The sequence below is a fragment of the Psychrobacter sp. UBA3480 genome (assembly GCF_002377945.1).
Lineage (GTDB): Bacteria > Pseudomonadota > Gammaproteobacteria > Pseudomonadales > Moraxellaceae > Psychrobacter.
In genome coordinates this window covers 427,081-484,751 of sequence record NZ_DFQV01000020.1, presented here as the reverse complement: position 1 = coordinate 484,751, position 57,671 = coordinate 427,081, and the positions used below count along the sequence as shown (strand labels likewise).

General features: G+C 44.1%; 45 protein-coding genes (1 of these 45 running past the window's edge). 12 read left to right on the top strand and 33 right to left on the bottom strand.

What is annotated here, in order from left to right; genetic code table 11:
* From B2863_RS09325 to B2863_RS09310, 4 genes are all read left to right on the top strand, one after another.
* Positions 1–7: the end of a YgiQ family radical SAM protein gene (locus tag B2863_RS09325; protein WP_296209639.1), read on the top strand. Its footprint begins 2,453 nt before the window's first position; the window shows 7 of its 2,460 coding nt (coding positions 2,454–2,460); its start codon lies beyond the left edge, outside the window; it ends in the stop codon at positions 5–7.
* Between the two features lie 328 nt (positions 8–335).
* Complete coding sequence (locus tag B2863_RS09320) at positions 336–746, top strand: hypothetical protein (protein ID WP_101204281.1); 411 nt, start codon at positions 336–338, stop codon at positions 744–746.
* A gap of 331 nt (positions 747–1,077) precedes the next feature.
* Complete coding sequence (locus tag B2863_RS09315) at positions 1,078–1,641, top strand: hypothetical protein (protein WP_296209636.1); 564 nt, start codon at positions 1,078–1,080, stop codon at positions 1,639–1,641.
* Between the two features lie 77 nt (positions 1,642–1,718).
* Positions 1,719–3,293 (top strand): RNA-directed DNA polymerase, encoded by a 1,575-nt coding sequence (locus B2863_RS09310; protein WP_296209633.1) that lies wholly within the window; start codon positions 1,719–1,721, stop codon positions 3,291–3,293.
* 76 nt (positions 3,294–3,369) lie between these two features.
* Here B2863_RS09310 and ligA read toward each other — a convergent pair whose 3' ends face one another.
* The 6 genes from ligA to B2863_RS09280 form a co-directional block, all read right to left on the bottom strand.
* Entirely contained in the window at positions 3,370–5,496 is a 2,127-nt protein-coding gene (gene ligA, locus B2863_RS09305; protein ID WP_414706923.1) for an NAD-dependent DNA ligase LigA, read from the bottom strand.
* A gap of 238 nt (positions 5,497–5,734) precedes the next feature.
* Positions 5,735–6,751: a cell division protein ZipA C-terminal FtsZ-binding domain-containing protein gene (locus B2863_RS09300; protein WP_296209630.1), complete on the bottom strand. Its 1,017-nt coding sequence runs from the start codon at positions 6,749–6,751 to the stop codon at positions 5,735–5,737.
* Between the two features lie 215 nt (positions 6,752–6,966).
* Positions 6,967–10,905, bottom strand: a complete 3,939-nt coding sequence (locus B2863_RS09295) for an AAA family ATPase (RefSeq protein ID WP_296209627.1) — start codon at positions 10,903–10,905, stop codon at positions 6,967–6,969.
* Positions 10,906–10,971: 66 nt separating this feature from the next.
* A complete protein-coding gene (locus B2863_RS09290; protein WP_296209626.1) occupies positions 10,972–11,913 on the bottom strand; it encodes a hypothetical protein in 942 nt (313 codons plus the stop codon).
* A 366-nt stretch (positions 11,914–12,279) separates the two neighbouring features.
* Positions 12,280–12,756 (bottom strand): hypothetical protein, encoded by a 477-nt coding sequence (locus tag B2863_RS09285; protein ID WP_296209623.1) that lies wholly within the window; start codon positions 12,754–12,756, stop codon positions 12,280–12,282.
* A 45-nt stretch (positions 12,757–12,801) separates the two neighbouring features.
* Entirely contained in the window at positions 12,802–13,605 is an 804-nt protein-coding gene (locus B2863_RS09280; protein WP_296209813.1) for a sulfite exporter TauE/SafE family protein, read from the bottom strand.
* A gap of 175 nt (positions 13,606–13,780) precedes the next feature.
* Here B2863_RS09280 and B2863_RS09275 point away from each other — a divergent pair, with 175 nt between their 5' ends.
* The gene (locus B2863_RS09275; RefSeq protein WP_296209621.1) at positions 13,781–14,782 is read left to right on the top strand and encodes a biotin--[acetyl-CoA-carboxylase] ligase; all 1,002 of its coding nucleotides are present in this window, start codon (positions 13,781–13,783) and stop codon (positions 14,780–14,782) included.
* A 59-nt stretch (positions 14,783–14,841) separates the two neighbouring features.
* Positions 14,842–15,570 (top strand): pantothenate kinase, encoded by a 729-nt coding sequence (locus tag B2863_RS09270; protein WP_296209618.1) that lies wholly within the window; start codon positions 14,842–14,844, stop codon positions 15,568–15,570.
* 111 nt (positions 15,571–15,681) lie between these two features.
* On the opposite strand, the gene B2863_RS09265 is transcribed toward B2863_RS09270, so the two are convergent.
* The 12 genes from B2863_RS09265 to B2863_RS09210 form a co-directional block, all read right to left on the bottom strand.
* A complete protein-coding gene (locus B2863_RS09265) occupies positions 15,682–16,869 on the bottom strand; it encodes an isovaleryl-CoA dehydrogenase (RefSeq protein ID WP_296209616.1) in 1,188 nt (395 codons plus the stop codon).
* A 215-nt stretch (positions 16,870–17,084) separates the two neighbouring features.
* The gene (locus tag B2863_RS09260; protein WP_296209613.1) at positions 17,085–18,020 is read right to left on the bottom strand and encodes a hydroxymethylglutaryl-CoA lyase; all 936 of its coding nucleotides are present in this window, start codon (positions 18,018–18,020) and stop codon (positions 17,085–17,087) included.
* Positions 18,021–18,079: 59 nt separating this feature from the next.
* Positions 18,080–20,179 (bottom strand): acetyl/propionyl/methylcrotonyl-CoA carboxylase subunit alpha, encoded by a 2,100-nt coding sequence (locus B2863_RS09255; RefSeq protein ID WP_296209610.1) that lies wholly within the window; start codon positions 20,177–20,179, stop codon positions 18,080–18,082.
* Between the two features lie 77 nt (positions 20,180–20,256).
* The gene (locus B2863_RS09250; RefSeq protein ID WP_296209607.1) at positions 20,257–21,066 is read right to left on the bottom strand and encodes an enoyl-CoA hydratase/isomerase family protein; all 810 of its coding nucleotides are present in this window, start codon (positions 21,064–21,066) and stop codon (positions 20,257–20,259) included.
* A gap of 165 nt (positions 21,067–21,231) precedes the next feature.
* A complete protein-coding gene (locus B2863_RS09245; protein ID WP_296209604.1) occupies positions 21,232–22,842 on the bottom strand; it encodes a carboxyl transferase domain-containing protein in 1,611 nt (536 codons plus the stop codon).
* Positions 22,843–23,081: 239 nt separating this feature from the next.
* Positions 23,082–24,857 (bottom strand): AMP-binding protein, encoded by a 1,776-nt coding sequence (locus B2863_RS09240; protein WP_102078301.1) that lies wholly within the window; start codon positions 24,855–24,857, stop codon positions 23,082–23,084.
* A gap of 371 nt (positions 24,858–25,228) precedes the next feature.
* Positions 25,229–26,473, bottom strand: a complete 1,245-nt coding sequence (locus B2863_RS09235; RefSeq protein ID WP_296209601.1) for an FAD-dependent oxidoreductase — start codon at positions 26,471–26,473, stop codon at positions 25,229–25,231.
* A gap of 99 nt (positions 26,474–26,572) precedes the next feature.
* Positions 26,573–27,181 (bottom strand): DJ-1/PfpI family protein, encoded by a 609-nt coding sequence (locus tag B2863_RS09230; RefSeq protein ID WP_296209598.1) that lies wholly within the window; start codon positions 27,179–27,181, stop codon positions 26,573–26,575.
* 403 nt (positions 27,182–27,584) lie between these two features.
* Complete coding sequence (locus B2863_RS09225) at positions 27,585–28,316, bottom strand: amino acid ABC transporter ATP-binding protein (protein ID WP_057762314.1); 732 nt, start codon at positions 28,314–28,316, stop codon at positions 27,585–27,587.
* A 190-nt stretch (positions 28,317–28,506) separates the two neighbouring features.
* Positions 28,507–29,175 (bottom strand): ABC transporter permease subunit, encoded by a 669-nt coding sequence (locus B2863_RS09220; protein WP_296209595.1) that lies wholly within the window; start codon positions 29,173–29,175, stop codon positions 28,507–28,509.
* Entirely contained in the window at positions 29,172–29,918 is a 747-nt protein-coding gene (locus B2863_RS09215; RefSeq protein WP_057758328.1) for an amino acid ABC transporter permease, read from the bottom strand. The genes B2863_RS09220 and B2863_RS09215 overlap by 4 nt, the downstream gene beginning before the upstream one ends.
* 97 nt (positions 29,919–30,015) lie before the next feature.
* Positions 30,016–30,990: a glutamate/aspartate ABC transporter substrate-binding protein gene (locus B2863_RS09210; RefSeq protein ID WP_180958124.1), complete on the bottom strand. Its 975-nt coding sequence runs from the start codon at positions 30,988–30,990 to the stop codon at positions 30,016–30,018.
* Positions 30,991–31,366: 376 nt separating this feature from the next.
* On the opposite strand from B2863_RS09210, the gene B2863_RS09205 reads away from it, so the two are divergent.
* Positions 31,367–32,347, top strand: a complete 981-nt coding sequence (locus B2863_RS09205; RefSeq protein WP_102094556.1) for an Hsp33 family molecular chaperone HslO — start codon at positions 31,367–31,369, stop codon at positions 32,345–32,347.
* Between the two features lie 112 nt (positions 32,348–32,459).
* Here B2863_RS09205 and B2863_RS09200 read toward each other — a convergent pair whose 3' ends face one another.
* The 11 genes from B2863_RS09200 to B2863_RS09150 all read right to left on the bottom strand — a co-directional run bounded on the left by B2863_RS09200 (position 32,460) and on the right by B2863_RS09150 (position 44,831).
* The gene (locus B2863_RS09200) at positions 32,460–33,122 is read right to left on the bottom strand and encodes a hypothetical protein (protein WP_296209586.1); all 663 of its coding nucleotides are present in this window, start codon (positions 33,120–33,122) and stop codon (positions 32,460–32,462) included.
* 48 nt (positions 33,123–33,170) lie between these two features.
* On the bottom strand, positions 33,171–34,664 hold the full coding sequence (locus B2863_RS09195; RefSeq protein WP_296209583.1) for an alpha/beta fold hydrolase: 1,494 nt from the start codon (positions 34,662–34,664) through the stop codon (positions 33,171–33,173).
* A 236-nt stretch (positions 34,665–34,900) separates the two neighbouring features.
* On the bottom strand, positions 34,901–37,117 hold the full coding sequence (locus B2863_RS09190) for a PhoX family protein (protein ID WP_296209581.1): 2,217 nt from the start codon (positions 37,115–37,117) through the stop codon (positions 34,901–34,903).
* Positions 37,118–37,431: 314 nt separating this feature from the next.
* A complete protein-coding gene (locus B2863_RS09185) occupies positions 37,432–38,061 on the bottom strand; it encodes a fumarylacetoacetate hydrolase family protein (RefSeq protein WP_414706930.1) in 630 nt (209 codons plus the stop codon).
* A gap of 209 nt (positions 38,062–38,270) precedes the next feature.
* Positions 38,271–38,996, bottom strand: coding sequence for an ABC transporter permease (locus B2863_RS09180; RefSeq protein WP_101205569.1), 726 nt, complete (start codon positions 38,994–38,996; stop codon positions 38,271–38,273).
* A 12-nt stretch (positions 38,997–39,008) separates the two neighbouring features.
* The gene (locus B2863_RS09175; protein ID WP_057758316.1) at positions 39,009–39,743 is read right to left on the bottom strand and encodes an ABC transporter permease; all 735 of its coding nucleotides are present in this window, start codon (positions 39,741–39,743) and stop codon (positions 39,009–39,011) included.
* A gap of 436 nt (positions 39,744–40,179) precedes the next feature.
* On the bottom strand, positions 40,180–41,127 hold the full coding sequence (locus B2863_RS09170) for an ABC transporter substrate-binding protein (protein ID WP_296209576.1): 948 nt from the start codon (positions 41,125–41,127) through the stop codon (positions 40,180–40,182).
* Between the two features lie 72 nt (positions 41,128–41,199).
* Entirely contained in the window at positions 41,200–42,096 is an 897-nt protein-coding gene (locus tag B2863_RS09165) for a transporter substrate-binding domain-containing protein (RefSeq protein WP_101205565.1), read from the bottom strand.
* A 152-nt stretch (positions 42,097–42,248) separates the two neighbouring features.
* A complete protein-coding gene (locus B2863_RS09160; protein ID WP_179799075.1) occupies positions 42,249–43,049 on the bottom strand; it encodes a transporter substrate-binding domain-containing protein in 801 nt (266 codons plus the stop codon).
* 330 nt (positions 43,050–43,379) lie between these two features.
* Positions 43,380–44,177: an ABC transporter ATP-binding protein gene (locus B2863_RS09155; RefSeq protein WP_057758311.1), complete on the bottom strand. Its 798-nt coding sequence runs from the start codon at positions 44,175–44,177 to the stop codon at positions 43,380–43,382.
* A gap of 348 nt (positions 44,178–44,525) precedes the next feature.
* Positions 44,526–44,831 carry a hypothetical protein gene (locus B2863_RS09150; protein WP_296209572.1) on the bottom strand — a complete coding sequence of 102 codons (306 nt, stop codon included), beginning with the start codon at positions 44,829–44,831 and terminating at the stop codon, positions 44,526–44,528.
* 431 nt (positions 44,832–45,262) lie between these two features.
* Here B2863_RS09150 and B2863_RS09145 point away from each other — a divergent pair, with 431 nt between their 5' ends.
* The 4 genes from B2863_RS09145 to gltS all read left to right on the top strand — a co-directional run bounded on the left by B2863_RS09145 (position 45,263) and on the right by gltS (position 49,281).
* On the top strand, positions 45,263–46,564 hold the full coding sequence (locus tag B2863_RS09145) for a glutamate-5-semialdehyde dehydrogenase (RefSeq protein WP_296209570.1): 1,302 nt from the start codon (positions 45,263–45,265) through the stop codon (positions 46,562–46,564).
* 121 nt (positions 46,565–46,685) lie between these two features.
* On the top strand, positions 46,686–47,432 hold the full coding sequence (locus B2863_RS09140; RefSeq protein ID WP_296209567.1) for a ribonuclease domain-containing protein: 747 nt from the start codon (positions 46,686–46,688) through the stop codon (positions 47,430–47,432).
* Positions 47,433–47,448: 16 nt separating this feature from the next.
* Positions 47,449–47,868 carry a barstar family protein gene (locus B2863_RS09135; RefSeq protein WP_296209564.1) on the top strand — a complete coding sequence of 140 codons (420 nt, stop codon included), beginning with the start codon at positions 47,449–47,451 and terminating at the stop codon, positions 47,866–47,868.
* A 138-nt stretch (positions 47,869–48,006) separates the two neighbouring features.
* A complete protein-coding gene (gltS, locus tag B2863_RS09130) occupies positions 48,007–49,281 on the top strand; it encodes a sodium/glutamate symporter (RefSeq protein ID WP_057758303.1) in 1,275 nt (424 codons plus the stop codon).
* A gap of 135 nt (positions 49,282–49,416) precedes the next feature.
* Here the strand turns inward: gltS and B2863_RS09125 are convergent, their stop codons facing one another.
* The 4 genes from B2863_RS09125 to B2863_RS09110 all read right to left on the bottom strand — a co-directional run bounded on the left by B2863_RS09125 (position 49,417) and on the right by B2863_RS09110 (position 55,154).
* Positions 49,417–50,952, bottom strand: a complete 1,536-nt coding sequence (locus B2863_RS09125) for an alanine/glycine:cation symporter family protein (protein ID WP_296209558.1) — start codon at positions 50,950–50,952, stop codon at positions 49,417–49,419.
* A gap of 409 nt (positions 50,953–51,361) precedes the next feature.
* Positions 51,362–52,618, bottom strand: coding sequence for a serine hydroxymethyltransferase (glyA, locus tag B2863_RS09120; RefSeq protein WP_296209555.1), 1,257 nt, complete (start codon positions 52,616–52,618; stop codon positions 51,362–51,364).
* A gap of 565 nt (positions 52,619–53,183) precedes the next feature.
* Positions 53,184–53,672 carry a chorismate--pyruvate lyase family protein gene (locus tag B2863_RS09115; RefSeq protein WP_296209552.1) on the bottom strand — a complete coding sequence of 163 codons (489 nt, stop codon included), beginning with the start codon at positions 53,670–53,672 and terminating at the stop codon, positions 53,184–53,186.
* 99 nt (positions 53,673–53,771) lie between these two features.
* Entirely contained in the window at positions 53,772–55,154 is a 1,383-nt protein-coding gene (locus B2863_RS09110) for a GNAT family N-acetyltransferase (RefSeq protein WP_296209550.1), read from the bottom strand.
* 607 nt (positions 55,155–55,761) lie between these two features.
* Here B2863_RS09110 and B2863_RS09105 point away from each other — a divergent pair.
* A partial coding sequence (locus B2863_RS09105) for an NADP-dependent isocitrate dehydrogenase (protein ID WP_296209547.1) occupies positions 55,762–57,671 on the top strand: 1,910 nt, incomplete at its 3' end.

Here is a 57,671-nt window from a genome sequence, read left to right as displayed (position 1 = left end):
TAAGTAGTATTCATAGCAAGTAATATTCATAGTATAAAAACGCATGCTCAATTTAGCGCATGTTAAGTGAAACAAAAAAGCGTCTATCATCCACTCGTTGATAGGCGCTTTTTTATGCGCTAATTTCATAGATGCACATTTCAAACTAACACTGTTTACTTTTCACCATGTCATAGATTACAAGTTACATTAGACAGCGGTTGGGTAACGAAGCTAACAGGTAACGAACAATTTCTAACATTGAAATGGTTCGTTTTCGCTACTATAACCCTCATATGCTAAACGCATCATTAAGAACAAGTAAATGACATCAGCGAAAAGCTTTGGAGAGCACTATGAAAATGATAACTAAAATTGCGACTACCCTACCAGTCCTTGCCCTATTGAGCGCTTGTGCGACTACCGCACCCACTACCCCAGATGCAACTGATACGCCAGTTCCAGAAAAAGTAACCGCTGCCTATGATCGTATGGCACCAGCACCATACACCTGTACCGATGACAGCAAAATCATGGCAAAGCAATCTATCAACAAAGAACAAGTGATGCTCAACGTCACCTTGCCAAAAGTAAAATGGGCTGAGCAGCCAATCATCCTAAATGGTAAAGTGAAAGGCGAAGTCGCAAGCTATGTAAATGATTCAAACCCAGAAGTCGTCTATGCATGGCACATGAAAGGTGACAAAGGTATCTTTGCGATGAAGTGGGCTGACGGTAAAGAATACCAAGTAAACTGCCAAATCTAATCAGTTAGAGATACGCTCATATCGTAATAGACAAATAGTCGCAACAGAAAAAAAGCAGTCATTAAATAGTGGCTGCTTTTTCATGCGTGTTCGTTTGATACGTGTATAAAGGTGGCTATAAAAAACAGTATCAGGTAGATAGTTGTATAGTCAGTTCAATATAATTTCGACACAAGGAAACCGAGTGCAAGTTATACATTAGTATGCTTAGCGAGGTTAACGCTGTCATTCCTTTATAGTGGATTGGACTATATCAAAATTTACCATCTGATGTATTTCGCTAGAGAAGCACAAAGAAAGCTGTCAAAATAGCAGATAGAGCAAATCAATCATGACCAACAATCAAAAGGGTAACTCGATGGCAAAGCGTCTGATAAGTATGATGGTAATTGCAACGGCAAGCATGTGGGCGCTGACAGGCTGCGATAACGCTACCGATTCCGTCGATGCCACTGAGCAAACTGCGGAGACAGCAACAGATCCAACTGCATCGGCAGCCGATACCATCGACTGGTCACTGGTAGATAGCGGTACAAAGCCTGCTGACCCTACCAACTATAAGTATCCGTTTGCGATCGATAGTCAAAACGTCCGAGACTATGCAGATTACTTTAAAGTGGACGCTGCGACCGCTCAGCATAATCTGACGGTGAGCATGGCAAGTAACGAAGCGCTATCGAAAGCATTAGATCAACTCAGCGAAACCTATGTCTCACATGAGCTAACCGATGGCAATGAGATGACGCTTATCATTCATACCACGCCCGATGTCGCTGCCAGTCGCTATGATTATGTGCTGTCTGATGACTTTGCCAAAGGACTGGTGCTACCTATCGTGATTCAGCCAGATGGTAAGAAAGGTGATGTGAAAGCGCATGGTGAGATGGTGGAGTAGAAGTTGGGTTTTACTTCTCTAAGCTAAATAGTAATTCTACTAAAAAAACCATATAGATTTTATAGACAAGGAAGTCGATGTTTAAATCATATTATCAACACTATCATTCACTTAGCCCACAGGAAGTTTATGAGGGTTTATTAAGTTATGGAATGTTTAGCGACAATTTACCGTCTTTCTTACAATCTGTTGATTTTTTTGCTTGGTGCAAAGAACAAAAGGACTCTACCTTTCAGAAAAAAGAAACGACTCCTGTCTATTATGAAAGCATCAGAAATGTAAATATACCCAGACTTATTACAATTCCAAATCCTATAGCATATAGAAACCTCTGTTTAAATTTGAAAAATAACTGGGATGATATCCTATTACACTTCCAAACCTATACAGATAACCAAGACTGGAAAGTAAGTAGAATTCATATAAGAAAAACTAAAGAGAATAAGAAGATTTTAGTCTTAGGAAAATATGACACGTTAAGAGTTGTAAACCGCCAGATAGATAAAGAACAACTATTCGATATGGGTTTTTCAGATTATAGGGAAGACGATGATCCATTATTAAAGTTTAAAATTAAATCAAGATTTCAGGCACATGCAGATATATCTAACTGTTTTGGCAGCATATATACTCACTCTTTAACTTGGGCAGTTGCTGGTAAAGCTAATGCAAAAGTCAACCGTAGCGGATTTTGGTTTAATGAACTAGATACACTTTTGATGAATACGAATAATGGCGAAACACACGGTATTTTAATAGGTGCACATGCATATAATTTAGTGTCTGAAATTATATTAGTAGTAATTGACCATCAATTAGTTAAAAAAGGTTATAAATTTATAAGACATATTGATGACTATGTTTGTTTAACAAAGAACTATGAAACGGCAGAAAATTTTTTAGCAGACCTTTCTAATGAATTGCGGAAATTTGGTCTAATTCTTAATGGTAAGAAAGTTTCTATAGAAGACTTACCGGCGACAAAAAACTCAAGTTGGATTGTTGATACCTCTAACCATCCAGTAAGTTTAATAAGTTACCTTAATTATAATGTCATGGTTAATTATTTAGACTTTCTATTGAGTTTACTTAAGAAAAATGACGATGATGCTACTATATTAAATTATGGTATAAAGGTTATAACTGGAAAAAGAGCTTCTACTAATGCTGTTGAGTACCTGATTGATACGGTTCATCATTTGGTTATGATTTATCCATACCTTGTTGGTTTACTTGAGAATCAGTTATTTGAGAGATACGAAATAAATATCTCTACAATTAAAAATATATCTGAGAATCTTCTTCATTATGGTACTGAGCGTAATAGTTATGAACTTGTAGCGTACTCAATATACTTTTCATTGAAATACGATTTTGAATTCGATATAAACTCAACTCTATTAGAAAAAACTGGCAGTCTAGATGACTGCTTGACATTATTACTTGCCTATTTATATGACAAAAAGAAATATGGAGTCCGCAGTAAAGCGGTTAAACAGCATAAAGTCGTAGCTGAACATCTTTACAGTAATAACGAAGATGATTATTGGCTATACTACTATGAGGTTCTACCAGCTAATGATTTGAAAGATTACTGGAGTAAAATGAAAAAGGACAAAGTTAGTTTCTTAAAGCAAGTTTTCAATAGCTAGAATAGTTATTCGTTAGAATCCAATATCGGTGGGTTTCACTCTTACCAACCCACCCCATCATTCAAACTCTACACTTTTACACCTCTGTCAACATCGCCAAAAACTCTTCCTCAGCCACAATTTTGACACCGAGCTTTTCTGCTTTGGTCAGTTTAGAGCCAGCCTTATCCCCTGCCAGTAGCGCAGTGGTTTTTGCCGAGATGCTGCCCGAGACTTTTGCACCCAGCGCTTGTAGTTTGGCTTTGGCTTCATCACGCGCCATGCTATCGAGCGCTCCCGTGATGACCCACGTTTGCCCATCGAGTGGGAGCCCTTCTGAGGCGACCTGCTCGACCTTATCCCAATGAACGCCAGCTTCACGTAGTGCGGTGATGACTTCGATATTATGCGGCGCACGGAAGAACTTATAGGTCAGCTCGGCGGTGATTTCTCCAACATCTGGGGTTTTTATCAAGGTGTCAATACTGGCTGCCATTAGACTGTCTAAATCACCAAATTGCTGTGCAAAGTTCTGTGCTGTGCCTTCGCCGACACCGCGAATGCCAAGTGCATAGATAAAGCGAGCCAACGTCGTGTGCTTGCTAGATTCGATAGCGTTAATGATATTTTGTACCGATTTTTCGCCCAATTTTTCAAAGGTGACCATTTCATCTGCATGGTTATGCAATTGATAGATATCAGCGACCGTCTTGACCAGACCATGCTCAAAGAAGCTGATCAGCCAGCTCGCACCAAGCCCATCGATATCCATCGCGCGGCGCGAGACAAAGTGTATGAGCGCCTCGGTCTGCTGCGCGGGGCAAAACAATCCGCCGCTGCAACGTGCCAATGCTTCATCTTCCGGCAGGACGACAGGAGAGTCGCAAACAGGGCAAGTCGAAGGTAGCGTGACTGGCTCGCTATCGGCTGGGCGCTGATCGTGCCAGACACGAGTGACTTTTGGGATGACATCGCCTGCACGATGGACGCTGACCGTATCGCCTGCACGTACGTCCAAACGCTGAATCTCGCCAAAGTTATGCAAGGTGACATTGCTGACAGTGACGCCGCCGACTTTGACAGGTTCAAGCTTACCGACCGGTGTGATTTGACCCGTACGGCCGACTTGCCACTCGATATCGTTTAGACGCGTCATTACCGTTTCGGCAGGGAATTTATAAGCAGTTGCCCAGCGTGGCTCACGTGATAGGTAGCCTAACTGCTGCTGTAGAGCAAGGCTGTTTACCTTAATCACCATGCCATCGATTTCAAACGGCAAACTGGCACGGCTCTCAATCACTGACTCATAATAGGTCTGCGCGGCGCGTGGATTTGCCACTACTTCTATGGCACTGACCGTAAATCCAAGCTCAGTGAGCCATGCCAAAGCCCCTGATTGTGTATCGATAGTATCTGGCAAACCCTGATTGACCGAATAGCCGTAGAATGCCAATGGACGACTAGCAGCAATGGCTGGATCTAACTGACGTAAGCTACCAGCAGCGGCATTGCGCGGATTGGCAAAGGTTTTGCCCTCGTTCTCTTCTGCCAGTCGATTAAGCCGCTCAAAGCCTGCCTTTGGCATCAATACTTCACCGCGCACTTCTAGCAACTCAATATTAGCAGCATCAGCTATCCATAGTGGCAAGTTACGAATGGTTTTGGCATTTTGGGTAATATCTTCACCGGTCTGTCCATCACCGCGCGTGACCGCTTGGACAAACTTACCATGCTCATATTTCAGTGAGACAGCTAGCCCATCGAGCTTTAGTTCCATCTCGTATTCAGGGTTTTGCTGCGAGTCGCTGAGACGATCATTGACACGGCGCATAAAATCGCGCAAATCATCATATTCAAAGACATTGCCTAGCGACAACATCGGAATATCATGAGTGACTTGAGTAAAAGCCGATAGCGGCATATCGCCGACTTGATTGATTGGGCTATCTGGCTGCACCAAATCTGGATATTCTTCTTCAATCTCAAGCAAGGAGCGACGCAACTGATCGTACTCGCTGTCTTCTAATATTGGACTGTCGAGCACATAATAGGCATAGTTATGCGTCTTAATCGCTTCAATAAGCGCACGCATTTTTGAGACAATCTCTACACTATTATCCCTACTACTATCGGTAGGACTGGGTATATTAGAGGTCGCAGGTGCTTGGTTTTCTACTTGAGTAGATGGGTTTTTAGAATTATTTGATGATGTAGAGTCAGTCATAGTCGGCGTCTTTTTTGCAATTCAAGATGTCGATATGATAACAAGTTTGTAGGAAGCTCGGTATAGTCAATCCTATATAAATCAAATACCATGTCAGGCTTGCTCAGTCTACTATGGTTAGCATTTTGCAGAAACTATAGCCTATTAAAAAAGGCAAATAACGTTAATCGCTATTTGCCCTTTTTATGATTTCTGCTATTAAACAGCTTTTAACTTTCTTAGCTTAGCCTTCGCGCTGCTAACCCTCATAATCACGAACTTGGTTACGTAGCTGCTGCTTGTATTCAGGCGTGATTGGTTCGTTCTCTTCATCAAGCATAATCGCGTCAAGGTCGCTTGCCATCATATAAGCAATGCTCATCATGCTATCGAAGCTGCGCACGGCTTGTGGATGCGGCAGTGACAAGAATACGACGACACCGTTATAGGTGTTGGTCGCGACACTATGCGGATCAAACGGCGCGATACCGCTATCAGTGATGCCCATCATGCTAAACCACAACATACCCGTGCCGTCTTTTTGCTCATAGCGATGGAACATATTCATCGCGCCATAGCGTAGGCCGTATTTATCAATCAACGCTAACAGATCACGACCACGGATAATCGCCGCTGGACGGTCACGATATTGGTGCGGCAAGATGGTGATATTGATATTGTCTTTGGCATTAATTAAAGGACCATTTTGCGCATCATCACCTGATTCTGATAGATGCTGATCCAGTATCGGGCTATTATCATCGAAGCTTGGCTCTTCTGCCGTATCAATGGTTGGCATCAGGCTATCGGTCGCTGACATTAGGCTAGAGAACGCATCAGGCTCTTGCTCGATATGCATCTGATCGGCAACTTCGACAAACTCAGCACTATCGGCACGGCGTTGCTCTTCTTGCCAGCGAGCGTAGTCCGCTTCATCGATGACGTCATGGTCGTCAGTTGCTATATGGTCACGCTCAGCCGTTAGTTGAGCGTCAACGTTGGTATGCGCTTGCGTCAATGGCTCTTCTTCAACCACAGCATCTAAGTAACTACGGTCAGGACCGATGCTCGTCTCGCCTGCAACCGTATCATCAAGGTCTGGCTGATCGACGATGTTGCGCTCGTGACGCGGTATGATCGGAATACCATTTTTATCATAATTGACCGCAGCAGCTTCGGTAGCACCGCGGCGCTTAAAGCTACGAATGACCATAAACAGCCCTGCGAGCACGATAAACGCGGCAATGGCAATCAATATAAACTGAATAACGGTCATGATAAATACATCCTAGTATATATAACAAAAGGGAATACACAAACGAGCATAAATGGCAATATTCTAGCATGGCTGACCTATATCGTCACCACATTGTGTACTTTATAACCAGTATGCTGGACTGAGGTCAAGCTTATTTGCATTTATGCCAATTGATTGATTATATTTGCATCGCGCTGATTCTCATAGCACTTTTAGTGTCGACTATTTCACGCTTAGCTCTCTACGTAACGCACAGCTTCATCAAGCGATACACTGACGAGTGTAGAAATGCCTGCACTTGGCATAGTGATACCTTTTAGCTCATCAGCAATTTGCATCGTTAATTTATTATGGCTGATAAAGATAAACTGCAAATCGTCTGCTAGCTCATGAATGAGACTGGTAAAGCGCGCGACGTTGGCATCATCAAGCGGTGCATCGACCTCATCAAGCACACAGAACGGTGCGGGATGCTGCTTAAATATCGCAAAAATCAAGCTCAGCGCGGTAAGGGTTTTTTCACCGCCCGATAGTACCGCTAAGCGACTGTTACGTTTGCCCTTCGGCTGCGCCATTAAGGTAAGCCCTGCCCGCCATTGTTCGGACTTTGGCGTATTGGCTGGCATCTCGTCGGTGTTCAACGTCAGGCTAGCCTGTCCACCGCCAAAGACCTTGGCAAATAAATTGGCCAGCTCCTTATTGACCGCATCAAGCGTCTGCATAAACAGCGTCTTGGTCGTCTCATCAATAGAGGCAATCGCTTCGGTCAATGTCTGCATACTGGCCGCGATATCTGCCGTCTGCTGTGCGAGTGGCTCTAGGCGTTCGTTCACTTCGGCCAACTCTGCGACCGCTGCCAAATTCACTGGCCCAATCTTGCTCAACTGCTGGGTCAACTTAGCGCGCTCAGATTCAAGCTCAGCGATTTTGTCTGGACGGACGCGGCGATCATGAGCGATAAAATCTGCTAGCAGGTTTGAGACGCTCATGCTTTGTTGAGGTTGCTCTGCTTGCGCTTTATATTTATGACTCACACGATAATAAGCATCTAAAGCGTTCTGCGTGTACGCGCTAGCATCCTCTAACCGTGCAGCACTTAATGCCAGCTCAGTAGCATGACGGGCAAGCTCGCTTTGCTGCGTTTGTAATGTATTTTGCAATGTATCAAATGCTGTCTGCTGCTCAGCGTACGTTTGTTTTAGTGCTGTTAGCGCAGTATCGCGCTCGTTCAATAGCACTTGCTGCTCATCGCGCGTTACCTGTGCAGACTGTAGCGCTGCTTGTAGCTCTGGTAATTTAGTCTGCTGCTGCTCATAACGTCTCTGTAGACTTTGCTCATTCTCTAACGACTTATCATGTTGCTCAGTTGCACGAGCCAGACTGCTAACACTATGTTCCAAGCGCATCTCATACTGCTGAATACGCAGCTGCAATGCTTGCCATGCGTCCTCATCAGCTTGACGCGCGCGGTTTAGCTCGCTGCGCTCAGCTTGCAACTGCTGGTTTGTCGCTCGTGCCTCTGCTATTTGCGGAGTGAGTGTGGTGATCTCACTTTCAATATGCTGTTGTTCTTGTTCAAGCGTTTGTTGCTCTTGCGCCAGTTCTTGCTTTTCTTGCTCAAGCGCTACTTTATCAGCGTTCAGGCGTTGGCTATCCGCTTGCAAGCGTTCGGCATTAGCTCGCTCGGTCGTCAGCTGCTGCTGGTATTTATGCTTATCACGGGTTAACTGATCAGCTTGCGCACGCGTTTCTTCCAAACTGACCATCAACGCATCATAATCTCGCTGGTCTTTTAGAATAGATTTTTGCTGATCTTGTATTTTGATTTCAAACTCATCAAGCAAGTCTTCTAATACTTGTAACCGCGTACGATGCTCTAAACGCTGCGTGAGAAATTGACTGCTGCTATCACTTTGATTATCTTGCGCACCAGCGAATTTGCTTAAATTAATCGTTCCATGACGACTGATGAGCCAACCATCTGCGGTAAGTAGGATAGCGGACGATGGTAATAATTTTAGTACATCAGTAAGTGTGTCAATCTCATTCTGTTGACTGGTCTCAAACTGCGCCGTATATATATAGCACTGCTGCCATAGCGAGAGTAGCGGCTGAGTAATCAACTGCGATAATGGCAACACTTTATCAATCAAATTGTCTGGCAATTCGCTGACAAACGCATTTTCACTAATATCACTTTTCGCAGTTGGCAACCATAAGCTATGACCTGTCTCTATTAGAGTTTTATCTTTTGCACTGGCAGGCGTATTTTGTGCCGTCTGATAAGTCAGTAAGTCTGCAACGTCATGCTCAAGCACTTGCCAGAGGCTATCAGTTTTCTGAGAAATGCTATTAGCGTTGTTAACGTCTGATTGCTTGATTTGATTAGCTTGTTGATTAGCAACCAGCACATGGCTATCTAGCCACAATGCTAGGATACTATCGAGTAGCGGCGCATACTCCTGCCCCTTCGCACTTAGCTCAATTTGCTCACGTAGCGTTGCAATGGCTATCGGCTGATGATATATGCCATCGCTATCTGCATTATCTGTCGCGGTAGATTGAGTCTTTTCTGATTGCTGTTGTATAGGTTTCGGATGCAATATCTGATGCAGGGTATCGTATTCGCCTGCCAACAGCGCATGACGCTTTTCATCATCGCTCAGCTCGCTCTGCTGTGCGTTTAGTCTCTGCTGCAAACTATGCGCTTGCGGTTGTATCTCGGACAAGCGTTCATCGACGGCTTCGTATTGACGCCCAACTTGCTGCAACTGCGTGCTTAGCTCAGTGACTTGCTGTTCTAGCATCTGACTTAGATCTTGCGTATCATCCGTCTTACTCATATCGGTACGACTAGATGGCGCTATAGACTGCTGTAATTGCTGCCACAGGTTTTGCCAGTTTTGCTCGCGGCGTTGCCATTTATCATAGCTTTGCTGATGGCGCTTTTGTGCTTGAGCGTTAATAGCTTGCTGCTGTTCAAGCGAACGGGTTTTATCTTGCAAGCGTGACAGATTGTTTTGCGCTTCATGCCACGCGCGCTGTAGTGGCTGCTCATTGCGTTTATAGTTATTGCGTTTATCAGTTAGCTCAGTCAGCTGCGGGCGTAATACTTCTAGCGCTTGATTCTGCTCAGCTTGTTCAGCTTTTAGGCGTTCGATATCAGCGAGTGATTGCGCACGTTGCTGAGCCAAGCCAGACAGTTGCTGCTCGATAGTAGTCAGCTGTGATTTAGCATCGCTTAGCTTATGTTCCGCTTGTTGATAGCTGAGCTGCTGCTGATAGTGAGCGCTTTGAGCATCGTCTTTGAGCCATTGCTCTTGATTGATTCGCGCAGTGAGTTTGTCTTGCTGAGCTTTGAGCGTGTCGTAGTCAGTTTGAAGTGTCGACACCTCAGTAGCACTACGTTCATGCGCTACTTTCTGCTGTTGATGTGTTTGCTTGGCTTGATAGAGTTGCTGAATGGCGAGCTGCTGCTCGATATCAGCTAGTGTTAACGCCAACTCTTCATAACGCTGCGCGCTCGCTGCCTGTTTAGACAGTGTTTTCTGCTGGCGTAGTAATTCGCTTTGCATATCATGCAGACGCGCTAGATTGTCTTTCGTTTTCTCTAATTTCTTTTGCGTTTCTTCACGGCGAGCCTGATAGCGTGAGACACCTGCCGCCTCTTCAATAAACTCACGCAGCTGCACGGGGCTAGACTCAACAATGCGCCCAATCATGCCTTGCTCAATCACCGCATAGCTACGTGCCCCCAGTCCCGTACCTAAAAACACATCGACTACATCGCGGCGACGGCAACGCGTACCATTGATAAAATAATCTGAGCGACCATCCTTATTTACCTGACGACGAACCGATAACTCTTGATACAAGTTAAACTCGTGGCGAATACCAGTCTGCTCATCTTGGGTATGCTCAAAGGTCAGCTCGACACTGGCGACGCTTTTGGCTGTTTTATCTTGCGTACCGGCAAAGATAACATCACTCATCGCCCCGCCGCGTAACTGCTTGGCAGAGGTTTCGCCTAGCACCCAGCGGATAGCATCAATCACATTGGATTTGCCACAGCCGTTCGGCCCGACGATGGCAGTGATACCATGACGAAAAGTAAAAGTGGTTGGATTGGCAAAGGATTTGAAGCCTGCCAGCTTTAGAGATTTTAAACGCATGAAGAGTCAATAAACTTAGCAAAAACAGGCGGCTATTCTACCTGAAATTGTAGTGGGTTTTTAGGGTTAAACGGCTAAGTGCATAAACGATTTTGATTCAAGGCTTTGATGGAACCCTCGCAGCAGTTTTTGCTCCACTTGGCAGACGCTATTTTCTGCTAAGTAGCGATTATTAAACTCGATGAAGGCTGACCAAGAGATACTTGCTACTTTTAAGTGATCGACTATTTCTAACAGCTCTGGTCTTAGCAAATGCTGATACTTTCTTGGCCGTTTATGACATAAAGCCAGCTCCCGATCTACGAGCGTTTGCTTGTTTTGCTTTAGCGCGTCACCACCGATAAATAACAGCAAAAACTTTGCCCCTTTATCGATAAAGCCTTTTTCTAATAAGTGCTCATACATCAAACAATACTTTAGGATTGGGTCTGGGTTTTTCCAACCAGCGAGTTTTAACTCATTCGCTATCAATACATTCCCCTGATGGTTATAGGCTAGGTTGTCCATATACATTGCTTTTAGCTCTGTACTGTTTTCAAACATGCCGCTATTACCATGTGTCGACCATGACCCACTTGGCTCAAAGTTGATAAATTGCTGATAAAATAAGTCCAAGTAGACATCACTGCACAAACTCAAAAAAATATCGAACTCTTTATTGAGATAGTCTTCAGAAAAGAACGTTACGCGGCGCACGGCTTCTCTCGCATTACAGATACCCATCGTTTGCGTTGAATACGTCTCTAGCTGCTCAGTCTCATTCATTTTTGTATTGAGCTTTTTGATGACTGATTGCTCAATCTCTTCTATATTTTTATCCTTTAACTCTGGATGAGCCGCCCACTCAATGATTTGGCGTACGTATTGCTTTTTAGTAATACCTAAAATACGCTGCGGCTCCCATGCCAAAAACTCTACCATATTAGAGAGACCTGTCGTCCATGATAACTGGTCTTTTAAATGATTCATTGAGCCGAAAACACGGCGGTATTTTTCTGCAGCTTTCATACTAATAATATCTCACGGTTTGCATACTAGCTTTATAAGGTCTGTCATTGCTATAGTTATTCCACTGTACAAGTATTACAGCGTTAACCTCGCTTGAGGTATCAGATATATGTCTACACTCGATTGCCTTGTACTATTTTTAAATTGAATCGACTATACAACATGTCAAGTTTATCTAAGGATTTGAAGCCTTTTAGCTTTAGAGGTTTTAGACACATAAAGGAACAATAAACATAGCAAAAACAGGCGGCTATTCTACCTGAAATTGTGGTATTTATGGCTGACACAGACGATACCACCACTCTCTAAGACTATAATCTTTCAAAAGGCAGTCAATGGAAGTTAGTAAAGGAAATAAGGCTACTCCTAAGACGTGACTATTTGCGTATATTCATCAGCATGTTGTTTAACAACTTTTAATAGGTTATCAGTTTCTCTGTCAAATGCTTCTTTAGCAACCTCACACTGTCCGAAACTACCAGAAAATAATTCGATATATAATTTAACGAGTTGTTTAGAAAATTTTTCGTAATCATCTTCTAACAAAGGGAAATGAAGCATGACTAAGGTATCAACTTCAGCCATTAACATCATGAATGTCTCCATCGTAAAATTTAGGTTTTCATTTCTTGAACGATGATATACGCCTTCGTAAGCCATATAAGCTAGGCGATACAACTTAACAGTTAATTGCTCATACTTTTCACGTGTAAAAACTTTCACTTCCTTATTATGTTCTAACTTTAATTTATCAATATCATGCTTATGTATTTGTTTATTCGTTATATAAGGAAGTAGTCCACCAATGAGAACTCCTAAGAGACTAGCTATTACTGCAAACATTTTTAACTCTCTATATAATAATCAAAATTAAAAACAATTGGTTTCTTACAACATTCCAAGCCCACTCAATAACAACTGCCCTCCAGCAAATATTAATAATATGCCAAATGCGCGCTTAAGCATTAGCGCAGGTAAGACATGGGCAAGCTTGGCACCGACTTTTGCCATCGCAAAGCTGGCGACTGAAATAAACAAGAATCCTGTGACATGGACAAATCCTATCGTGCCCTCAGGTAGATTGACCACGTCTTGACCGAACCAAGCAAACCCTGCTGCTCCAGCCAGTGCAATTGGTAGACCGCATGCCGCTGATGTGCCAACCGATTGCTTCATCGGCAGTCCTGCCCAGTTCAAGAACGGTACGGTCAAGCTGCCGCCACCAATGCCAAAAATAGAGGACGCCATACCAATACCCGTACCAGCACCAAACTGGACACCGGCCGATGGTAACGGTTTGCCCACCTGCTCTTTATTCGAAAAGAACAGCATTTTTAGAGCGACCAATAGCGCACCGAAACCAATAATAGCCTGTAGCGCTTGCCCATCAATCATATCCGCGATACCAGCACCGACCAAACTACCGATGACCAATCCAAGCGCCATCTTGCGCCATACTTCCCAGCGTACACCGCCGCGCTTGTTATGTGCAGTCAGTGAGCTGATTGAAGTTACAACGATGGTCGCCAATGACGTCCCAATGGCCAAATGGGTGATTACTTCTGGCGAAAAGTCATAAGCGGTAAAAATCCAGACCAAAGCCGGCACGATAATCATGCCACCGCCGACGCCAAACAAGCCCGCGCTGACACCGGCAAACGCGCCTGCAATCACAAACCACACATATAACATCATAGAACGAACCTTTTATAATACTGACTGGCGCTATAGTACTCACTAGCGCTTAGGCGTGCTTAATTGTATTTGCCAAATCTCAGCGTGACCTTTATGCTGTTTACTCGGTACTGTCTGACCGCAACAATCGCTCAGTATATCAAAGTTTCCTTTAACCACATCGACTAAACTTATGCCGCCACTCACTAGTTTCTCTACCTATTTATCCGAGCTCAATCACCGTCATGTGGCTAGTAGCGCCTCGACCAATAGCGAGCTAATAGAAGCCTTGCAAAACGGGTCGTTAGATGTCGCCACCGTACACGTTTTAACCGCGGAAGCCCAAAGCGCAGGTCGTGGTCAGCACGGGCGCTCGTGGCAATCACCGCGCGGCAATGTCTATCTGTCGCTATACCATCCTGTGCATATGCCGATCAGTGGCTTATTATCGCTCATCATTGGTCTTGAGCTGGCAAAAATGCCCGTCATTCAAATGTTGAACGAGCAACTACAAGCGCAGGGACTGACGCCAATTGGTGTGAAATGGGCAAATGACTTGGGTTTTTATCAGCAAGCTCAGAGCCAATCTGAAGAGCTATCTAAAGAGCTATCTAAAGTGCAATCTATGACGGACAGCTCGGTATTGGAAACAGCATTGAATAGTGATGTAGCAAATCAGCGTACCCTACCCTTTAATAAACTGGCTGGGATTTTGATAGAGCCAGTGACGAAATCTGGTAGGTTGGTCGGTGTGGTGTTAGGTATTGGCCTAAACGTACAAGCAGCACCAAAGCTCACCACACAAACATCTGAGGGTATGAGCTACCAAGCGATTAGCTTACAAGACATTAATGAAAGGCTACCTTTAGAGACACGATCTGCGAGCCTACCAGATTTACCAATGCTCTATCAGCAGATGTGCAAAGCATTGATGGCGGCGATGACACGCTTTGAGCATTTGGGCATAGAACAGCCAACGGGTCATACTTATTATTTGGATAGTTTTTTGGAGCAGTTTGCGATGATGGATGCGCTATCAGGTCTTCGCTTACGCGTCACGCAAGACTATAATAACGAAGAAAAAGTTGTGACGGGAATCGCTTGCGGTGTCGACACACATGGCTGTTTGCAATTGCGCCAAGATAGCGGTAAGATTTCTACGCTTTTTACTGGACGCATCGACGTTATTTATTAGGCTTAGACAACTATATTGATGAACACCATCATTAACGAGCACTATATAAAGGGACTTTTATGCTCTGGCTTGATCTTGGAAATACCCGCCTAAAATACTGGCTAACCGATGATATCGGACAAATAGTCGCGCATGATGCTAAGCAGCACCTGCAAGCGCCTGCCGAACTACTTATGGGTCTGACGGATCGCTTTGAGCGTTATGCACCTGACTTTATTGGTATCTCATCAGTATTAGGCGACAATCTCAATGCCAAAGTATCAGATACACTCAGTCGTTTGAATATTCCGTTCGAGTTTGTCCATGTCGATGCAGCACATACTCTGATGAAAAGTGCTTACAATGATCAGCAGCTCGGCTGTGATCGCTGGCTACAGATGCTCGGTGCGGTCGATAAGAAAAAACGTCAATGTGTGATTGGTTGCGGTACAGCGGTGACCATTGATTTGATTGATCATGCTGAGCATCTGGGTGGTTATATTTTCCCCAGCATCTATCTACAGCGCGAGTCACTGTTCTCTGGTACTAAGCAAATCACCATCTCGAACGGTACTTTTGATAGCGTCAGCCAAGGCTTGACCACTCAAGACGCGGTGCACCGCGGTATTTTGCTCTCAATCGTCGGCGCGATCAACGAGATTAGCCATCGTCACCCTAATTTTGAATTGATTATGACAGGCGGTGATGCCGCTATTATTTCGCAGCACGTTAATCGCCCAGTACGCTTGCGTGATGATTTGCTATTAAATGGGTTGGCAAGATACTTTGATTATCGCAATAAGTCTTAGCCGCTTATAGATAATTCGGTTTGACGTTGACATGAAAAAAGCAGCACGTTTTAAGCGAGCTGCTTTTTTATTTTACTGTCAGAAAATAGCTAAGGCGTCATTAGCTCCTTCTTACTTAGTCTCGTTAAATAACTCACGACCGACTAGCATACGGCGAATTTCACTGGTACCTGCGCCAATCTCATACAGCTTGGCATCGCGCCAGTAGCGACCAAGTGGATATTCATTGGTATAGCCATTACCGCCAAATATTTGAATGCCCTCGCCTGCCATCCATGTGGCTTTTTCGGCACACCATAGAATCACACTGGCGCAATCTTTACGCACTTCTCGACTATGACCAGCACCGCGCGCGTCCAACATATCGAGGTTTTTACCAACGGTGTATAAGAAGCTACGACCTGCTTGCAGTATGGTATACATGTCCGCAACTTTACCTTGAATAAGCTGGAACTCACCGATCGCTTGACCAAACTGTTTACGGTCGTGAATATAAGGCACCACATTGTCCATCACCGCTTGCATGATACCGATAGGACCTGCAGCCAATACAGCGCGCTCGTAATCTAGACCACTCATCAGTACCTTAACGCCCTCATTTAGACTGCCCAAGATATTTTCGCTTGGTACTTTTACATTATTAAAAGTCATCTCGCCAGTATGACTACCACGCATGCCGAGCTTGTCTAGCTTTTGTGCGGTACCAAAGCCTTCCATACCTTTTTCAACAATAAAGGCCGTCATGCCTTTTGCACCTAATTCAGGATTGGTCTTAGCATAGACCACCATCACGTCCGCATCAGGGCCATTGGTAATCCACATCTTGCTACCGTTCAACACATAGCTGCCGTCTTTTTCTTCTGCTTTTAGTTTCATACTAACCACGTCTGAGCCAGCGCCTGTCTCACTCATTGCCAATGCACCGATGAATTCACCGCTGATTAGTTTTGGCAGATATTTCTGCTTTTGTGCCTCAGAGCCGTTACGTTTGATTTGGTTGATACACAGATTAGAGTGTGCGCCATAACTCAGTGCTACCGATGCCGAAGCTCGGCTAATCTCTTCCATCGCGACCATATGGGCGACGTAGCCCATATTAGAGCCACCGTACTCTTCAGGAACAGTAATACCATGTAGACCGAGGTCACCCATCTTCTGCCATAAATCCATTGGGAATTCATCGCTGCTATCAATCTCAGCAGCACGTGGAGCGATCTCGTTTGCCGCAAACTGCTGTACGACATCACGTAGCGCGTCAATATCTTCGCCAAGTTGAAAATTTAATCCAGGTAAACTCATAACCATTCCTTATATTTTAATATTTAATTTTCGAATTTTAATCCGTTTTTTAAAGCCAATATAACTGTATTTTTGCTACCGTTTTTAATGTCATAGTCAACTCAATGTGAAACTGTGACAAGGCAACCGAGTGTAGATGTATATCGAATACTTCAAACGAGGTTAACGCTGTCATACCTTCACAGTGCATTGACTATACTATTTAAGACTGACGTTTATTGATGGCGTTTATTAATGATGGCACGTGCTACGTTTGAGCCATTCGGACGCTTTAAGAACGCACTGATACGTTCGCCTGCCACGACCAACTTATCCAAATCGATGCCTGTGCTGATACCCATACCATGCAACATATACACCACATCTTCAGTCGCGACATTGCCCGTTGCGCCTTTGGCATAAGGACAACCGCCCAAGCCAGCGACGGAGGTATCAAACTCACTGACACCCATTTGTAGTGCGACTAGCGTATTGCTCAATGCTTGACCATAAGTATCATGAAAATGACCCGATAGCATAGAGATATCGGCATACTCAAGTGCTGCCTGCAAGGCTCGTTGTACTTTGAGCGGTGTACCCACACCGATCGTATCGGCAATGCCAATCTGCTCTGAACCGATCTCAATCAAACGCTTGGTGACATACGCTACTTGGCTAGGGTCAATCTCGCCTTCATAGGGACAACCTACGGTGCAAGAAATCACGCCACGTACCTTGATGCCTTGCGCTTTTGCTGCCGCAGCCACTGGTGCAAAACGCTCGATACTCTCATCGATACTACAATTGATGTTTTTTTGACTAAAGGTTTCACTCGCTGAGCCAAAGATAACGATTTCATCAGGACGATATGCGATGGCATTCTCAAAGCCGCGCATATTAGGTACTAATACTGAGTAGCAAATGTCTGTCTGCCGCGTAGGCGCGAGTGCGTCAAGCAACTCGCTGTTATCACCCATTTGTGGTACCCACTTTGGCGAAACAAAACTGGTCGCTTCCAATTTTTTGACACCCGCCGCAATTAAATCATTAATGAGCGTTTGCTTAACTTCAGTCGGTACCGTCATGGATTCGTTTTGTAGTCCATCACGTGGACTGACATCAACGATGGTGACCTGTTCAGGGTACGAATGCTCTGGATACAAATGGCTCATACTTGTCGTCCTATTTGTTATTTGCCCTTTTATGAGGCTTTTTTATTAGGCTTCGTCAGCTATGCGCTCTCACTATCGATGCGCAGTAGCTCATCGCCATCAGCGACCAAGTCACCTGCTGCAAATAATAGCTCTGCTACCACACCATCTGTCGGTGCGGTAATCGTATGTTCGATTTTCATGGCTTCGATGACGGCAAGTGGTTCGCCTTTTTTCACAGTATCACCAACAGCTACTTTGAATGCAACCACTTGTCCTGGCATTGGTGACTTCAAACTGCCAACCGCTGCTGTGTCTTCACCCACATGTGCCATGATATCAATAAGCGTAATTTCATCACGTCCGCTATCTGTGAACACATAGACCGTCTCGTTATTCACCCAGCTTTGGGCATTGATACGTGCACCCTCTAACCATAAGGTATGATTGTGCGCGTCACTGCTGTCATAGCTGATCTGACCTTCATAAACCGTTTCGGTCTGAGCCGCTACATTGATATTGCTATCATCCTGCGTATTCGCGATTTCTTTACCAATGACAAGCGTAAAGCTACTGAGATTATCGCCGCCTTTTTTGCTATCAGCACAACTCGCATTATGCCAATTACTGATGCGAGCGCTGTAGGCTTGCTCATCATAAACCAAGCTAAATGAACGAGTATAATCGCTATAAGCACGGAAACCCGTCGGCTTGTTGAATGGATCTGAACCCTGCATGGTCGCTTCACTCGCAAGCTGCTGCGTAATAGCTGTCACCACAAGCGTCGATAATCCAAGCGGATGCTGATCAAAAAGCTTATCCTGCTCGCGCTCTATCAATGCCGTATCGAGATTGGCTTTGCTAAATGAATCGGTATTTAAAATATAACGCAAAAATGCCACGTTATTTGGTAGACCGACGATACGCGTCTGCGCTAATGCACGATCTAGTCTCGCCAACGCTTGCTCGCGCGTAGGAGCATGGACGATAAGCTTGGCAATCATGGAGTCGTAAAAAGGACTGATCACATCACCCTCACGTACGCCATCATCGATACGCACATCGGTAATGTTAAAGGTACTATGCTCAGGCTTTTGATAAGTGAATAAAGTTCCTGTCGCTGGCAAGAAGTTGTTGTCAGGGTTTTCAGCACAGATACGCGCCTCAATTGCATGACCGTTGATAGCCAAATCATCTTGTGTTTTTGGCAATGACTGACCCGCAGCGACCAATAGCTGCCACTCGACCAAATCCACACCCGTGATGGCTTCACTGACTGGATGCTCAACTTGCAAGCGCGTGTTCATTTCCATGAAATAAAAATTCATAGAGTCTTCACGCTGCTCAACGATGAATTCAACCGTACCTGCACCAACGTAATCGACCGCACGTGCAGCTTCGATTGCCGCTGTGCCCATCGCTTCACGCATGGCAGTATCGACACCGGGCGCTGGCGCTTCTTCTAGTACTTTTTGATGGCGACGCTGTACTGAGCAATCACGCTCAAACAGATGCACATAATTACCGTGCGTATCGCCAAATATTTGGATTTCGATATGACGTGGTTTTAGCGCATACTTTTCGACCAATACTTGATCATTGCCAAAACTGGTAATCGCTTCTCGGCGACACGAATCTAACAAGTCAATAAAATCGCTGCTTTGCTCCACGATACGCATGCCTTTACCGCCGCCACCTGCACTCGCTTTAATCAAGACAGGATAGCCAATACTATCGGCCTGCTGTTGCAAAAACTTTGCATCTTGGTTATCACCATGATAGCCCGGTATCAGTGGCACGCCAGCCGATTCCATCAAGCGCTTAGACTCAGACTTGCCGCCCATAGCACGGATAGCATCCGCCGATGGACCGATAAATACTAGACCAGCATCTTGGCAAGCCTGTGCAAAGTCTGCATTTTCGCTCAAAAACCCATATCCTGGATGGATTGCTTGGGCGCCCGTCTGCTTAGCGATAGCAATAATAGCATCGCCTTTTAGATAACTGTCTTTTGGTGCCGAACCGCCTAAATAGATAGCTTCATCACAGACAGCCACATGCTTGGCCTCACGATCCGCATCAGAATAAACAGCAACGGTACTGACGCCAAGACGCTTAGCAGTCGCAGCCACTCGGCAAGCAATTTCACCACGGTTGGCGATTAGAATTTTAGAAAACATAACTATCCCTGTGTCTTGTCGTTATTATTTGACGTCTTGTCTATTTACCCATTTGCCTATCATTGTTCTGCTACTAGTTAGTCTGCTGTCAGCCAATCAGGTTTACGCTTTTGTAAAAACGCTTGCACACCTTCGCGGCCTTGCTCTGATGAGCGGATATCAGCGATACCTTTGACCGTGTCAGCAATCAGCTCATCTGTAATAGGTGCACCAGCGATATCATGTAATAGCTGTTTGCAGGTTTTTACCGCGTCAGGGCTATTTTTGACGATTTTGTTGCAAAGCGTGGCTACCTCATCGGCCAGCCACTCTTCGCTGACTCGCTCATGGATAAAACCAAGCTGCCGCGCTTTTTTAGCATCAAATACCTCAGCACTTAAGAAATAACGCTGCGACGCTCTAGCACCTAGCGCTCGGATAACATAAGGACTAATAGTGGCAGGTGCTAAGCCTAACCGCACTTCGCTCAGGCAAAAATTAGCAATCTTAACGGCGATAGCCACATCGCAAACAGCAACTAAACCCATGCCACCTGCATAAACATCACCTTGAATAGCCGCAACTGTCGGCTTAGGACATTCATAAATAGTCTTAAGCATTTGCGCCAATTTATCAGCATCGGCTAGATTCTCTTCATAGCTATAATCCGCCATGGCACGCATCCAATTTAAATCAGCACCCGCACAGAATGCCTTGCCAGCAGCGGCTAGCACAATGACACGTACCTCATCATCAGCGCCAAGCGTATTGAACGCATCGGTTAGCTCAGCAATCATTTCATCATTAAAAGCATTACGTATCTCAGGACGGTTCAACGTCACCGTCGCCACGTGCTGCTCGACATTAACCAGTAGGCTTTTATAATTTTTATCACTGTCTTTTTGCATAACTTTCTCTATATTTTTTATGTAAATACTTAGATAAACTCTTGGTCAATCCATAATAATATTAATACAAGGAAACCAAGTACAAAGACTAAGCGTAGATGTACAAATCGTATTTCAAATGAAGTTAACGCAGTATTCGCTTATTATGGGGAGATCTTAGAACGCTTACATTCTAAAAACACCAAACGTCGTCTCTTCAATTGGCGCGTTATATGCCGCGCTTAGTCCTAAAGCCAATACATGACGGGTATCAGCAGGATCAATTACGCCATCATCCCACATGCGTGCAGTAGCATAGTACGGATGACCTTGCTCTTCGTACATTTCACGAATCGGTGCTTTAAATGCGGCTTCGTCTTCATCACTCCATGCTTCGCCTTTGCGATCAAAGTTATCACGCTTGACCGTTGCCAGTACTGACGCTGCTTGCTCACCGCCCATGACAGAGATACGCGCATTTGGCCACATCCATAAGAAACGAGGGCTGTAAGCGCGGCCACACATACCGTAGTTACCAGCGCCGAACGAACCACCAACGATGACCGTGAATTTTGGTACTTTGGCATTGGCCACAGCCATTACCATTTTGGCGCCATGACGAGCGATCCCTTCGTTCTCGTATTTACGTCCCACCATAAAGCCAGTAATGTTCTGCAGGAATACTAATGGGATTTTGCGTTTACAGCACAGCTCAATGAAGTGCGTGCCTTTTTGCGCTGACTCACTGAATAAGATACCGTTATTGGCAATAATACCAACAGGCATCCCTTCGATATGAGCAAATCCGCACACTAGCGTCGTACCAAAACGCGATTTAAACTCATCAAAGGCACTGTCATCAACGATACGCGCGATGATTTCTCTGATATCAAACGGCTTGCGCTTGTCCGTTGGAATCACACCATAGAGTTCTTTGGCATCGTAACGTGGCGGACGCGGTGTGATTTGATTAGGAATATTTTTTGCAGGGCGATTTAGGTGACTGACGATATTACGGGCAATCGATAACGCGTGGGTATCATTCTGCGCTAGATGATCGACTACACCTGACAGTCGGGTATGTACATCGCCACCACCCAAGTCTTCTGCCGTGACCTCTTCACCAGTTGCTGCTTTGACTAGTGGCGGACCACCCAAAAAGATCGTACCTTGCTCTTTGACGATAATAGACTCATCGCTCATGGCAGGCACATACGCACCGCCAGCCGTACAGCTGCCCATGACCACAGCAATCTGCGGAATACCTGCCGCACTGAGATTGGCTTGATTAAAAAAGATACGGCCGAAATGCTCTTTATCAGGGAATACATCATCTTGGTTCGGTAAATTAGCCCCACCTGAATCAACCAGATACACACATGGCAGATGATTTTCTTGCGCAATTTCTTGGGCACGTAGGTGCTTTTTGACCGTCATTGGGTAGTACGTGCCGCCTTTTACCGTGGCATCGTTACAGACAATCATACATTCAATCCCATTGATACGGCCGATACCCGCAATCACACCAGCCGCTGGAATCTCTTCGCCATACATATCATGTGCAGCCATCGGTGCCACTTCTAGGAACGGTGTACCTACATCCAATAAACGCTCGACGCGCTCACGTGGTAACAGCTTGCCACGCGCTAAATGCTTGGCTCGTGCGCGCTCTGAGCCACCTTGGGCAACTTTACGCAAGTGTACATACAGGTCATCGACTATCTCTTGCATCGCGGCACTGTTTTGCTGAAAATCGCTTGAGTTTGGACTCAGTTTACTGGTTATGATAGCGCTCATGATATCCCTTTTTTCTTATACATAGATAGATACGTAGATGTGAGTAGCTTTTTATATAAATCATACTAACTGCTATTTTTAAGCGTTGCTCACATATAGTCGATTCAATTTAAAAGTAGTACAAGGCAACCGAGTGCAGATGTATGTGTGATACTTCAAGCGAGGTTAACGCTGTAATACTTTTATAGTGAAATGAATATGGTTAGTCTTTTGTTCTTTAGAGCAGATAAGTAAGCTTACTACAAACCCAACTCTTCTTTCATTTGCTCAATGATTTTATATTTTTGAATTTTGCCAGTGATAGTCATTGGATATTCAGTCACAAATCGATAGTAAGTCGGCACTTTATAATGAGCGATATGCTCACTACAGAACTCGCGTACTTCTTGTTCAGTCAAGCAGCCAGGTTCTTTCGGAATAATCCACGCTGCCAGCACTTCACCATAACGCTCATCTGGTATACCTACGATTTGTACATCACGAATCTTTGGATGACGATAAAGATAATTTTCAATTTCTACTGGATAGATATTTTCGCCGCCGCGAATCACCATGTCTTTACTACGACCGACGATTTTGACGTAGCCATCTTCATCCATTGTGGCCAAGTCACCCGTATGCATCCACCCATCTTGGATAGCCTCACGCGTTTTAAAGCGGCTGCCCCAGTAGCCTTTCATCACTGAATAGCCACGCGTAAGCAACTCACCTGTCTCACCCAGCGGGACAATTTCACCTGTTTCTGTATCGACGACTTTGACCTCAAGCGCAGGCTGTACCAGTCCTACCGTCGAGACTTGTTTATCAAGTGGCGTGTGCTCATTGGTCTGGCAAGATACAGGACTGGTCTCCGTCATACCATAGGCAATAGTGACTTCGCTCATATGCATCTTATCGATGACACGGCGCATAACCTCAATCGGACAGCTAGAGCCAGCCATGATGCCCGTGCGCAAGGTAGACAAATCAAAGTTTTCAAATTCAGGATGGTCAAGCTCTGCGATAAACATCGTTGGCACGCCGTGCAGACCTGTACACTTTTCTTCTTCGACTGCCTGCAATACGGTCAATGGCTCAAAGCCATCGTTTGGATATACGATGCAACCGCCATGCGTGAGAATCGCTAGATTACCAAGCACCATACCAAAACAATGATACAAAGGTACTGGAATACACAACCTATCCTCTTCAGTAAGATTCATGGCCTCACCGATGAAGTAGCCGTTGTTAAGGATGTTACGATGGCTTAAGGTAGCGCCTTTTGGTGTACCAGTCGTACCACTTGTAAACTGTACATTGATGGCATCAGTGTTCTTAAGCTGCGCCTGACGCTCGGCAACACGCGGATCGTTGGCATCGCCCTCGCTCATCCATGCAGAGAATTTTTGCATGAAACCAAAGGTCTCGTCCGACTCTGGCTCATCAATCCAGATGATGCGCTCAATCGTCGGAATCTCAACCAAATCAAGCTGAGTGTAATCTTTGTGGTAAATCTCAGGACATAGCTCACGGATTAAACTGGCATAGTCACTCGTTTTGAAATGACGCATAAGTACCAGCGCTGAGCAGCCCAGTTTATTTAAGGCATATTGCAACTCAAAAGTACGGTAGGCAGGATTGATATTAACGAGGATAACGCCGACTTTTGCTGTAGCCAATTGCATGAGCAACCACTCAGCATTGTTATGTGACCATATACCAATACGATCGCCAATCTCTAGTCCCATCTCAATCATGCTACTGGCTAGCTGATTCACTTGCTGCTGTAGCTCACGATATGTCCAGCGGATATTTTGATGGCGGACGACCAGTGCTTCGCGCTCAGGATATTTGGAGACAATAGCATCAAAAAAGTCACCGATTGTCGCTTCAATCAGCGGTACATCAGGACCTTTGTCATAGCTTTGCGTAAGTGGTGCATTGGCTGAGCGTGCGCCCATATTGATACTAGGAATGTTGTTTAAAATAGTGTCGAAGTCAACGCGAGTCGAATCGAAATCAGGAGTTTGAGTCATAACGAGTCCTTTCGTTTTACTTTTTATATTATTTATAAATAGCACTTATTGATAGCCTGCGTGCAAACCTTCTTCCTTGGGCAGGTCTTACATAGCATTCAGCTACTATAACGCCATCAATGAAAGCCTGTCAACAATATCAATACAGTATGTATCATTTAATTAGACAGTCTGCCTTTCTACTTAGTAAAAGATAGCATAGAATCATGGCAAATATTTGACACAAAAAAGCCAGCCACATCATAAATAATGGGCTGGCTCAATCATCGATACTGTCTTTTAACTGAATCTTATTGAAAGGAATCTAATAAAGGACATTACTTATAAATGATGTGCTTTCATTAGTTTTTCAAAAGACGGTATTGCAATCATTATGCCTTAGGAACTGCAGGCGCTTTAATCGTTACTGTTGCGCTAACGGCTTCATTATCATCGATCAAATCCATGACTAGCTCATCATCACTCTCAGTCTTTACTTGCCAATTACCCGCTGCTTGCGGTACGCCCGTCACCATCACAGAGATGGCTTTGTTCTTAAGGCGAATCATTGGCGGCTTATGATTATAGCCACTATGGTCGTGACCTAAGATATCATCAGCGATAGTCGCAGCCTGCGCGCGTAATGGCGCAACATAACGACAAGCAACCCCATTGATAGACATACAGTCACCGATGGCATAGATATTCGCTGCATTGGTACGCAACGTCGTTGCATCCACCACGATACCCGTACGGCGATCGAATTCTACACCAGCCGCAGCAGGTAATTGCTCATCGACTGTCAGACCTGTACTGGCAATCACATGATCTACCATTAGTGGTTCGAGCGGCTGAGTATCAGTATTGTCTGCATCCGTTGATAACGGGGCATAGTCTACTTGTAGTTTCTCGCCATCTTCGCTGTCATCGTTATTAACACGAGTGACAGCTGATACTTGATAACCACCTAAGAATTGAATACCCTGCGATTCGATTGCTTTGGCGATACGTGCGGTCGCTTTGGCTGGTAGCATCTGTGAAAGCGGTGCATCATTTAAATCAATAAGCGTTACTTTATGACCAGCTTTAAGTAGGTCTTCTGCGATTTCTGTACCCACCATACCAGCACCGACGATCGCAACGTGCTGGCTACCTGCTGCTAGCTTTTCTTGTAGCTGACTAAAACGCTCAATGTGATTGACATGCCAGACCAAATCTTGCGGCAGACTTTTAGGGAAGATAGGATGCGCGCCCATCGCTAATACCATTTTCTCATAGCCGATAGTCGTCAGTGTGTCATCTGACTGTGCAGTAGAGCGCACCTGTACAGTTTGGCTCACTGGATCGATATCTGTCACTTGCGTATTGGCTAGCAACGTCACTTCTGCTGTCTTAGCCGCTTCGCTACCAGATGCCCGTACTAAGTCTGATGCTCGTTTGTTTTGGCTGATTGCCATCGTCAACATCGGCTTATGATAACGGTCGCCACTATCAGCCGTGATTAATGTGATTGGAATCTCTGTGTCTTTGGCACGAATGGCATCAATGACATGCCAGCCTGCCAGTCCTGCACCAATAACAACGACACCTTTTTTTGCTGCTGTGCTCGTTGCTACAGATAGATTTTCTACGCTCATATAAACTCCAATATGGTTTATGAATTATTTTAATTATCAAAAATATTGACCGCTATTGTAACAGTAAACAGCCATTCACTCACCTATCTAGCAATTCACTTAATCAATATCGAACTCCATGCGATGTGCTGTTGCACGCATGGTTTCACTATCTATTAATTTTTCTATACAGTATAGACTTGCATGGATGCCTGCACTTATTCCCGCTGATGTAACGATATTACAAGTATCATCACTAGCATCTACAAAACGCGTATGCGAGATCACATCGATATCAGGATAGGATGCTAAATTATCCAAATCCATCCAGTGCGTAGTTGCTGACTTACCAGCTAGCAAACCTGCCTTAGCCAATAGCAATGCTCCCGTACACACTGAAAGCGTCAGCTCTGCCAAACTTGCTTGAGTGATAATCCAATCAATTACTACCTTATTATATATTTCTGTTTTTTCGGCACCGTAACCACCAGGGACGATTAAGACATCAATGTCTGGATGATTGATAAAACTATAGTCAGGAATGACTTGTAGACCGTTCCTAGCGGATATCGTTGCTTGGTTCTCGGCAATAGTGATAACGTCAAAGTGCTTATCATCACTAGAACTGGCAGCATTTTCACCCAACGAAAACACCTCAAAAGGTCCTGCAAAATCCAATACTTCTACTTCATTGAACAGTAGTATGCCGACGGTTCGTTTTAGCGTCATATTCAATCCTAATTCAGTTGATAGCGTTAAATTAAATTAAGTTTATCTATATTACGATTATTATCTTTTTAAATTTATTTGATTAATCAGATGTGCCATTTCATCTGCCTTTACCGTTTGCGATTTCTCTAACCCTGTGACTATTCCCGCTCTATTTTCAGCGGCTTTATAGTCTCAAAGCTATCTTATTTAAATTCCTTATGTGTAAAAATCATAGGCTCTAAATCGTTTTTCAAATAGCTATACAAAAAAGGCTAAATATAAAGCGCCCTATTAAAGATAGCGTTTAACTGTCTTTAATAGGGCGCTTTACATAATTATTAGCCGTGGAAAGAAAAGTAAGCTTTAGAACATGTCTTCATACTAGAAACACTGCTATAAACAATCGTAAATCAAAGTGTCTTTAATGATTCAAAATCTTTGATAAGAACATCTGCGCACGGTCACTTTTTGCCCCTTCAAAAAACTCATCCTTACTACAGTTTTCTACGATATGCCCTTCATCCATAAAAATAATACGATTGGCTACCTGACTGGCAAAGCCCATCTCATGCGTCACGCACATCATGGTCATACCATCACGAGTCAGCTCGACCATTACGTCTAGCACCTCTTGAATCATCTCAGGATCAAGCGCGGAGGTTGGCTCATCAAATAGCATTGCGACTGGATCCATGGCTAACGCTCGTGCAATCGCAACACGCTGCTGCTGACCACCAGAGAGTTCTGCTGGATATTTCGCCGCTTGTACTGTCAGACCAACACGGTCGAGATAGGCCATCGCTTTTTGTTTGGCCTCAGACTCTTTACGGCCCAACACTTTGATTTGTGCCACGGTCAAATTATCAATAATAGTCAAATGTGGAAACAATTCAAAATGCTGAAACACCATGCCGACACGGCTACGTAATTTGGGCAAGTTGGTCTTTGGATCACCGACAGAGATACCATTGACCATGATGTCACCTTTTTGAAAAGGCTCAAGTCCATTAACTGTCTTAATCAAAGTTGATTTACCACTGCCCGATGGACCACAAACAACAACGACATCACCTTTATGTACATGCGCTGTACAGTCAGTCAGTACTTGAAAATCTCCATACCATTTACTGACATTAGATATCTCAATGACCATCTCATCACTAGCATGACCACTATTGGTAACCAGCCCGCCAAAGGCATTTAAGTACGTATCAGCATTGCTCATCACTGGCTCCTAACCACATTATTTTCGATAATCATTATTTAAAAAAGGTAAATCAAACGCTCAATCCAAGCTCTCAACACTCAAAAGAGCAAGCGATAAGCGTATCAAAATAACTATATTAAAACCGCAAACGCTTTTGTAATTGTTGCACACCAATAGAAGCACTTAAGCTAATCACAAAATAGACAGCACCAGCACCTAGGATATACGGCGTGAGTAAGCCCATTAGCTCACCGCGCACGTAGGCTGCGCGGAAAAAGTCGGTCAAACCAATCGCAAATACCAATGTCGTATCTTGGAATAAAATAATACATTGCTGCAAAATCAGTGGCAGCATCTTACGAAAGGCTTGTGGCAAGATGACCAGACGCATGGTCTGCCCATAAGTCATGCCGAGCGCTTTTGCCGCATTGACCTGCCCGCTACCAATCGATTGAATACCAGCACGCACTACTTCTGAGAAATAAGCCGCCTCAAACATCATAAATGCGACCACACAAGAGGCAAACGCAGCATCGAGTTGCAGGTACTTACCCGCTACCCAAAGATAAATCATCGGTACGGCAAAATAAAACCATAGCAGTACCAATAGCAGCGGCACGGAGCGAAAGTAGTTGACGTATAGTTTAGCTGGAATCTCAAGTGCTTTAATACCTGACAAGCGCATCAATGCCAGTACAGTTCCTAAACTGATACCGCCCAAAATAGCCAAGAACAATACTTTTAAAGTGGTAAGCATGCCACCCATCAAACCAGGATAGGCTGTTGCCAATTCGGCCATATTCATTTCTGACCTCCCGCAATAAGCCCAGGCACACGCAATTTACGTTCAATCAACCCCATAATAGCGATCAAGGATAAATTGAAAACCAAATAAATAATCGTCGCGTAAGTATATATCTCGATACTATTTTGAGTATATTCACTGATGGTTTTGGTTTGGCTAATCAGCTCCATTACCCCCACTAGCGAGGCCACAGAGGCGTTTTTGAAACAGTTGGTTAGCTCAGAGCTGAGCGGTGGCAAGATAATACGAAATGCTTGCGGTAGCAGCACTTCTTTATAGACTTGTGGAATGCTAAACCCTAATGCATAGGCCGCATTAATCTGTCCATCTGGTAATGACTCAATACCTGTCCGTACCTGTTCAACAATACGAGCAGCGGTAAATAGGCCAAGACCAATACTGGCTGACAACATGGCTGAGGTATTCGGAGATAAGTCCTTATACCACCATTCTTGTATCGTCGGCGTGAGCCAGCCAGGCGCAATATAAAACCAAAAGAACAGTTGAACAAGCAATGGAATATTACGAAAAAATGTCACATAAGCCGTACCGATTGCACGAGCGGTCTTGTTGGGCAAGGTACGCATGATACCGAAGATAGTACCGACGACCATCGCAATGGCCCAAGCGATACTGCCAATCAATAGCAGCCAGCCAAGACCAGTGATCATCCAATGGATATAGAGCTCGTTGCCAATACCAGTCTGCTCAAAGAGCACACCCCAGTTCCAGCTATAATTCATGGTTGTCTCTCCGAGCAACGATTGATAAGCCTATACGTCAAATAAAATTACTGGCTATCTGAACGTATAGGCAAGCTATGTTGAGGGACAATGAGCGTTACTGCGCTGCTGCTTCTTTAGGCTGAGCGCTGTCATGCGGATTGGCAATCAAGGCCTTTAAGTTGTCTGACATCTCAAAGTTTAGATTGACGTTCTTTGGTGGGATTGGGTTCAAGAACCACTTGTCATAAATGCTATTGATTTCGCCTGAGCTAAAGACATTAGCAAGTGCTTCATCGACCACAGCTTTGAATTCAGGATCATCTTTACGCATCATACAACCATAGATTTCAAACGATTGCGGCGTACCGACGATGACCCACTCATCAGGATTTTTTGCTTTGGCTTTTTCGCCTGCAAGCAATACATCATCCATCATAAAGGCATCAGCGCGACCATTCTCTAGCATTAGGAAGCCTTCGCCATGATCTTTTGCTGAGATGATATTGGTATCCATCTTATTATCATCGTTGTACTGACGGATATAACGCTCTGAAGTCGTTCCTGCTGTCGTTACTAAGGTTTTGCCTTTTAGGTCTTCAAAATCTTGAATACCAGAGTCTTTTTTGGTCAACAGACGCGTACCAATTTCAAAAAAGCCATTAGAGAATGCGACTTGCTTTTGACGTTCTTCGTTATTGGTGGTTGAGCCACACTCAAAATCTACCGTGCCGTTTTGTACCAATGGGATACGAGTCTGCGAAGTGATTAGGTTATAGCGAACGTTAAGGTCTGGCATGTTTAGCTTTTGCTTAACGGCTTCAACCACTTTCATTTCCAAGTCGTGAGCATAGCCAATCGGTTGGTTAGGATCATCAGCGATATAAGAGAAAGGAATAGAGGAATCACGGTGACCGACGACAATAGTGCCAGAGTCTTTGATTTTCTGTAGCGTACCGTTGGTGGTGGTTTCTGTCGTCGCTGCATCATCTGCTGGCGCATCAGTGCTGGTCTGGCTGCTGTTATTACATCCCGCTAAGCCTAATGCCATAACAGCAGCTAAAGTCAACGGTTTGGAAAATGAGTATGTCATGAAATACATCCTTTTATCGCAAGATTGAGTGAGTGCTTGGACGACATAGGTCTGATTGACCCGACTGCCCCGCATCCGTACGGTTGTTGCTGTTGTTTATCACAATGCAACTTAATGTTACTGTACAACAAATTTGCAGTAGAGGGTGATTTTTTTTTGAGAGAGTACATATTTATGAATATATTTATATCCTGGCTATAAAATGTTGGCTTATAGCGGCTATCTACTCAGAACTTTGTACAAACAGCTGCTTGGTTGTTTAAGCTCGTTATTAACCTTTGCTGCTTATAATCGTCAAAACAGTCTACTAAGTGAGATTGATAAATCGGCAGTAATCCCCATAAAGCAAACAACTTCTCTATACTACAAATGACTTATGACTCAAGATATCCAAGTCCCAAATACGGACAGCCAAACTACTGGCAACCATGGCAGCAACGACATTCGCCAACGTTTCTTTGTTGAAGACTCTCCAGTGCGCGGTGATGTGGTACGCCTATCACGCAGCTATGCGAGCACCATTGCACAAAAGCCCTACCCCGAAGCCATCAAACGCTTATTAGGTGAGATGCTGACGGCAGCGAGTTTGCTAATCAGCACGGTAAAAATCAACGGCCGCCTGTCTATTCAGTTGCAATCATCAGACAGTGACAGCTTACTAAACTGGGCGATGGCAGAATGCGATCAAGACGGTATCATTCGTGCGCTTGCTAGCTGGAAAGGCGAGACGGATGAGCAAGTACAAGCATGGGACAATATGACCCATGCCAAAGAAGCGTTTGCTGAACTTGGTGCGATGGGACAAGGCGTATTGTTTATCAATATTCAGCCTGATGGCGGTGAGCCATACCAAGGTATCGTTGAGCGTAGCCACGACAATCTAGCGGACTGCTTAGCGCATTATCAAAAGCAATCAGCACAGATTCCAACGTTGATTAACTTAGCATCTGACGGCCTGCAAGCCGGAGGTATCTTGGTACAAATGCTACCGCGTACTGCTGAAGAAACGTCTGAAGTCGAGCAAAATCAAGATGCGGGTATCGACGATGATTTATGGACGCGTTTGTCTGTATTGACGCGTACGGTCAAACCAGAAGAACTAACAACGCTGGACGCTAACGAAATACTCTATCGCTTGTATCATGAAGAAAACATCGTGGCACCTGAGCCTGCGCCTCTATCATTTGGCTGCACTTGCTCACGCGAGAAGTGTGAAATGGCAATCGAGCAAATCGGCGAAGCAGAAGCGTTAGATATTGTCGAAGAGCAAGGTGGTACATTTGAGATGGATTGTGGATTCTGCGGTGAAGTCTATAAATTTAATAAAGATGATGTAGCAGCGATATTTGCTGAGTAAGTTTTCTTACTTGCTATAAATCAGTGTTTATAAAAAAACCCTCAAGTGTGATGCTTGAGGGTTTTTATTTGCAATTTTAAAAATATATAAATGCTTTTACGTTGATATGCCTTTAATTTTGATGCCATTTTTCCATGTAATCGATCGCCATGGTGTTGATTGCCTGCCAGTCAGCTAAATGATTTTTTGAAAACTGAAGTCTTACATAGTTGTTGTACTCAGGATACATGTAATCCATTTGGCACATTCTATCTTGGTCTTCATCAACTGTAGGCATACAGCGAATCATAAAAGGTGAGTTTAGATCAATATTTCCTATATAGTATATAAAGGGATTATCGCCTGACCCAATATATGCTTCTAGTTCATAATTGTCTTTATCCAAATCTCTATTCTCTTCTTGCTTGATACTATCTATTCTAGTCGGTATATCAGCACCTTCAATTTTTGAATTTCTAGCTGCCCAGTAAAACTCTATAATATTATTGTCATAATCAAAGACATTTGGATTTTTATCACTATTATTAAGGCCACGACCGCTAGGCCAAAAGAAATAACCATGACCCATATCCGTCTCAAAACTGGCATAACTACCAGTATCTGGTCTGACAATATGGTTTAAGGGAATGAGATAATTGTCACCATCTACATTTACTTCAATTTGAGCGTTAGGGTCGTATATATTTGGCTTTGCACAACTAATGACTATGAGTGCGCCGCCTAATAGCAAAGACAAATTTCTCAGTAGCCCTTTCTTAAATGATAAGAACGTCATTGCGCAGTACACATAGCGTAGGTAACTCGAAATGATACCCACTGTTCTCTACACCGCCACATCTAAACTTCTAGGATAAGAATGTATGCGCGGACGTCCAGCATAGTCACTTCGACCATTATCAAGTAGCCATTCAACCACTTGTTCGCGTACTCGTCTACTATGAATCAAGTTCATATGATTGACGCCGTAGAATACCGCTTTATGACCATCTGGCACAAACAAAGCATGCTCAGCGTCATCCTCGCCCAACGCTGAAGCCACTGATACCAAACTGTCTCCGAGCAGATCCGTCACTTTAGAATCATAATGCGTCTCAAGCAAAGCACTGGCGACAAAGTAAGTTTTAATACCACTTGGCAAGCGTGCAGGATGACGGAAATCTTGTGGTAGTACGCTACGTCCTTCTAATGCTTTCCAATCTGCATCCCGAATACTGCCATGACGTAGATCGATAATACCGGCACTGCGCATATCACCGAGCTTGGCCAGTGAGCCTGCAAACGGCAGCTTGGCGATGATGTCTTGCACATAATTACCGATACGCTCAAGGACTGCCCCATGATGTGGCGAACCTAGCGTGATGAGATTGCCCACGCGCTTGATCCAGTCTAGGCGATCTTGCTCACCATAAAACAGTGCGCTGCGAGAGACCAAGCCGCCCATACTATGTCCAACCAGATCTATCTGACTGATATCTGGGTTATCATCGACCAGCGCTTGCAGTAATTGAGAGAACTTACGGCCGCTACGCGAGATACGGCGACCTGTGTTGTAATCCAAATATAACACCGTGGTATCAGGCTGGCTGATATGAATGGCATCACCTAAATCATTATCCGCTTGTGCTTGCCAGCTCAAATGACTCATACATAAACCATGGCACAAAATAACGATACGGCCAGATAGTACCTCATTTTGTGGCTTGCCGTCTTGAGTGTAGAGCATCATCGGAATGGCGAGCGCATTTTGATTATTGACCAGATGGTCACCCATGACACCATTGAGTACATTCACCAGTTTTTTTAGTGAATCTGGTAGTGGTTGCACTGACTTTTGGAGAATCAGGTTTTTATATATGCGTAGTACAGACGCCAGATTATTACCAACCATCTGCATGACATGACGTATCGTGCCATAGATACGTCCAGTAAATCCGCGCGACCATTTATTTAAATGTTTGTCATTGAAGCGGCCTAGCGGACGTAAGATAACTTCACGATGGATGGCTTCTACGATTTCTGTAATCTCAACCACACCCATGGTGGCAAGCTGAGCCAATCCTTCAAAAAAATCAGCCAAAGACACAGGTGTTTTGTTGATTTCATCACTGTCATCCGAATCTGCCAGTAGCTTAACCAGCTCATCTATATCAATGGCTTCGAGTTGGTCGATTTGCTCATATAGATGACTGTGTAGCGGTACACTCGCATCTGGGACAAAATGCGCATCGAGCTCGTGATGAGTACGAGTATAGCTGCTATCATTTTGAGCGTCGCTGTCCCTAACACTGTCGTTGTAAAACACCTTTGGACTGCTCATAATATTTGCACATTCAGCGAAAAAAGTAATGTTCTATATTATCCTGTAACTGCAGCAAATAGAAGCGAATGGTTTGACTTTAGAGCGGGATGACGACTAGCAGAGCTAGATAGGTGATAGACGGTCTCGTTAGCCATCAAATCAATATAATAATAAAAAATCCCAAGCCTTAACTTGGGATTTTTATGGTTGTGAGCATTTTGGTTGTGTCTAATATACGCTTACAGCTTATCTATCTATGTCGTGCTATCAGCCGTATCAAATGATTCTGCCAGTATGACATCACCATCCTCGCGAGTAATCATCACAGTCGCTGAGCGAGGAATACTACCGCCAGCGACAGCGCCCCATGTGTTGCCCGGATGCTGGATGTTGATAAACAGCGTTTTGAAATCTGGTGCCATGGTGATACCTGTTACTTCGCATCCTTCAGGACCGACAAAGAATCGTTTGATATTGTCATTGCTGGCAGATGTGCCGACTCGGGTCGACTGCCCTGCCGATGTGGTCGTCATCGACCCATCACTGACCTTACCCGGCAGAGCCGCAAGCAACATACAGCTACTGGTATCGGTGTAAGCGCCGTCGTCTGTCTGAATCCACAAGACACCGCGCGGGTCAAAATACAGTCCATCAGGTGAAGAGAAGTCATTATTATCATTTAACTGAGAGAGGTTTTCTGCTGATAAGTCACTTGGCGCACCAAACAGATAAATATCCCATTCAAAGCTCGTTGCGGCATGGTCACCGCCTGCTTCTGCCCAGCGAATAATGTGACCATTGTCATTACCAAGTGCTTTTCCGCTTGACTGATAGCTACGCGGATTGGAAGCTGAGACAGGCTGATCGTCACGTACGCCGCGATATTTGTTATTGGTCAATGTCACATAGACATCGCCCGTCATAGGACTGACTGATACCCATTCAGGTCGATCCATCTTAGTAGCACCAGCAGCATCGGCAGCGGCACGGGCGAAGACCAATACTTCATCTTGTCCATTGAATGGCAGTACACTATTAAAAGCATCCAGTCCGTTTTGACCGTGGACAAGGGCTTTCCACTCACCGCTACCATCTTCGTTAAATACCGCCACATATAGCGTGCCGTCATTCAGATATTTGTCACCTGCTTTTAGTCCGCCGCCGATGTCCGAGTTTGACCACATCGCTTTGGAGACAAACTTATAAATGTACTCACCTCGGGCGTCATCACCCATGTAGAATACCACTGGCTTACCTTGCTCGACAGGAGCATACGCGCAGTTTTCATGAGCGAATCGGCCCAGTGCAGTACGTTTCTGCGGTATAGAGTTTTGGTCAAATGGGTCAATTTCAGTAATATAACCAAAAGTGTTAAAGCCATAGCGATAATCTTCAGCAGCACTGGCACCAACTGCGGTCATATCCCAGCGTGAAAACTCATCTGCTATTTTGGCATCCTTTGCCTCTGGGGTATGCCATAGATACTCCCAACCTGGGAAGTCCTCCACTGCACCGTAGCGCTCGCGCGCATAGTTATCACCAGCGCTCAATTGGCTCGCATCTTGTCCACGGGCAAACACCCCCAAGAAGTTCTCTTCGGTAGTCAGATAGGTGCCCCAAGGTGACAGACCTGCGCCGCAGTTGTTATTGATACCACGAGTCTGATAGCCTGTCGGGTCAAACTTGGTCTTGACCAGAGCAGAGCCTGCCACAGGGCCAGCCAATTGCGCTGTTGTACTACTGGTAATACGGCGATTGTATTTAGAGTCAGATACCATCTCATAACCCATACCATCTGCGCGGCGAGTTAACTCAACCACTGAGACGCCATGACAGTTGACTTCACGGCGTACGTCGCTCGCGAGACGACGGTTTTGAAAAATAGGCGCAGCATCGTTATCTTGAGTGACGTAATAGCCAAATGGACTAAGCTCACTGCTGTTAACGTATTCATGGTTCATGACTAGCAAGCTATTTTCTGACGCTTTGGCATCGTAAGCGTTACCGTTCTTGCCAAAGAACCACATCCCATCATGGTTGTCACCCATACGCCATTCAAATGACTCTGCTGATTGCTCGCGATTGTCTTTCCAGTCCTCGATACCAGAGTTCAGTGGTGTACCAAGTGGTAATATCATCTCTGCCTTGTAGCCTGCTGCTACGGTCATCGTATCCGCTGTTGAATGCGCGACTGCCTCAAACTTTAAGGTATCAGGACGCTTTAAATCACCTTGTGCAGGGATAGCGGCATTATCGTCATCACCAACAATACTGTTATCGTCGTCTTCACTACAACCGACCAAAGGTAATGCGCCAAAAAACGCAGCAGCCGTCAACCCTGTGCCACCTTTTAGGATACTACGGCGGTTCAATCGACGATTGATAATCGTCTGAAAGTCAGTATTATTAGTAGGATTTGAGTCTTCAACCACTTCGTGGGCAAGCGTTCGCTCATTGTTCAATAATGTCATTATCAGTCACCTTGCTATTAGGCTAGATTGGCAGAGAGTTGATCGCGGCTTTATAATTACGACCACAAAAATACGAATTCCGCTTAAGTCTACTCAACCTTTATGACAGCACGCTGAACAATAGGTGACAAACTGATGACAATCGAATGTACTGATGGTTATTTAAAAATAGAATGATTAGATAGTTAGCATTGTTTGGCAGTTAGAATTGTTTGGCAGTTAGCAAATTTAAAAAATAAATATAAAGGCTTAAAAACAAAAACCCCAAGCAATTGCTCGGGGCTTTTAATATGCGTCTGTTATTGCAATCAAGCTTACTGTACTTGTGATACCCACTCATGAGCACCCAGTTTTAGCTTAAGCTGATCGCCTGCTTGCAACACACCAACGCCGCTTGGCGTACCAGTCATAATCACATCACCTGCTTGCAAGCTAAAGGCGTGACTGATATTGACCAGCAATTCATAGACAGGAAATAGCATTAAGGCACTATCGCCATCTTGCATTAATTTATCATTGATAGATAGCTGATACTGTACACTTTGCAGATTGCCAAACGCTTGTGGGTCGAGCCAATCAGCAAGGACGCAAGCTCCGTCAAAACACTTAGCACGCTCCCACGGATGACCTTTTTCTTTTAGCTTGCTTTGCAAATCACGCAAGGTCAAATCCAGCCCCAATGTCACGCCACCAATCGCTTGCTGAGCTTGCTCAATCGTCGCCATAGATAAATCAGCTGATAGCTGAATACATAGCTCGGCCTCGTAGTGAGTCTCGCCAAACAGCTCTGGACTTGGGCGAACCACATCACCACGGATAGAAACCACTGAAGACGCAGGTTTCATAAATAGTATCGGCGTAGTTGGTACTTCATTGCCCAACTCTGCAGCATGTGCCGCATAGTTACGACCAACACAGACAACTTTACCAATAGAAGCACGCAGGCTTTCATTATGATTGATAACGCCCTGCTCGGCATTGACACCGGCTGCAATGGCGTTCGCTAATGACTCGTGTGGCGATTGGCTCATACTAAACTCTCCCTGTAAATGATGGCTATTTTATCAGCTGTCCATACTATATTGTCTACAGTGACTTTGACGATTTTTAGTTGCTAACTGCTAACTGCTAACTGCTAACTGCTAACTGCTAACTATGGAATCGTATTGGTCACCACATCTGGTGGTACATAACTGGCATGACGGTTCATACGTTTTTCAAACATTCTAAAGCTAAACAAGATAACCCACGACAGCAATAGATAGACGATACCAGCGGCAAAGAATAGCTCCATCAAGGTATAGGTACGCGCACTAATCGTACGAGCAACACCTGTGATATCCATCAATGCAATAGTCGAAGCGAGCGCACTACCTTTTAGCATAAAGATAACTTCGTTACTGTACGCTGGAATCACAATACCAAATGCGCGCGGCAGCGTAACGCGTGTTAGCTTTTGCCATTTTGACATACCAAGCGCATCAGCAGCTTCAAGCTCTCCAATCGGAATCGTCTGAATCGCACCGCGTATAATCTCTGCGAGATAAGCACTGGTATTCAGGGTAAAGGCGATGATGGCACACCAATATGCTTGGCTAAGTACCGGCTCCCACAAGAACGACTCGCGTACGGCCTCAAATTGACCTAAACCATAATAAATCAGGAATATCTGTACCAGCAGCGGCGTACCACGGAAAAAGAAGATATACAGGAATGGTAGTATCTGTACCACCCAATTCTTAGACAGTCGTAATAACGCCAAAACCAAACCAAACAGCAATCCAATCACACCTGAAAACAAAACCAGCTGTACGGTCAATACCGCGCCACCTAGTAAATCAGGGATATGGTCAAAAATGACCTGCCAATTCCAATCCATAGTATCTCTCCTCTACCCTATGGTCGATTGACTGTGAGTGGATTGACGGCTTATCTTTTTGGCATAGCGTGCCGCAGGATTGGCGCGCCACTCAAGCCACATCATAAAGCCAGTAATCAACATGGTCAGACCTAAATAAATAATCGCTGCTGCCATATAAAAGGTAAACGGCTGCTGTGTAGACTGTGCCGCACGCGATGACTGATACATGATGTCCTTGAGACCCACGACCGATACCAATGCGGTATCTTTGAGCAGTACCAGAAATAAATTTCCCAAACCTGGTAAAGCAATCTGCCACACTTGCGGCAACGTGATGCGATAAAAAGTCTGAAAAGGACGCATACCAATCGCTTGCGCAGCCTCTCGCTGCCCTACTGGAATCTCTTGAATGGACATGCGAAAAATCTCAGTCGCATATGCACCAAAGGCAATAGACAGTGCCATGACACCACCCCAAAAAGCGCTAATCTCGACATAGTCGTTATAGCCGAACTTTTTGAGGATGCTCATCAATAAGATAGAGCCGCCATAGTAAATAAAGAGCACCAATAGCAGCTCAGGAATACCGCGCATTGTCGCAGTATAGACAGTCGCAAGTTTACGCAGCAACCAGATATTGGACATCTTTGCGGTTGCGCCGAGCAAGCCTAGAGCCAGACCAATGATTAAACTGGTCACAGCTAGCTGTATGGTGACGGTAGCGCCGCTCAATAAAAGCGCGCCAAATCCTTGTAAGTCAAACACGATTATCCACTCAGTCTCTTTATATTAGCAATTTGCAAAATATGAGTTAAAAGAATCAGCATCAATAGCTGAACGCGGCGAAACACCGTATTTTATACCAAATCAATAGGGATGGTCGGCGTCAAAAAATGACGTCAGAAGAATACGATTAACGCTGCGATAATTGACACAGTAGAAATGAGCGCTGATTTTATCATATTCACTCGCCGTGATGTTAATACTGACGCGTAAAAGCTGTGCCTAAACCGTACTTAAACAGACACTTGCCTCTAGAGACATAAAATCAGCCGACTAAATTTGAGTAAAATTGATAGGCGGCTATTATGTATATTCGTTGCTATAACGACAAATAAAAAAGGACATCACCATGATGGCGATATCCTTTTATTGATCAAAACAATATTTTTTGACTGCTATCTTTGACTACTGTTAGCTATTAACTAGTGCTTTCTGTCGTTGGTTGCTCGCTAATGTCTGCACCTATGCCTGTATTTGCGTCTTCATCAACTGTGCTCGTTGCAGATGCTGGTACCGCAAAATACTTTTGATTGATTTTATCGTAAGTACCATTAGCTTTTATATTAGCAAGAGACTGATTGATCTTTGCTTGTAGCGGATCGCCTGGGCGTACTGCTATTGCAAAGTTATCATTAATATCGATCTCATCACCTTTTAGCGCATATTTGCTACCAGCATTTGAGCTCAGCCATTCTATAGCAGGCAGCTTATCAGAAATCATCGCATCGACACGGTTTGAACCGAGATCCAAAAACGCATTGCTCAACGTATCATAAAGCTTCATATCGGCTTTTGGATACGTGTCTTCTAGCCACTGAGATGAAATGGTTGAACGCTGTGCAGCAATAGAATGCGAGTCAATATCGCTTTTGTTACTAGGGTCAAAGCTGCTGTCTTTTTTGGCCAAAAAAACCAAGGCATTGCTAAAGTACGGATCGGTAAAGCTCACTTGCTGCGAACGCTCTGGAGTAACGGACATCGCGGCTACGATTGCATCGTATTTACCCGCTTTTAGACCAGGGATAATACCGTCCCAGTCCTGCGCCACAATTTCACAAGTAACCTGCATATCCACACAGAGTGCATTTGCTAACTCAACATCAAAACCACCCAGTGTCCCATCGGCATTGGTATAGTTAAAAGGTGCATAGGCCCCTTCTGTACCGATGCGTAATACATCACCTGTAGAGGCTGCCGTTGCTTCGGTAGCCTCTGGATTGGTATCAGTTGTACTCTCCTGGCTATTGCTACAGCCAGCAACGGTAAAGGCCGTCGCTAGCGCAAGCAGTGACATAGACAAACGACTGGCTATATTAATATTAGATTTGCCAGTCGTGGTACAGATTGGGGCACAATGGTTGCTCATGATCATCCTTGGTTTTTTCTTGAGTAAACAACACGTCTTCAAACAACAGCAGTCAAACTGCTAGATATCGTATTAGTTAGCTGGCGCTTCTTCTTCAGCGACCATTACTTCTTCGACACTATCAGTTGTTGCCACCGCTTTTTGTGCTGCAGCCGTTGAGCTAGTACCAAAATAGCTACCCGTGATTTGATCATAGGTACCGTTGTCTTTTAGCTCAGCCAATGCTGCATTGAACTTAGCAACTAACGGATCGCCTTTACGGAAAGCAATACCCATTGCATCATCATTGGTGCTGATTTCTTCACCTTTGACTTCGTAGCCTTTGCCTGCGTCTGTTTTTAACCAGTCAATACCCGTTACTTTATCAGACATCATACCGCGCACACGGCCTGAGGTTAGATCTAGATAAGCATTGTCTTGCGTATCGTATAGTTTGATATCAGCATCTGCATGCTCGTCTTGTAGGTATTGCGAGGCAACAGTTGAGCGCTGTGAGGCAATTGGTAGACCTGTTAGCGATTCTACGCTTAAGTCATCACCTTTTTTACCGATCAAGATGATACCGCTATGGAAGTAAGGGTCACTGAAATCAACCACTTCTTTACGCTCAGGCGTGATAGACATACCTGCGATAGCTGCATCAAACTTCTGTGCGTTAAGCCCTGGAATCAAACCGTCCCAATCTTGAGAGATGACTTCACACTCAGCTTTCATTTGCGCACATAGTGCGTCAACTAGCTCAATCTCGTAACCAATTAGTTTGCCATCTGCATCAGTGTAACTGAAAGGCTTGTAGCTTGATTCTGTCGCAATTTTGATATTTAAAGGCGCTTCAGTAGCGGTATCAGCTTCAGCATTTTCTGCTGGTGCTGAGCTATTATTACAACCTGCCAACATTAGCATTGCTGCGCTAAGCGGTGCTAGCCACAATGCTTTTTTGCTCATTGATGATGTCATTGAAATTGTCATAAGTTTTATTCCTTAATATATTTACCAGCTGTATCGTCAATCACTGCTTGCTGATTTATGCTTATAAACACCGTTTATTTGAAACATGCTTGGTTTTAAGCATTACTCGCATCAAACGTTACTTGTTCTAAGCATAAATCTTCAGTGAGTCATTATTGACCAAAGTTCATCTGCTCAAGACGTGCAAGCTCACCGTTACTACGGATTTCGCTCAATGCTTTGTCAAAGTCAGCTTTGAGTGAGTCACCTTTACGTACAGCAATGGCAATATTGTCATCGTTATCAATTTCATCACCAACGATACCGAAGCCCGCTGCATTTTCTGCTAACCATGATTTGGCAGAAACTTTTTCAGCCAATACCGCATCGCTACGACCAGATTTTAGATCTAGATAGGCATTGTCATAGTTGTCATACAATTGAACTGTGTTGCCTTCTTTGCCTTCGTAGTTATCCTGTAGATAAGCACCTGGCGTAGTAGAACGTTGACCACCAAGCGTTGCGTCTTTAATCGCCATAGGATCAAAACCACCATCCGTATTGGTTAGCCATACCATTGTATTGGCAAAGTACGGCTCGCTGAAATCAACTTTTTCTTGACGCTCAGCAGTGATAGACATACCTGCAATCACGGCATCATATTTTTGTGCCAATAAACCAGGAATAATACCGTCCCAATCCTGTGCAACGATTTCACACTTGGCTTGCATTTGATCACACAAGGCATTGGCAACATCGATATCAAAACCTGCCAAGCTGCCGTCAGCGTTGGTGTAGTTGAATGGAGGGTAAGCGCCTTCGGTGGCGATACGAATGGTTTTACCAGTGGTTTCTGCTGCAGGGGCGTCAGCGTTGGTATCGGTAGTTTCATCGGCAGGTTGGCTACAAGCGCTCAACATCAATGCAGCAGTAACGGTCATTGATGACCACAATAGGCGAGAATTCGACATCATACGTTCCTTAAATTCTGATGGGTTTTACATAAGTTTTTGACAGGATTTTCTGACTTAGGGTTCTGATATTTTGTTCTCTGACGTCCCTGCCAGACAAGCAATATAGATAGCAGAATAACAGGCAGCCACGAGACATGACGGCCTATAAACCTTTTGATAATACCTGAGTAAAATATCAAAAACAAACGTTTTGCATACTCAGAGTTATCATTGGGCAATAAACAGTCAACAATGGTTACGTTACAGTGATTTTATGTTTGGCAGGATAAATGGTGGCAAGCGTGTTGCCACCATCTGTATCAGACATGGTATTAGGCAAAAAACTAATAACTAAGTAGGACGGTGCGATGCCATAAAGTCTTTGACGCGTTCAGAGGTAGGGTTATCAAAGACTTGCTCAGGTGTGCCAATTTCTTCAACCACACCTTGATGTAAAAAGACGACTTTGCTTGATACTTCACGGGCAAAGCGCATTTCGTGAGTAACGATAAGCATCGTACGCCCCTCTTCTGCTAGCTCGCGCATTACCGCAAGCACTTCGTTAACCAGTTCAGGATCTAGCGCAGAGGTTGGTTCATCAAACAATAGGACTTGTGGCTGCATAGCAAGTGCACGGGCAATTGCGACACGCTGACGCTGACCACCAGATAAGTTCGCAGGATAAGCATCTTTTTTATCGAGTAGGCCGACTTTATCGAGCAGCTTTTCCGCATCGCTAATCGCTTGGTCTTTTTTAATCTTTAAGACCTGCGTTGGCCCTTCGATGATGTTTTGCAAAATGGTCTTATGCGGCCATAGGTTAAAGTTCTGAAAGACAAACCCGACGCGTGCACGCAAGCTTTCTAGCTGCTTCACATCTGCTGCTTGCAGCTCACCTGATTTGGCAGGTTTTAGCATCAGCTCTTCATTACCGATCAAGATACGACCATGATTTGGGTTTTCTAGAAGATTAATACAACGCAGCAACGTCGACTTACCTGAGCCAGATGAGCCCAAAATAGAGATAACATCGCCATCATAGGCAGTCAGGGATACCCCTTTCAATACCTCTAATGAGCCGTAGCTTTTATGGATGTCTTGTAAGTCTAGGGCGATAGGCCGAGTCGGGTTTTTTGCAGTATCAAGCATGGTTCAGCAGACTTCCAATAAATATGAGTGAAAACACGAATAAAATAAGAGCTATATCTATATATAGTACAAGCATCTAGATGCATTATCGTAATATGCCTGATGAGGCAAAGAGAAAAATGCCATATTGTCTCTTATTACGCAGTAAAAAGGCAAATATTGTATTTAACCAACGGGTTAATCAGCTTCTAACAAACCGCGAATACAAAAAAGCCCAGACTGCATTTATCGCTCTGGGCTTTATTTTATCACTTTAGAATACGAGACGTTGTGTTATCTGATAACTGCCTATTTATAGTATGTGCTTAGTACATTTAATATGTAACTAGTGCATTCTATAATATGCGATTAGTACGTCGATACATGCTCTGAGTCTTCAGTCCCATCCATCATATCTGCATCTTCTGCTGTCGCCACTGCCACATCATCGTTATTGGTAACGTCCATACCCTCATCATCGGCACTAGCAACGGCCACATTTTCATTGTCACTCGCTGTTGCACTTTCTTCTACAGAGGTTTGAGCATCTACAGTAGTATCAGCTTCAGTTTCCATCGGTGTGTCATCTTTTTTGCTACAAGCGCCTAATGCCAAAGCACCTGCGACCAAGCCAACCGTTAACCAATTTTTATAAGTTGTATTTTTCGTAGCCATGTTCGTTCTCCATTACACATCATAATAAGATTAAGTACTATCTACTGATAGCCTTGCTGTTTTAATGCTTACTATACTGAGGATATCTTGCAGCTACCTTAGTATTTACAGCGCAATTCTGTTAAAAACACGTAAAGATATAGTGTAGTACTGATAACGCGGCTATCTTAAATAAATACCGCTTAGCATGAATAATATTACTTTGAATAAGCCCCTACAAGAGCGCTACAAAGCGGATTCTGTTCACAAAATCATCTTTACTATCGTCCCAATCTGCTCTATGTTAAATAGCATAATGACCTATCGCTATTTGAGTAGGCATTCAAAACTTCTTTTTTTGCGACATTTTTCGCCTTTTTAGGTATTTTTACCTATATAAAACTGGGCGCTTTTAGTTATAAAAAACCTGTATCACATAAGGAAAATAATTTATGAATCAATCGAATACTACGGATATTACGACCTATATGCAGTCTGTCGGCAAGCAAGCACGAGCCGCTTCTCGCGCGCTGGCTGCTGCCAACACTGGCGATAAAAACTCAGCACTCTTGGCCATTCATGATGAGCTGGTCAATGCCAAACAAGACATCTTGGCTGCCAATAAAATCGATATGGACAACGGTCAAAAAAATAATCTTGATAGTGCACTCCTCGACCGCTTGGAGCTAAACGAAGCACGATTTAACGGTATGCTACAAGGTCTTAAAGACGTCGCTGGCCTTCCTGATCCAATCGGTGAAGTCACTGATATGACCTATCAGCCATCGGGTATTCATTTGGGCAAAATGCGCGTACCACTTGGTGTGGTCGGTATGATTTATGAGTCGCGCCCTAATGTAACATTAGAAGCTGCCTCACTAGCACTCAAGTCAGGTAACGCTATTATCTTGCGCGGTGGTTCTGAGGCATTTGAATCTAACCAAGCGATTGCTAAATGCATCATCAAAGGACTTAGCCATACTGATCTATCAGAACATAGCGTGCAAGTGCTACAGACGACCGATCGTGCAGCCGTTGGTGAGCTGATTACCATGACTGAATACGTCGATGTCATCGTCCCACGTGGTGGTAAAGGTTTGATTGCGCGTATCAGTAACGATGCAAAAGTACCTGTAATTAAGCATTTAGATGGTAATTGCCATACCTTTATCGATAGCGATGCTGATCCTGAAATTGCGATCAAGGTCAGTGTGAATGCAAAGACTCATCGCTACGGTACGTGTAATACCATGGAAACCTTATTGGTCGACGAGGCAGTCGCTAATGAGCTATTACCTAAAATTGCCGAAGCCATCATTGCTGCTGATGATGCGATGCAACTGCGTCTTGATGACAAATCGCAAGCTATTCTAAATGAGAATGCTAAGCTTAAAGGTCATCTATCCGCTGCCACTTCTGAGGATTGGGATACTGAATATTTAGCTCCTATCCTAGCGATAAAAGTGGTCGCAGGTATTGACGAAGCGATTGAACATATCAATACGCACGGCAGCCATCATACCGATGTCATCATCACTGATAACTATACCAAATCGCAACGCTTCATCCGAGAAGTGGACTCAGCCAGCGTGATGATTAACGCTTCTAGCCGTTTTGCTGATGGTTTTGAATACGGTCTCGGTGCTGAGATTGGTATCTCAACGGACAAAATCCATGCACGTGGCCCTGTCGGTCTTGAAGGTCTGACTTCACAAAAATGGATCGTGTATGGTCATGGCGAAACCCGTGCTTAATCATACTAGCATCGACTATCAAAACGAGTAATCAGAAACGTCAGCAATTATGCTGGCGTTTCTTCGTTTAAATCACAAGTATTTTAGTTAAGGCATTTAAATTATAGGGAGCGGTACGACCATGCAAAGTGGCAAGATTAAGCACTGGAACGAAGATAAAGGCTATGGCTTTATCGATGTAGATAATCAAAGTGAAGATGTGTTCTTTCATATTAGCAAAGCAAGACTGGCGAAACCTATAACGGTTGGTCAAAGTGTCTATTTTAACAGTGCCCGTAATGATAAAAACCAATTGAGAGCCACTGAAGTGACCTCATCTTCATTGAGCCTTGAACAAGATACTGCATCAGGTATTCCAAACTATACACCTACTAATACTAATAGCCATCACAGCACTCGTAACTCAAATCGTAGCAGTCACAATAGCAGACCCAATAAGAGAAGCTTAGGCTCTACGCTATTTAGCCTTATCGCTATCATCGCCGTCGCTTTCTATTTCTTTGGCGATTTAAATTCGACATTGCTTGCTGATAGCATCGAGTCGACAACGGTATCGCAGGACGTCACTAATAATACGAGCCAAACCATTACTGCTGGTATAACGGGTGATGCACAGGTCGATAATACGATTGCGCTTATCCAGCAAGGTGGACCATTTCCTTACCCAAATAAAGATGGCACGACGTTTTATAACCGTGAAGGCAGACTACCCGCCCAGTCACAAGGCTACTACCGCGAATATACCGTACCCACCCCTAGTGTCTCTCATCGCGGCGCACGGCGTATCGTCACAGGTGGTAACCCGCCTACTGTCTATTACTTGACTATCGACCATTATGATAGTTTCCAAAGACTACAGGTGCCTTAATATTAAACGAGCTGATATGAAACAAGCGAATACGGACCGAGAAAGTATGAACCAAGCAATCCACTACGTTAATCAAAGCCACGTGAATCAAGACCACATTAACCAAAACGGTACAGCACTGGGTACTAGCATTCCTGCGCAGGCTGTTACTATAGCCGTAGGTGACACGCTCGAAAAAACTGAGCTATTGACGAGTTTGGCCAAGGCCTGTGACTTTCCTAGTTATTTTTCGCACAACTGGGACAGTGCATGGGATTGTCTAACAGACAGTGAGGCAATTCATTTAAGGCTGGATTTGACAGACGTTAAAAGAATAAACACTGAGGACTTCAATGTCTTTAAAAGCATCATTGAGGATGCTTTTAGAGAATTTGGCAAACCGCAATTGTGGATCATCGTGCCATCTGAGGATGAAGCTTATGCGTTAGAAAATTAGTCGCTAAAAGCCTATATATTGCAAGCCCGACCGCCGATAGTCACCGATAACTATTCGTCATCATAGAAACCTGAATTCGAGATAAAGCCATATTTATCCCGAATTCAGGTTAATTTATTTTATAGAAAGGATTAACCTATGGAGATTACCTTAAACGGTTATTACACCCTGATATTGGCCACCTTAGTGCTGCTACTTGGGCGGTTTTTGGTGCGGAGAGTCAAGTTTTTAGAAGACTTTAATATTCCAGAACCGGTTGCTGGTGGTTTGGTCGCGGCGATTGTCGTCTATGCTCTCAATATGGTTTGGGGATATAGTTTTAACTTTCATCAAGGACTACAGACCGCCACCATGTTGATGTTCTTTGCGTCCATCGGTCTGAGCGCTGATTTTAGTCGACTAAAAGCAGGCGGCACACCATTACTAATTTTTACTATCGTTGTTTCAGTATTTATTGTATTGCAGGACGTCGTCGGTGTGGCCATGGCAAGTGCATTGGGACTTGATCCTCTGCTCGGTCTGGTGACAGGTTCTATCGCTCTAACTGGTGGTCATGGTACAGCAGGCGCTTGGGGCATTACGCTAGAACAAGACTACGGCGTGGTCGGTGCGACTACACTTGGTATCGCGGTTGCTACTTATGGTTTGGTCGCGGGTGGTATTGTTGGCGGTCCTGTTGCCCGCCGCTTGATTAATCGACTTGGCCTAAAACCAACGCCAGCTAACCCTGATCCTAGCGATATCGAAAAAGTTGCTGGTGCACAGTCGTTATATAGCACCAAACACGATGAGGAGTCTGCAGGTAGTAATAAAGATATCTTTGAAAGACCTGATAGCATGCGCTTTATCACCGCTTCTTCTACTATCGAAACCTTGGCACTATTCGCAGGTGCTTTGGCTTTTGCCGATGTGATGGCCATCGTTGCTGAAGGTACATGGTTTGAGCTGCCTACTTTCGTATGGGCACTGGCAGGCGGTGTCATCATTCGCAATGTACTGACGATGGTCTTCAATTTTGATATGTTTGACCGCTCAATTGATGTACTTGGTAATGCTTCTTTAAGCCTATTTTTAGCGATGGCATTATTGTCTTTGAAACTTTGGCAGTTGACCGATTTGGCAGGTCCTGTACTAGTCATATTGGTCGTACAGACCATCATTATGATTATCTACGTTTACCTGATTACCTTTAAAATTATGGGTAAAGACTACGACGCGGCTGTATTGTCAGCGGGGCATTGTGGTTTTGGTATGGGTGCGACACCGACAGCGATTGCGAACATGCAGGCAGTCACTGATCGCTATCTGCCTTCACCTAAAGCATTCTTGATTGTGCCAATGGTAGGTGCGTTCTTCGTTGATATCGTTAATGCCACGATACTACAGATATTTACGAAGCTGCCGTTTATGTAGGCTGATGCTGTTACAGATCAAAACTTAATAGATATCTAACAAATAACAAATATTAGCCATCGAAAAGCCCGCCAAGACTTATCTTGGCGGGCTTTTTTAATTATCAAGTTATAACAGAGTGTTCAATCGAACCCATTATTTATACTTTTTAATTTCACCACTTTTCACACGCGCTATGAAAGAGTTAACCTCTCTTTTCACAATTGGCATCAAGAAGTACAGACCGATGATGTTAAAGATAGCCATAGCGAACAGAGCCGCATCTGAGAAGTCGATAACAAAGCTGAACTGTACGATGGTACCGATAACAACGAAGATTAAGAAGATAAGTTTGTATATCATCTCGCCGCCTTTACCTTCACCGAAGAGGTAAGTCCAAGCTTTTAGACCATAGTATGACCATGAAATCATCGTTGAGAAAGCAAATAATAATACCGCGACAGCTAGGAAATACTGGAAGATAGGCGCCGTCTCCATGAAGGCTGCACGGGTTAGATCCACACCAGTAAGCGCTTGGGTTTGTAAGTTTGCGGCAGTGTTGACCCCAGAGATAGTAATAACAAGCGCCGTCATCGTACAGATAACAACCGTATCAATGAAAGGCTCTAATAGCGCTACTAGACCTTCAGTAGCAGGCTCTTTGGTTTTTACTGCTGAGTGAGCAATAGCGGCTGAACCAACACCTGCTTCGTTAGAGAAAGTTGCACGTTTTAAACCTTGAATCAATGCGCCAATGAAGCCACCAGCCACACCAGCACCAGTGAAGGCACCCGAGAAAATCTCGCCAAATGCAGTACCGATATGATTAAAGTTAGCAATCAGTACGATTACCGCCATAGTAATGTATAACAAAGCCATAAAGGGTACGACTTTTTCGGTAACGGTTGCGATGCGCGGCATACCACCAATGATAACCATACCGACTAAAAATGCTAAGCCAATACCAAAGAATACACTGTAGTCCGTTGGAATGCTAAACGTAGAGCTCATGACTGCAAAGGCTTGGTTGCCTTGGAACATGTTACCAGCACCAAAGGTCGCCAATATACACATGAGTGCAAAACCAACAGCCAGAAACTTACCTAATCCGCCCATACCACGTTCAGCCATACCGCGGCTTAGGTAGTACATAGGGCCACCTGATACGACGCCAGAGGGTAGTACCGTACGGTATTTAACACCTAGCGTACATTCTACAAACTTAGTCGCCATACCGAATAGGCCGACCATAATCATCCAAAAGGTAGCACCAGGTCCACCAATAGCAAGTGCTGCACCAACGCCTGCGATATTACCAAGACCAACAGTACCTGATAACGCAGTAGCTAAGGCTTGAAAATGGCTGACCTCGCCTTCTTCTTTGTTAGCGGGATTGGGATCGGTATATTTGCCTCTAACAATATCTAAAGACAAGCCTATTTGGCGAAACTGAATAAATCCAAAGTAAAAAGTGAATACGAGTGCGGCAACTAATAACCAACCCACAATGAGCGGGAAGCTGACGTCTCCAAGAGGTACTGAAAAGAAAATAAGGTCGACGAACCAGCCGAATATATTGGCCATAAAGCCATCGAGACCTGCTCCAAATGCTGCTAAACCTGATTGTTCTGCTGCTTGCGCAAGAGTCGTGCTGAGTAATAGCATCGTTGCGACTAAAGATTGTTTTTTCATGTAAATCCCTCTATTGAAAATAATATTTATATAATTATTCAATCAATTACAGCGATACTAATACAAAGTGTAACTATTTATTATAATTTGTATTAGTATTATTACTAAATGTTCAATACTGACTATATACTAATATTTTTGTATAAACAAAGAGATTTACACATTTTTCTTAATTAAACATCAACTTAGCTCCTTGAAACTAATACCAAAACTCAGTCAAGATCACTACATTTATCGAAAAATGTCGGTAGTAATCTTCAGGTTAAACAATAGACTTAAATATAATTAAAAGAGCTAAATAGCAATACCAATATAGGTTTGCGTTAAATGCTCTAATATTTATAGAGAGCAATAACAAAAAAACCGCTAAGCAAAAGCTTAGCGGTTTTTTTTATTACCATTCTAAAGTTTACTGATTTTTAGCATAGACTGGTAATTCTGCACAAATAGCTTCTACTTTAGCGCGTACTTCAGTAGCAACCGCTTCATCACCGCGACTGTCTAGTACGTCACAGATCCAACCTGCCAACTCGCCCGCTTGTGCTTCATTGAAACCGCGAGTAGTAATCGCTGGCGTACCGATACGGATACCAGAAGTCACGAATGGTGATTTTGGATCGTTTGGTACAGCGTTTTTATTGACAGTGATGTGTGCTTCACCAAGCCATTTGTCTGCTTCTTTACCCGTCATTTCTTGCTTAACGAGACTGATCAGCATCAGATGGTTTTCAGTACCGCCAGAGATGACTTCATAGCCGCGCTCTTGAACCACTTTTGCCATGGCTTGCGCATTTTTCACTACTTGCTGCTGATACGTTTTGAAGTTATCTTCTAACGCTTCTTTAAAGCAAACCGCTTTTGCAGCGATAACATGCATCAACGGGCCACCTTGGTTGCCTGGGAATACAGCTGAGTTTAGCTTTTTAGCCAATACTTCATCACGCGCCAAAATCATACCTGAGCGTGGGCCACGTAGGGTTTTGTGCGTCGTCGTTGTGACCACATCAGCGAAAGGTACTGGGTTTGGATAAACACCGCCAGCAACTAGGCCTGCAACGTGAGCCATATCGACCAATAGATACGCGCCTACTTCGTCCGCGATGTCACGGAAACGCTGCCAATCAACTATTTGTGAATATGCTGAGAAACCCGCGATGATCATTTTTGGCTTATGCTCACGCGCCAAGCTCTCTACTTGGTCATAATCAATAAGGCCAGTGCCATCTACCAATCCGTACTGTACGGCATTGTAGTTCAAACCTGAGAAGTTGATATGTGCGCCATGCGTCAAGTGACCACCAGCGTCTAAGCTCATGCCTAGTACAGTGTCATTTGCTTCTAGCAATGCTAAAAATACGGCTGAGTTTGCTTGGCTACCAGAATGCGGCTGAACGTTCACATACTCTGCACCGAACAACTCTTTAGCACGGTCAATAGCCAATTGCTCAACCACATCCACATGCTCACAACCACCATAATAACGCTTGCCAGGATAGCCTTCTGCGTATTTGTTGGTAAGGTCGGTACCTTGTGCTTCCATCACTGCTTGTGAGCAGTAGTTTTCAGAGGCGATAAGCTCGATATGGTTTTCTTGACGAACGCTTTCTGCGGCCATCGCTTCAGCAAGTACTGGATCAAAATCTTTGATAGAAATATCTTTAAACATAGTGATGTCCTAAGTAGTGACTGTCATTAAAAAACGTCATTGAAAAGAAGCTTATAGCCTGCCCACAATAAAACAACTACTGCGTCAACGTCGCTGAAGTACTATTAATACCTCTGCACGCTGTTTTTCTGCAGTCTGTTTTATGGTACGACCATTATTGTGAATGGAGTCTATTAGCAAAGATTGAAATAAGAATAAATACAGGCGACTGACCTGTTATTAACTTGACTGATTCGTCAATAAAATCGATGTACATTTGCATCGATATCATCGCGAAAGATTAAGTGTAACATGAAAATTTGTGCTGTGAGCGCAAAAAAACCTCACCTTAGGATGAGCGAATTAAATGACTATATAACACAGATAAATAGCCAATAAAATAAAGGATTTACCCGCTGAATTTTTTCTCTTGCCCGCCCTTTTATGCTGTTTTAGGCATAAAATATTTTTAAATGTGGCTAGATATAGTCGATTCAATTTAAAAGTAATACAAGGCAGCCGAGTGTAGATCTATATTAAATACCTCAAGCGAGGTTAACACAGCAATACTTTTATAGTGAAGTGATTACAAGAACGCCGGTAGGAACGTTTCACTGATCATTATCTTACGACCATGCCAGTCATAACGCGTTTGTCGTTGCCAACCGTCACTGGTATGACTGATAAAACGCTCATTTGGCAAGGTACGGCGACGCTTAAATAACACGTAGCCGATAGGTGTATTTTTCAGATGCTGAAGACGACGAGACTGACCTTTTAAACTGTTTAAAGGAAAGATACTCTGTGCTTGCACCCATGGCATTTCATCATTGCCATATAGCTGCACTTCCCGTATCCATGCCAGCATTGGACGATTTAGCATCATGCCTCGTACACCTAGCTGCTTTTTCTGACCTAAAGTCAGCGAACGATAGCCTTCAAAGCTGCGTTTTACGCGCAGCGGCTGCCCTGCCTTCTCTTCTAATATCGCAGTGAGAGAACCTTCAGCATTTAGCCAAGGTAAGAGTTCAGTAGGAGGTAGGCCACTGGTAGAACTAAAAGAATTGCTGGTCATAGTTTATGGCTAGTATTTTTTATAGGATGTTTGATAGTTAAAAGGTGCTTGCAAATAAAAGCAGAGTGAGTCAAAGCTGGTTACCGTTACGAATTAGTGCTATGAGTCACTACCATCAAATTCAGGCATATTGTCTGCATTAAAAGGCAAAGCTTCAAAGGCCTGCTGACGATACTGCGCCATATGCATTCGATCTCTGGCACAAAAATCGCCAATCGCTGGTACAAAACGTGGATCATAGATACGGTGGATAGAATGTGTCGTGGTTGGAATAAAACCACGTACCAGCTTGTGCTCGCCTTGCGTACCAGGATCAAAAGACATTAACCCTTGCTCAATAGCAAACTCGATACCTTGGTAATAACACAGCTCAAAATGCAAGCTGTCATATTCACCTAGTGCGCCCCAGTAACGACCATATAAGGTAGCATTATTATCGCCATCAGCCTTATCACCATTAACATTGTCGCTATCAGGTCTGTCATATAAGAACAAACTGCTCGCGATAATCTCACCACTGGCATCGAGTGCTTGCGCAAGCATTATATGCTCAGGCATGCTCGCTGCCAATGCCATAAAAAAATCTATCGTCAAATAAGGTTGTTGTCCGCGTACTGCATAGGTCATCACATAACAGTGATAAAAAGCCTTCCAGTCAGCATCGCTAATAGCATCGCCGCATTTTCGCTGGCAACTAATGCCCTGCTCAGCAACTTTACGGCGCTCAGCCCGAATGGTTTTGCGCTTTTTGGCTTTTAAGGTCATCAAAAAAGCATCAAAATCTGCAAATGGCTTACTGTCATTAAGTAAGTCTTTGTTTTGCCATAAGAACTGGCAGCCTTGACGCTCAAATATAGGTAGCTCAATAGTAGCTGACTCTACGCCGCTTTCTTGAGCAGCTATAGCATGCTCTACATCAATTTCAGTTGGCATAGATGTGGTGGCGATAGAGGCAAGCTCAGGTGTCACAAACAGTCCATGCCAGCTTGAGGCGCCCACTTGTTGAGCGATATCATCGATACCTGCGATGGCTGTTTTGAGAATATCTTCATTTAAGGTTTCACCTTTTGCCAACCAAACTCTTTGACCGGTAATCGGTGTATATGGTGCGCTAGTGACCAATCGCGGATAATAATCAACGCCATAGCGTGCATAAGCTTCAGCCCATGCATGATCAAATACAAACTCACCGCGATGATGGCCTTTTATAAATACTGGCATGACGGCCACAGGCTGCAATGTATTTTCTGCCGCACTGTCTACTAAGGTATCGGTGCTATCTTCACTATCGGCACTGTTAGTAGCGCCTGTGACACGATGTACCAAAATAAATATCGGTAGCCACCCTGCCTGCTCACCAATTGCTCCGGTGTCAGTCAGCGCTTGCCAAAAAGCAAATGACATAAAAGGGGTATCTGGCGTACGCCACTCTGTTTGGCTCTGCCAGCTGGTATCATTAATCAGCGCATACTCTAAACTCATATTCACCGTCACTATTATAATCGCGATATATTTATCGATAACCAATCTATTGATGACCTAGACTAGCAAATTTTTACGTCATTGCTGTCACAATTTGCAAAAACTTATCCGCACCCAATAAAAAACCACCAACGATAACGCCGGTGGTTTGTACGACTGCACTCATGGGCAGTAAGATCAATATAAAACGTCATGAAAAAACAGTAGTTGTATGGAAAAGATGATATCGAAGCCGATGACTGGTAGAATAAGGTTGTTATTAGCTTAGTATAATTCGAAACCATAGGATACGAGCTAAAACAGTATACTTAGTTCATGGTATACGATTGACATCCTATCGGATTTATAGTGGATTGATTATAATGTAGCGTCAGTGATTCACTTTTAGGCAATTTTGCGCCGACCGTTAACGTGTTGCCTTCAAATGCTTTTTTCATGAATATTATTAAAAGAAAATGTCTGACCTGTCTTAAAAATTTCTAAGAAGCTACATATGAAGTACTTGTTCTAACCATATCATGGATTATTGCATAGTATCATTGACGCATATTCAACACTATATTTGAGCTTTATTATTAACTACAGCCTAAAGGAAGATCTAACTAAAATGTCAAAAATTATTTATACAAAAACTGACGAAGCCCCAGCGCTGGCGACTCTGTCGTTCTTACCTATTGTCGAAGCATTCACTAAAACGGCAGGCGTTGAAGTTGAAACCAGCGACATCTCTGTTGCAGCGCGTATATTGGCCGAATTCCCTGAATACTTGACCGAAGAGCAACGTGTTCCTGACAACTTAGCTGAGCTAGGTCGTCTGACTCAAGATCCAAACACCAATATCATCAAACTGCCAAACATCAGTGCTTCTGTACAGCAGTTAAAAGCCGCTATCAAAGAGCTACAGAGCAAAGGCTATGCTATCCCTAACTTCCCAGAAGATCCACAAACTGACGAAGAAAAAGAGCTACGCAAGCGCTATGGCAAAAGCTTAGGCAGTTCAGTGAACCCAGTACTCCGTGAAGGTAACTCAGATCGCCGTGCTCCTAAAGCAGTTAAAAACTATGCACGCAAGCACCCACACTCTATGGGTGAATGGAAGCAATGGTCAAGCACGCATGTATCACACATGCATGGCGGCGACTTCTACGATGGCGAGCAATCTATGACATTAGATAAAGCTCGTACGGTACGTATGGAGTTGTTACTTGATGACGGTACTCAAAAAGTATTAAAGCCTAAAATTGCTTTGCTTGATAAAGAAGTCATCGACCTGATGGTCATGAGCAAAAAAGCACTATTAGAGTTTTATGAGCGTGAAATGGAAGATTGCCGCGAAGCTGGTATCTTGTTCTCACTACACGTGAAAGCGACTATGATGAAGGTCTCGCATCCTATCGTCTTTGGTCATGCAGTTAGAATCTACTATAAAGAAGCTTTCGAGAAACATGGCGCTTTCTTTGATGAGCTAGGTATCAACGTCAACAACGGTATGGCAGATCTATACGACAAGATCTCAACGCTACCAGCTTCAAAGCGTGAAGAAATTGAGCGTGATTTACATGCGTGTCAAGAGCATCGCCCACGTCTGGCAATGGTTGACTCTTCAAAAGGTATCACCAACTTCCATTCACCAAGTGATGTAATCGTTGATGCTTCTATGCCAGCGATGATTCGTTCAGGCGGTAAAATGTGGGGTGCTGATGGCAAAATGTATGACTGTAAAGCCGTCATGCCAGAGTCTACCTTTGCGCGTATTTACCAAGAAATGATCAACTTCTGCAAATGGCATGGTAACTTTGATCCAAAAACAATGGGCACCGTTCCTAACGTTGGCCTAATGGCTCAAAAAGCTGAAGAATATGGCTCGCACGACAAGACTTTTGAGTCTAGCGATGCTGGTATTGCACGTATCGTCGATATTGATACGGATGAAGTGCTACTCGAAAAACGTGTTGAGAAAGGTGATATCTGGCGCATGTGTCAGGTCAAAGATGAGCCTATCCAAGACTGGGTAAAACTTGCCGTACGCCGTGCTCGTGAATCAGATACGCCTGTTATCTTCTGGTTAGACCCATACCGTCCACATGAGAATGAGCTAATCAAAAAAGTTAGAACGTATCTAAAAGATCATGATACTACTGGCTTACATATCGAGATTATGTCTCAGGTTCGTGCGATGCGTTATACGCTAGAGCGCGTTGCTCGTGGTCTAGATACTATCTCTGCGACCGGTAACATCCTACGCGATTACCTAACTGACTTGTTCCCTATCCTAGAGCTAGGTACCAGTGCCAAGATGCTATCAGTTGTACCATTAATGAAAGGCGGCGGTTTATTTGAAACTGGCGCTGGTGGTTCTGCACCGAAGCACGTTGAGCAGCTGACAGAAGAAAACCATCTACGTTGGGATTCACTTGGTGAGTTCTTGGCATTGACGGTATCTTTGGAGCATCTTGCAAACAACGACAACAATGCTAAAGCTCAAATCTTGGCAGACACGCTAGATACAGCAACAGA

What these genes read in the sequence shown, in the direction of transcription:
- B2863_RS09115 (WP_296209552.1), bottom strand. Translation starts at nt 53,672, where the DNA reads ATGACCAGCAATTCTTTTAGTTCTACCAGTGGCCTACCTCCTACTGAA.
- B2863_RS09290 (WP_296209626.1), bottom strand. Translation starts at nt 11,913, where the DNA reads ATGAAAGCTGCAGAAAAATACCGCCGTGTTTTCGGCTCAATGAATCAT.
- ligA (WP_414706923.1), bottom strand. Translation starts at nt 5,496, where the DNA reads ATGACTGACTCTACATCATCAAATAATTCTAAAAACCCATCTACTCAA.
- B2863_RS09205 (WP_102094556.1), top strand. Translation starts at nt 31,367, where the DNA reads ATGACTCAAGATATCCAAGTCCCAAATACGGACAGCCAAACTACTGGC.
- B2863_RS09145 (WP_296209570.1), top strand. Translation starts at nt 45,263, where the DNA reads ATGAATCAATCGAATACTACGGATATTACGACCTATATGCAGTCTGTC.
- B2863_RS09315 (WP_296209636.1), top strand. Translation starts at nt 1,078, where the DNA reads ATGACCAACAATCAAAAGGGTAACTCGATGGCAAAGCGTCTGATAAGT.
- B2863_RS09265 (WP_296209616.1), bottom strand. Translation starts at nt 16,869, where the DNA reads ATGAGTTTACCTGGATTAAATTTTCAACTTGGCGAAGATATTGACGCG.
- B2863_RS09210 (WP_180958124.1), bottom strand. Translation starts at nt 30,990, where the DNA reads ATGACATACTCATTTTCCAAACCGTTGACTTTAGCTGCTGTTATGGCA.
- B2863_RS09220 (WP_296209595.1), bottom strand. Translation starts at nt 29,175, where the DNA reads ATGAATATGGCCGAATTGGCAACAGCCTATCCTGGTTTGATGGGTGGC.
- B2863_RS09195 (WP_296209583.1), bottom strand. Translation starts at nt 34,664, where the DNA reads ATGAGCAGTCCAAAGGTGTTTTACAACGACAGTGTTAGGGACAGCGAC.
- B2863_RS09295 (WP_296209627.1), bottom strand. Translation starts at nt 10,905, where the DNA reads ATGCGTTTAAAATCTCTAAAGCTGGCAGGCTTCAAATCCTTTGCCAAT.
- B2863_RS09250 (WP_296209607.1), bottom strand. Translation starts at nt 21,066, where the DNA reads ATGCAAAAAGACAGTGATAAAAATTATAAAAGCCTACTGGTTAATGTC.
- B2863_RS09255 (WP_296209610.1), bottom strand. Translation starts at nt 20,179, where the DNA reads ATGTTTTCTAAAATTCTAATCGCCAACCGTGGTGAAATTGCTTGCCGA.
- B2863_RS09320 (WP_101204281.1), top strand. Translation starts at nt 336, where the DNA reads ATGAAAATGATAACTAAAATTGCGACTACCCTACCAGTCCTTGCCCTA.
- glyA (WP_296209555.1), bottom strand. Translation starts at nt 52,618, where the DNA reads ATGTTTAAAGATATTTCTATCAAAGATTTTGATCCAGTACTTGCTGAA.
- B2863_RS09155 (WP_057758311.1), bottom strand. Translation starts at nt 44,177, where the DNA reads ATGCTTGATACTGCAAAAAACCCGACTCGGCCTATCGCCCTAGACTTA.
- B2863_RS09170 (WP_296209576.1), bottom strand. Translation starts at nt 41,127, where the DNA reads ATGAGCAACCATTGTGCCCCAATCTGTACCACGACTGGCAAATCTAAT.
- B2863_RS09285 (WP_296209623.1), bottom strand. Translation starts at nt 12,756, where the DNA reads ATGTTTGCAGTAATAGCTAGTCTCTTAGGAGTTCTCATTGGTGGACTA.
- B2863_RS09230 (WP_296209598.1), bottom strand. Translation starts at nt 27,181, where the DNA reads ATGACGCTAAAACGAACCGTCGGCATACTACTGTTCAATGAAGTAGAA.
- B2863_RS09160 (WP_179799075.1), bottom strand. Translation starts at nt 43,049, where the DNA reads ATGATGTCGAATTCTCGCCTATTGTGGTCATCAATGACCGTTACTGCT.
- B2863_RS09180 (WP_101205569.1), bottom strand. Translation starts at nt 38,996, where the DNA reads ATGGATTGGAATTGGCAGGTCATTTTTGACCATATCCCTGATTTACTA.
- B2863_RS09200 (WP_296209586.1), bottom strand. Translation starts at nt 33,122, where the DNA reads ATGACGTTCTTATCATTTAAGAAAGGGCTACTGAGAAATTTGTCTTTG.
- B2863_RS09275 (WP_296209621.1), top strand. Translation starts at nt 13,781, where the DNA reads ATGCCGCCACTCACTAGTTTCTCTACCTATTTATCCGAGCTCAATCAC.
- B2863_RS09245 (WP_296209604.1), bottom strand. Translation starts at nt 22,842, where the DNA reads ATGAGCGCTATCATAACCAGTAAACTGAGTCCAAACTCAAGCGATTTT.
- B2863_RS09235 (WP_296209601.1), bottom strand. Translation starts at nt 26,473, where the DNA reads ATGAGCGTAGAAAATCTATCTGTAGCAACGAGCACAGCAGCAAAAAAA.
- B2863_RS09240 (WP_102078301.1), bottom strand. Translation starts at nt 24,857, where the DNA reads ATGACTCAAACTCCTGATTTCGATTCGACTCGCGTTGACTTCGACACT.
- B2863_RS09140 (WP_296209567.1), top strand. Translation starts at nt 46,686, where the DNA reads ATGCAAAGTGGCAAGATTAAGCACTGGAACGAAGATAAAGGCTATGGC.
- B2863_RS09310 (WP_296209633.1), top strand. Translation starts at nt 1,719, where the DNA reads ATGTTTAAATCATATTATCAACACTATCATTCACTTAGCCCACAGGAA.
- B2863_RS09225 (WP_057762314.1), bottom strand. Translation starts at nt 28,316, where the DNA reads ATGGTCATTGAGATATCTAATGTCAGTAAATGGTATGGAGATTTTCAA.
- B2863_RS09125 (WP_296209558.1), bottom strand. Translation starts at nt 50,952, where the DNA reads ATGAAAAAACAATCTTTAGTCGCAACGATGCTATTACTCAGCACGACT.
- B2863_RS09150 (WP_296209572.1), bottom strand. Translation starts at nt 44,831, where the DNA reads ATGGCTACGAAAAATACAACTTATAAAAATTGGTTAACGGTTGGCTTG.
- B2863_RS09280 (WP_296209813.1), bottom strand. Translation starts at nt 13,605, where the DNA reads ATGTTATATGTGTGGTTTGTGATTGCAGGCGCGTTTGCCGGTGTCAGC.
- B2863_RS09135 (WP_296209564.1), top strand. Translation starts at nt 47,449, where the DNA reads ATGAAACAAGCGAATACGGACCGAGAAAGTATGAACCAAGCAATCCAC.
- B2863_RS09165 (WP_101205565.1), bottom strand. Translation starts at nt 42,096, where the DNA reads ATGACAATTTCAATGACATCATCAATGAGCAAAAAAGCATTGTGGCTA.
- B2863_RS09260 (WP_296209613.1), bottom strand. Translation starts at nt 18,020, where the DNA reads ATGAGCCATTTGTATCCAGAGCATTCGTACCCTGAACAGGTCACCATC.
- B2863_RS09300 (WP_296209630.1), bottom strand. Translation starts at nt 6,751, where the DNA reads ATGACCGTTATTCAGTTTATATTGATTGCCATTGCCGCGTTTATCGTG.
- B2863_RS09270 (WP_296209618.1), top strand. Translation starts at nt 14,842, where the DNA reads ATGCTCTGGCTTGATCTTGGAAATACCCGCCTAAAATACTGGCTAACC.
- B2863_RS09110 (WP_296209550.1), bottom strand. Translation starts at nt 55,154, where the DNA reads ATGAGTTTAGAGTATGCGCTGATTAATGATACCAGCTGGCAGAGCCAA.
- B2863_RS09190 (WP_296209581.1), bottom strand. Translation starts at nt 37,117, where the DNA reads ATGACATTATTGAACAATGAGCGAACGCTTGCCCACGAAGTGGTTGAA.
- B2863_RS09215 (WP_057758328.1), bottom strand. Translation starts at nt 29,918, where the DNA reads ATGAATTATAGCTGGAACTGGGGTGTGCTCTTTGAGCAGACTGGTATT.
- gltS (WP_057758303.1), top strand. Translation starts at nt 48,007, where the DNA reads ATGGAGATTACCTTAAACGGTTATTACACCCTGATATTGGCCACCTTA.